Origin of the sequence: Streptomyces sp. NPDC051217 (genome assembly GCF_044455465.1) — a bacterium.
Lineage (GTDB): Bacteria > Actinomycetota > Actinomycetes > Streptomycetales > Streptomycetaceae > Streptomyces.
The window spans coordinates 1-57,671 of record NZ_JBITEV010000009.1 but is presented as its reverse complement, the minus strand read 5'-3'; the positions used below and the strand labels follow the sequence as shown (position 1 = coordinate 57,671).

At 71.0% G+C, this 57,671-nt stretch carries 41 protein-coding genes and 1 pseudogene (1 of these 42 running past the window's edge); 24 read left to right on the top strand and 18 right to left on the bottom strand.

Annotated elements, in window-relative coordinates:
• Positions 1-221 carry the beginning of a cytochrome P450 gene (locus tag ACIBBB_RS20900; RefSeq protein ID WP_398984049.1) on the bottom strand. Its footprint begins 1,108 nt before the window's first position, so 221 of the gene's 1,329 nt are visible here — the first part of the coding sequence; its start codon is at positions 219-221; the stop codon falls past the left edge of the window.
• A gap of 184 nt (positions 222-405) precedes the next feature.
• Between ACIBBB_RS20900 and ACIBBB_RS20895 the strand changes: the two genes are divergently transcribed.
• The 4 genes from ACIBBB_RS20895 to ACIBBB_RS20880 all read left to right on the top strand — a co-directional run bounded on the left by ACIBBB_RS20895 (position 406) and on the right by ACIBBB_RS20880 (position 5,459).
• The gene (locus ACIBBB_RS20895) at positions 406-705 is read left to right on the top strand and encodes a hypothetical protein (protein ID WP_398984047.1); all 300 of its coding nucleotides are present in this window, start codon (positions 406-408) and stop codon (positions 703-705) included.
• A 22-nt stretch (positions 706-727) separates the two neighbouring features.
• Entirely contained in the window at positions 728-952 is a 225-nt protein-coding gene (locus ACIBBB_RS20890; protein WP_398984045.1) for a hypothetical protein, read from the top strand.
• A 231-nt stretch (positions 953-1,183) separates the two neighbouring features.
• Positions 1,184-3,199 carry a M4 family metallopeptidase gene (locus tag ACIBBB_RS20885; RefSeq protein WP_398984043.1) on the top strand — a complete coding sequence of 672 codons (2,016 nt, stop codon included), beginning with the start codon at positions 1,184-1,186 and terminating at the stop codon, positions 3,197-3,199.
• An 802-nt stretch (positions 3,200-4,001) separates the two neighbouring features.
• Entirely contained in the window at positions 4,002-5,459 is a 1,458-nt protein-coding gene (locus ACIBBB_RS20880) for a helix-turn-helix domain-containing protein (protein WP_398984041.1), read from the top strand.
• Between the two features lie 52 nt (positions 5,460-5,511).
• Here ACIBBB_RS20880 and ACIBBB_RS20875 read toward each other — a convergent pair whose 3' ends face one another.
• From ACIBBB_RS20875 to ACIBBB_RS20845, 7 genes are all read right to left on the bottom strand, one after another.
• Complete coding sequence (locus ACIBBB_RS20875; RefSeq protein WP_398984039.1) at positions 5,512-6,753, bottom strand: alginate lyase family protein; 1,242 nt, start codon at positions 6,751-6,753, stop codon at positions 5,512-5,514.
• A 197-nt stretch (positions 6,754-6,950) separates the two neighbouring features.
• Positions 6,951-9,551 (bottom strand): alpha-glucan family phosphorylase, encoded by a 2,601-nt coding sequence (glgP, locus tag ACIBBB_RS20870; protein WP_398984037.1) that lies wholly within the window; start codon positions 9,549-9,551, stop codon positions 6,951-6,953.
• Between the two features lie 211 nt (positions 9,552-9,762).
• Positions 9,763-11,049 carry a flavin-dependent oxidoreductase gene (locus ACIBBB_RS20865; RefSeq protein WP_398984035.1) on the bottom strand — a complete coding sequence of 429 codons (1,287 nt, stop codon included), beginning with the start codon at positions 11,047-11,049 and terminating at the stop codon, positions 9,763-9,765.
• A complete protein-coding gene (locus tag ACIBBB_RS20860; protein ID WP_398984033.1) occupies positions 11,046-12,260 on the bottom strand; it encodes a monodechloroaminopyrrolnitrin synthase PrnB family protein in 1,215 nt (404 codons plus the stop codon). The genes ACIBBB_RS20865 and ACIBBB_RS20860 overlap by 4 nt, the downstream gene beginning before the upstream one ends.
• A 194-nt stretch (positions 12,261-12,454) precedes the next feature.
• Complete coding sequence (locus ACIBBB_RS20855) at positions 12,455-14,233, bottom strand: MFS transporter (protein ID WP_398984031.1); 1,779 nt, start codon at positions 14,231-14,233, stop codon at positions 12,455-12,457.
• Positions 14,230-15,705: a 4-hydroxyphenylacetate 3-hydroxylase family protein gene (locus ACIBBB_RS20850; protein ID WP_398984029.1), complete on the bottom strand. Its 1,476-nt coding sequence runs from the start codon at positions 15,703-15,705 to the stop codon at positions 14,230-14,232. The genes ACIBBB_RS20855 and ACIBBB_RS20850 overlap by 4 nt, the downstream gene beginning before the upstream one ends.
• Positions 15,706-15,902: 197 nt before the next feature.
• Positions 15,903-16,868 (bottom strand): AraC family transcriptional regulator, encoded by a 966-nt coding sequence (locus ACIBBB_RS20845; protein ID WP_398984027.1) that lies wholly within the window; start codon positions 16,866-16,868, stop codon positions 15,903-15,905.
• Between the two features lie 119 nt (positions 16,869-16,987).
• Between ACIBBB_RS20845 and ACIBBB_RS20840 the strand changes: the two genes are divergently transcribed.
• The 5 genes from ACIBBB_RS20840 (at position 16,988) to glgB (ending at position 26,315) form a co-directional block, all read left to right on the top strand.
• Complete coding sequence (locus ACIBBB_RS20840) at positions 16,988-17,905, top strand: SDR family oxidoreductase (RefSeq protein WP_398984025.1); 918 nt, start codon at positions 16,988-16,990, stop codon at positions 17,903-17,905.
• A 403-nt stretch (positions 17,906-18,308) separates the two neighbouring features.
• Positions 18,309-20,294, top strand: a complete 1,986-nt coding sequence (locus tag ACIBBB_RS20835) for an alpha-1,4-glucan--maltose-1-phosphate maltosyltransferase (protein WP_398984023.1) — start codon at positions 18,309-18,311, stop codon at positions 20,292-20,294.
• Positions 20,294-22,018, top strand: coding sequence for a maltose alpha-D-glucosyltransferase (gene treS, locus ACIBBB_RS20830; RefSeq protein ID WP_398984021.1), 1,725 nt, complete (start codon positions 20,294-20,296; stop codon positions 22,016-22,018). Before ACIBBB_RS20835 ends, treS begins: the two co-directional genes overlap by 1 nt.
• Positions 22,019-22,243: 225 nt before the next feature.
• Positions 22,244-23,749, top strand: a complete 1,506-nt coding sequence (locus tag ACIBBB_RS20825; protein WP_398984019.1) for a maltokinase — start codon at positions 22,244-22,246, stop codon at positions 23,747-23,749.
• Between the two features lie 109 nt (positions 23,750-23,858).
• Positions 23,859-26,315, top strand: a complete 2,457-nt coding sequence (gene glgB, locus ACIBBB_RS20820) for a 1,4-alpha-glucan branching enzyme (protein ID WP_398984017.1) — start codon at positions 23,859-23,861, stop codon at positions 26,313-26,315.
• Here the strand turns inward: glgB and ACIBBB_RS20815 are convergent.
• The 4 genes and pseudogenes from ACIBBB_RS20815 to ACIBBB_RS20800 all read right to left on the bottom strand — a co-directional run bounded on the left by ACIBBB_RS20815 (position 26,224) and on the right by ACIBBB_RS20800 (position 30,564).
• Positions 26,224-26,985, bottom strand: a complete 762-nt coding sequence (locus ACIBBB_RS20815; protein WP_398984015.1) for an SDR family NAD(P)-dependent oxidoreductase — start codon at positions 26,983-26,985, stop codon at positions 26,224-26,226. The two genes, glgB and ACIBBB_RS20815, sit on opposite strands and share 92 nt — an antisense overlap.
• 329 nt (positions 26,986-27,314) lie before the next feature.
• Positions 27,315-29,608, bottom strand: a pseudogene (locus ACIBBB_RS20810) (HelD family protein).
• A gap of 171 nt (positions 29,609-29,779) precedes the next feature.
• Positions 29,780-30,142 carry a thioredoxin gene (trxA, locus tag ACIBBB_RS20805; protein ID WP_398984013.1) on the bottom strand — a complete coding sequence of 121 codons (363 nt, stop codon included), beginning with the start codon at positions 30,140-30,142 and terminating at the stop codon, positions 29,780-29,782.
• Positions 30,139-30,564: a MerR family transcriptional regulator gene (locus ACIBBB_RS20800; RefSeq protein ID WP_398984444.1), complete on the bottom strand. Its 426-nt coding sequence runs from the start codon at positions 30,562-30,564 to the stop codon at positions 30,139-30,141. The genes trxA and ACIBBB_RS20800 overlap by 4 nt, the downstream gene beginning before the upstream one ends.
• 239 nt (positions 30,565-30,803) lie before the next feature.
• On the opposite strand from ACIBBB_RS20800, the gene ACIBBB_RS20795 reads away from it, so the two are divergent.
• The 5 genes from ACIBBB_RS20795 (at position 30,804) to ACIBBB_RS20775 (ending at position 36,269) form a co-directional block, all read left to right on the top strand.
• Positions 30,804-31,073 (top strand): hypothetical protein, encoded by a 270-nt coding sequence (locus ACIBBB_RS20795; protein ID WP_398984011.1) that lies wholly within the window; start codon positions 30,804-30,806, stop codon positions 31,071-31,073.
• Entirely contained in the window at positions 31,066-31,695 is a 630-nt protein-coding gene (locus ACIBBB_RS20790) for a DUF6879 family protein (protein ID WP_398984009.1), read from the top strand. Before ACIBBB_RS20795 ends, ACIBBB_RS20790 begins: the two co-directional genes overlap by 8 nt.
• Positions 31,696-31,719: 24 nt before the next feature.
• Positions 31,720-34,107 carry an ATP-binding protein gene (locus tag ACIBBB_RS20785; RefSeq protein WP_398984007.1) on the top strand — a complete coding sequence of 796 codons (2,388 nt, stop codon included), beginning with the start codon at positions 31,720-31,722 and terminating at the stop codon, positions 34,105-34,107.
• A 177-nt stretch (positions 34,108-34,284) separates the two neighbouring features.
• A complete protein-coding gene (locus ACIBBB_RS20780) occupies positions 34,285-34,632 on the top strand; it encodes a hypothetical protein (RefSeq protein ID WP_398984004.1) in 348 nt (115 codons plus the stop codon).
• 236 nt (positions 34,633-34,868) lie between these two features.
• Positions 34,869-36,269 carry a glycoside hydrolase family 16 protein gene (locus ACIBBB_RS20775; RefSeq protein WP_398984442.1) on the top strand — a complete coding sequence of 467 codons (1,401 nt, stop codon included), beginning with the start codon at positions 34,869-34,871 and terminating at the stop codon, positions 36,267-36,269.
• A gap of 64 nt (positions 36,270-36,333) precedes the next feature.
• Here the strand turns inward: ACIBBB_RS20775 and ACIBBB_RS20770 are convergent, their stop codons facing one another.
• From ACIBBB_RS20770 to ACIBBB_RS20750, 5 genes are all read right to left on the bottom strand, one after another.
• Positions 36,334-37,491, bottom strand: coding sequence for a hypothetical protein (locus ACIBBB_RS20770; RefSeq protein ID WP_398984002.1), 1,158 nt, complete (start codon positions 37,489-37,491; stop codon positions 36,334-36,336).
• Positions 37,488-39,740, bottom strand: coding sequence for a xanthine dehydrogenase family protein molybdopterin-binding subunit (locus ACIBBB_RS20765; protein ID WP_398984000.1), 2,253 nt, complete (start codon positions 39,738-39,740; stop codon positions 37,488-37,490). The genes ACIBBB_RS20770 and ACIBBB_RS20765 overlap by 4 nt, the downstream gene beginning before the upstream one ends.
• Entirely contained in the window at positions 39,737-40,729 is a 993-nt protein-coding gene (locus tag ACIBBB_RS20760) for an FAD binding domain-containing protein (RefSeq protein WP_398983998.1), read from the bottom strand. The genes ACIBBB_RS20765 and ACIBBB_RS20760 overlap by 4 nt, the downstream gene beginning before the upstream one ends.
• Position 40,730: 1 nt before the next feature.
• Positions 40,731-41,198, bottom strand: a complete 468-nt coding sequence (locus ACIBBB_RS20755) for a (2Fe-2S)-binding protein (protein ID WP_398984440.1) — start codon at positions 41,196-41,198, stop codon at positions 40,731-40,733.
• A 303-nt stretch (positions 41,199-41,501) separates the two neighbouring features.
• Complete coding sequence (locus ACIBBB_RS20750; protein WP_398983996.1) at positions 41,502-42,920, bottom strand: cation:dicarboxylate symporter family transporter; 1,419 nt, start codon at positions 42,918-42,920, stop codon at positions 41,502-41,504.
• A 136-nt stretch (positions 42,921-43,056) separates the two neighbouring features.
• Between ACIBBB_RS20750 and ACIBBB_RS20745 the strand changes: the two genes are divergently transcribed.
• From ACIBBB_RS20745 to ACIBBB_RS20715, 7 genes are all read left to right on the top strand, one after another.
• Positions 43,057-44,757: an ATP-binding protein gene (locus tag ACIBBB_RS20745; protein WP_398983994.1), complete on the top strand. Its 1,701-nt coding sequence runs from the start codon at positions 43,057-43,059 to the stop codon at positions 44,755-44,757.
• Positions 44,754-45,458 (top strand): response regulator, encoded by a 705-nt coding sequence (locus tag ACIBBB_RS20740; protein WP_398983992.1) that lies wholly within the window; start codon positions 44,754-44,756, stop codon positions 45,456-45,458. Before ACIBBB_RS20745 ends, ACIBBB_RS20740 begins: the two co-directional genes overlap by 4 nt.
• A gap of 78 nt (positions 45,459-45,536) precedes the next feature.
• Complete coding sequence (locus ACIBBB_RS20735; protein WP_398983990.1) at positions 45,537-46,433, top strand: LLM class flavin-dependent oxidoreductase; 897 nt, start codon at positions 45,537-45,539, stop codon at positions 46,431-46,433.
• Positions 46,434-46,518: 85 nt separating this feature from the next.
• On the top strand, positions 46,519-47,871 hold the full coding sequence (locus tag ACIBBB_RS20730) for an extracellular solute-binding protein (RefSeq protein WP_398983988.1): 1,353 nt from the start codon (positions 46,519-46,521) through the stop codon (positions 47,869-47,871).
• An 82-nt stretch (positions 47,872-47,953) separates the two neighbouring features.
• Complete coding sequence (locus ACIBBB_RS20725; protein WP_398984438.1) at positions 47,954-48,853, top strand: carbohydrate ABC transporter permease; 900 nt, start codon at positions 47,954-47,956, stop codon at positions 48,851-48,853.
• On the top strand, positions 48,853-49,677 hold the full coding sequence (locus tag ACIBBB_RS20720; protein WP_398983986.1) for a carbohydrate ABC transporter permease: 825 nt from the start codon (positions 48,853-48,855) through the stop codon (positions 49,675-49,677). The genes ACIBBB_RS20725 and ACIBBB_RS20720 overlap by 1 nt, the downstream gene beginning before the upstream one ends.
• 117 nt (positions 49,678-49,794) lie before the next feature.
• A complete protein-coding gene (locus tag ACIBBB_RS20715; protein ID WP_398983984.1) occupies positions 49,795-51,012 on the top strand; it encodes a Clp protease N-terminal domain-containing protein in 1,218 nt (405 codons plus the stop codon).
• A gap of 381 nt (positions 51,013-51,393) precedes the next feature.
• Here the strand turns inward: ACIBBB_RS20715 and ACIBBB_RS20710 are convergent, their stop codons facing one another.
• Positions 51,394-52,419, bottom strand: a complete 1,026-nt coding sequence (locus tag ACIBBB_RS20710) for an ATP-dependent 6-phosphofructokinase (RefSeq protein WP_398983982.1) — start codon at positions 52,417-52,419, stop codon at positions 51,394-51,396.
• 218 nt (positions 52,420-52,637) lie between these two features.
• Between ACIBBB_RS20710 and pta the strand changes: the two genes are divergently transcribed.
• The 3 genes from pta to pyk all read left to right on the top strand — a co-directional run bounded on the left by pta (position 52,638) and on the right by pyk (position 57,489).
• On the top strand, positions 52,638-54,716 hold the full coding sequence (gene pta, locus ACIBBB_RS20705) for a phosphate acetyltransferase (RefSeq protein WP_398983980.1): 2,079 nt from the start codon (positions 52,638-52,640) through the stop codon (positions 54,714-54,716).
• A 50-nt stretch (positions 54,717-54,766) separates the two neighbouring features.
• Positions 54,767-55,978, top strand: a complete 1,212-nt coding sequence (locus tag ACIBBB_RS20700) for an acetate kinase (protein ID WP_398984436.1) — start codon at positions 54,767-54,769, stop codon at positions 55,976-55,978.
• 74 nt (positions 55,979-56,052) lie between these two features.
• Positions 56,053-57,489 carry a pyruvate kinase gene (gene pyk / locus ACIBBB_RS20695; protein ID WP_398983977.1) on the top strand — a complete coding sequence of 479 codons (1,437 nt, stop codon included), beginning with the start codon at positions 56,053-56,055 and terminating at the stop codon, positions 57,487-57,489.
• The last annotated feature ends 182 nt before the right edge of the window (positions 57,490-57,671 follow it).

Here is a 57,671-nt window from a genome sequence, read left to right as displayed (position 1 = left end):
ACATGCTGTACGGCTCCCGGGTCGGTGACGAGAACGGTCGGGGCGGGTCCGAGGCGGAACGCGGCGACGCCGCCGAACCGCTCGCGCACCTGGGAGAGCAGCTCGACCAGCTCACCTCCCCCGGACCGCCACCGGCGCACGAGTTCGGGCTCGGCTTCGGGGACGGGTCGTGCCGTTCCGGGTGCGTGCGCGAGGGAGTCGGGAGTGGTGTCGGGCTCCATGGTTCCTCTCCTGGTCAACCGCTGTGCCTGGCCCTGACGGAGCAGTGCCGCGACGGACTGTACGGGAGCGGGCACATCCGGTGACAGGCCGCCTGGTCAGGGCCGGAACCCGGAGTACGCGAAGCCGCCGGACGGAAGAGCCGGGCACCGGGGACGGCTCCGTGGCCTCGACCCCGCTGCCGGAATGCCGCGACAGGCCCGCCGACGGCGGGAACTGGACAGCGAGTGGATTCTCGGTGATCTCGAATCGACGTCCTGGGGGCGCGAGTTCGACTTCGTGGTGATGACCGGGCAAGCGTTCCGGGTGCCGCTCGGTGACGACGAGCCGCGCACCGCCCCGGCGGCCGTACGCGCGGCGCCGACCGAGGACGGCCGGTTCGGCTTCGAGACGCGCGATCCGCCGGCCCGCGAGTGGGAGTCCTGGACGACGGAAACACCCGTCGAAACGTGGTGGCGCCGGGCGGCGACGACGCCGCCTCGATGAGGATGACCGTCAAGTCCATTCCGTGGACGGGGAGATCGTCTCCTTCACAAGCGCCTTCACCACTCCCGGGGAGCGCGCCCCGCGGCACAGCGACGGCACCCTGCGGTTTCCCGGCGCGGACCGCCTCGGCGCCTTCCTCGCCGAAGCGGGGCTGGTCGGCGAGGAGCGGTACGGCGACCGGGACCGCGCCCCGCTGACCGACGCGAGTCCGGAGATCATCACGATTGCCCGGCGTACGCCCGCGTAACACCGCCGCAACATCACCGCGGATTTCGCTTAACGAACACGGCACTTCGCGCAGCGGACGATTTCCGGCCAACTTGTTGACGCGCTCCTGACAGAGAGACCGGATTCCTGGGACTCTTCGTCCGTTCTGAGCACCACCCGCTCCGCAGCTCGTGCTCCACCTTGCTCTCCTGCACTGTCCGGGCCGCCCACCCGAGCGTGGTCCGGTACCCCCCTCGCAGAAGGAGTTCGCGTGAGACCCACGCCCAGCCGTCGTATCACCGCGACCGGCGCTCTGATCGCTGTCACAGCCCTTCTCGCCGTCGGAGTCCAGGCCGGCACCGCCGCCGCGGCCCCCGACACCGCCCCCTCGGCACCGGTCGCCGGCAAGGCCGACCCCGGCGCGCTCCCCAAGGCCCTCTCCCCCGCCCAGCGCGCCGAGCTGATACGCGAGGCCAACGCCACCAAGGCGGCGACGGCCGGCGAACTCGGCCTCGGCGCCGAGGAGAAGCTCGTCGTACGCGACGTCGTCCAGGACCAGGACGGCACCACGCACACCCGCTACGAGCGCACCTACGCCGGCCTCCCCGTCCTCGGCGGTGACCTCGTCGTCGCCACCACGAGGGCGGGCGCCACCCAGGACGTCACCAAGGCATCCAAGGCGGCCCTCAAGTCCGTCGACACCAACGCCGACGTACCGGCCGCCGCCGCCGAGAAGCAGGCGCTGTCCGCCGCGAAGGCCGAGGGCTCGACCAAGGCCGCGGCCGACCGCGCGCCGCGCAAGGTCGTCTGGCTCGCGGACAGCAAGCCGACCCTCGCGTACGAGACGGTCGTGGGCGGTGTCCAGAAGGGCGGCACCCCGAACGAGCTGCACGTCGTGACCGACGCCGCCACCGGCGAGAAGCTCTACGAGTGGCAGGCCGTCCACGAGGGCACGGGCAACACCCAGTACAGCGGCCAGGTCACCCTGGGCACCGCCCCCTCGTTCACCCTGACCGACACGGGCCGGGGCAACCACAAGACGTACAACCTGAACCGCGGCTCCTCGGGCACCGGCACCCTCTTCTCCGGCCCGGACGACATCTGGGGCAACGGCTCCCCCTCCAACGCGGAGACCGCCGGCGCCGACGCGCACTTCGGTGCGGCGCTCACCTGGGACTACTTCAAGAACGTGCACGGCCGCTCCGGCATCCGGGGCGACGGCGTCGGCGCGTACTCGCGCGTGCACTACGGCAACAACTACGTCAACGCCTTCTGGCAGGACAGCTGCTTCTGCATGACGTACGGCGACGGCTCGGGCAACGCGAAGCCGCTGACCTCCATCGACGTGGCCGCGCACGAGATGTCGCACGGCGTCACCTCGAACACCGCGGGCCTCATCTACAGCGGTGAGTCCGGTGGCCTCAACGAGGCGACCTCGGACATCTTCGCCGCGGCCGTCGAGTTCAAGGCCGCCAACCCCCAGGACGTGGGCGACTACCTGGTCGGCGAGAAGATCGACATCAACGGCAACGGCACCCCGCTGCGCTACATGGACAAGCCGAGCAAGGACGGGGCGTCCAAGGACTTCTGGTACTCGGGTATCGGCGGCGTCGACGTCCACTACTCGTCGGGCCCGGCGAATCACTTCTTCTACCTCCTCTCGGAGGGCAGCGGCGCCAAGACCATCAACGGCGTCAGCTACAACTCGGCGACGTCCGACGGACTGCCGGTGACCGGCATCGGCCGGGACAAGGCCGAGCAGATCTGGTTCAAGGCCCTCACCACGAAGTTCACCTCCACGACGAACTACGCGGCGGCCCGTACCGGCACGCTCGCGGTCGCCGGTGAGCTGTACGGCACGACGAGCGCCGAGTACAAGTCGGTCACCGACGCGTGGGCCGGAATCAGCGTCGGCAGCCGCCCCGGCGGCAGTGGCGGCACGGTCTTCGAGAGCAGCGGGACCGTCGCGATCCCGGACAACGGTGCGGCGGTCACCTCGACCGTCAACGTCACCGGACGCACGGGCAACGCGCCCGCCGCCCTCCCGGTCGGCGTGGACATCACCCACACCTGGCGCGGTGACCTGGTCGTCGACCTGATCGCCCCGGACGGGACGGTCTACCCGCTGAAGAGTGCCAGCAGCGGCGACTCGGCGGACGACATCGCGGAGACGTACACCGTCAACGCCTCGTCGGAGGTGGCCAACGGCGCCTGGAAGCTGCGGGTGCAGGACGTCGCGTCGCAGGACACGGGGCGTATCAACAGCGTGAAGCTCACGTTCCCCTGAGCAGCACGCTGACCGCGCCTCCCCGCGCCGGCACCTGACATGACGAAGGCCGCCCGGGTCCTGAAGGACCCGGGCGGCTCCGTCGTTCCGTACGGCGACGCACACGTGCGATGTCCCGGCCCACCCACTCCAAGGCGCGCCCGAAGGGGCGGGCCGGGAACCTGCCGGTGTGGATCTCCCGCACGTACTCCCGGTCAAGGAGTACGCCGCGCTCTCCGTCCACCGGCTGTGAGTCACGGACGACCCGGCTCCCGGACCGGAGGATCGTGGTCCATGTGGCAGTGAGGTGACCGCCGTCGCTGACCACGCCGCGACGACTCCCCCGCCCCTCCACCGCCACCAATCCTCCGGCCCGAGCGCCGCTTCCCCCGTCGCCCGCGCTCTCCACCCCGCGGTGAGCTCCTGGCGGAGCTTTTCACCGCCGTGGTGGTGGTCTTCCTGAACGCCGCGACCGGGGCCTGGCTCAGATTCCCCAACCGGCCAGGACACTGCCGGACACCGACAGCGCGAGAGCGCCGGCGAGTGTCGCGGTCGCCGCCGTGGTCAGTGCGCGGCGGGTCGTGCGCCTTGTCATCTTCCAACCTGTGGTCACTGGACGGATCCCCCTGGTCGTGCTCTGGTCGTGCTGTTCACACCGGCTTGATCGGCCGGTGATCCCAGATTGAGGGGGTGATCGATCCGTAGGCAACAACCCTCGTGAAGTGCGGAACGCATGGAACGCGTGCGCGTACTCTGGCCTGGGGAAATGACAAGTGCCTGGAATGACCGCGGAACAGCGTGGCGGGCGGTAGGGGGACGTGACATGGGCCGTTCGGAGAAGATCCCGGCGGAGACCGCGGAGTTCGCGAAGCGTCTGCGTGCCCTGAAGGAGAGAACCGACCGCAGTTACGGTTCGCTCGCCACCCAACTCCACCTCGGCGCCTCGACACTGCACCGCTACTGCCACGGGCACGCGCTGCCCGTCGACTACGCCCCGGTGGAGCGGCTGGCCAAGGTGGTCGGCGCGACGCCGGCCGAGCGCGTGGAGCTGCACCGCCTGTGGCTGCGGGCGCACTCGGCGCGTACGGAGGAAGAAGGGGACGGGATCGCCGTCGCCGAAACGGTCGCTGTCCCGGTCGCCGAGCCGGAGCCCGTACGTGAGCCGGAACCGGACCGTGAGCCGGAACCCGCCCCTCACGCCGACGGCGGCACGGCCGAGCCGGTCGCGACGCCCGACGACTTCGACCCCGTCCCCGGCTCCCCCGCCGACGATCCCGATCCGTCACCCCCCGCCGCGACGACCCCGCCCATGTCGCGCCCGCGCGCCTCACGGCTGCGCCGCCGTCAGATAGTCGGTGCCGCGCTCGCCGTCGTCACCGTCCTCGGCGGCACCGTCATCGTCGCGGCCGACCTCGGGAAGCCCGACTCGGGGAGCGACAGGAGCGGTCGGCGTCTCGCCGATCCCGGCCCGGACGGACCCGTCGATCCGCCGTCACCGTCCGCCCGGTCGAGCGCCCCGTCCGCGAAGGCGAGCGCCTCGAAGTCCGGCGACGGTCCGAAGGCATCACCGTCCGGTTCCGTCGGCGCCGGAAAGACCGAGGCGGGCGGCGCCGGAGGGGACGGCGGCCGGCCGGGCGGGAAGAAGCCCGGGACCGGGACGGGCCCGGCCAAGCCGCTGGTGTGGACCGCGGACAGCCACAAGTGGCAGTCGGGCTGTGCCCATACGTATCTGATCAACCGCGCTCCCACCGCCGTACCGCCGCCGCCCAACTCCCAGGACGCCCGGCAGTGGGCGACGGCGCTCGGCGCGGTGCACGGCGACTCGTCGATCACGCAGGCCACGCTGAACGCGGCGGCGGGCGCGGGGCCGGTCGTCGTCCAGGAGGTGTTCGTCCGGGTGGTGGGCCGGCGGGCGCCGCTCAAGTGGAACGCGTACGAGATGAGCAACGGCTGCGGCGGCGCGATCACCCCCGCCGTGTTCACCGTCGACCTGGACGCGTCGCGGCCGATCGTGCGCCCGGTCGACGGTGCGAGCGAGGAGGGGCCGCTGCCCGCGCCCAAGCTTCCCTATCAGGTGACGGCGAGCGAACCGCTCGTCCTGAAGGTCGAGGCGAGCACCGACGGCTGCGACTGCGACTGGTATCTGGAGGTGCGCTGGACGGCCGGGGACCGTACGGGCGTCGCGCGCATCGATGACGCCGGACGGCCGTTCCGTACGAGCGCGTCGGGCGGCGGGGTGTACGGGCACGACTACGAGTCCGGGAAATGGATGGGACCCTGACGGGTCGTCAGGGTCCCACCGGGGCTCTCACCGGGTTTTGGGCGTTACGCGCTCACGCCGGGTTGTTGGCGTGCGTCAGCGTCTCCCAGGCGACGAACAGGTTGTTGGTGCCCTGCGGGCGCATCCGCTCGGTGTACTGCTGGGTGTTGGACATGGCGTTGCCCAGCCGGTTGCCCAGCGCGTTGAAGGCGACCTCGCTGATCGGTCCGAGGTTGTCCTTCAGGCTGCCGCCGCAGAGGTTGCCGGGGACGGGCTCGCCGTTCTGGTACTTGGTGTGCAGCCCGAACGCGTGCCGCAGCCGGTCGCCGACCTCCGGGTACAGGTCCTGGCCCTGGATGCGGCTGGTCTCCGCGACGTGCGAGATGGCGGAGAGGCCGTAGCCGGTGTGGGTCAGGTCGCGGCAGGTCTCCTGGGCGAGACCCTGCATGAAGGTGGACTGGTTGTGCCAGTAGCCGATGATCTCGTCACGGGTGTCGAGCCCGCTGCCGGGCACCGTCCTCGGCAGCGCACCGTCGGAGGGCAGATAGATGAACGCGGGGACACGGTTGCGGAAGATGCCGACCGTCTTGTCGTAGGCTCCCCGGTCCTCCAGGTGGACCGCGATCCCGATCGCGGCCTCGTTCATGCTGAGCTCCCAGTTGCCGTTGGAGCCCGAGCCGTTGATGATCTCCGGCAGGTACACGTTGCGCAGCATCGTGGAGAAGCGGCCCGAGTTGGGCCAGCTGGTGTACGTGTACTTGATGATCTCCGCGGCCTTGGGCCACGACGAACCGGCCCACGCGGTCTGGAGCGGCGCGTTGCTGTTCGTGTGGTCGCGGATCGTGTTGGACCAGGCGTCCATCAGCTCGATGGACTTCTTGGCGTAGCGGTCGTCCCGGTTGATGTACCAGGCCAGCGCGGTGGTGTACGCGGCTATCGCGTCCTCGCGCTCGTCCGTGCAGCCGTTGTTGGGGTTGGAGTACGAGCCGCACTCCACGACCGCGCGGGGCTTGGGGACCCGGGACAGGGACGCGTACTTGCTCCCCATCATCTGGTCGTACGCGGCCTTCCACGGCTGGGCGCCCGCCTGCACCTTGCCGCGGACGAAGTCGAGCTGCGGGCGGCTGACGCCGACACCGGGGTGGGTGAAATTCGCCGGGGCGGCGACGGCCTTCGCCGAGAGGGTCTTGGCGGCGGCGGGCGGTTTGTCCGCCGCCTGCTCGCCGGCCGAGGCGGGGGCCATGAAGGCCGCGGCGATCAGGCCGCCGAGCGCGGCGGACAGGCCGAGGACTCTGGGGATGACTCCGGGGCGCATGGGGGTGCCTTCCGGTCGGGGGGTGTTCCTCAACTCCACTCTCCACACGAGCTGTTCACTGACATGAACAACGAGCGGAGTTGTGAATCCGTATTGAGTGAGGAATTTAAGGCCATCCCATGGACACGTCAAGGTATGGACCAATGATTCGAAGGGCCCGGCGGACAGGTGTCCGCCGGGCCCCGGGAGTGCGGTCCTCAGCGCATCAGTACGCCCGCGCCCTCCCCCGTCGCCTCGGTCGGCAGCGCGACCAGGCCGAGATCGGCGGCTCCGAGCATCGGATGCGTGGGCAGGATCCGGACGGTGTAACCGAACGGCCCCGTACGGTCCAGAGCCAGCGGCCCCTCGTACACCCAGCGGCCCGCCTGGTCGGGCCCGCCCGCCGGTTTGAGCGGGAAGATCTGCGCGTCGGCGATCGTGTCGTCGGCGCCCACCCGGCCCGCGACGGCCTGTACCTCCACGTCGTCGGGGACGAGTCGGCCGAGGGTGACGCGCACCTTCAGGGCGAGGGTCGAGCCCAGCTCCGCGCTGCCGCCCGCCGTGGTCGCCGAGACGGCCTCCACATGGTCGACGGCCACGCCCGGCCAGGCCGCCCTGACCTGGCTCTTCCAGTCGGCCAACTCCCCTGCCGTGGCGGCGTCCAGCTCCCGGTGGGCGTGGGCGGCCGGGGCGTACAACCGCTCCACGTACTCGCGCACCATGCGGTCCGCGAGCAGCTTCGGGCCGAGGCTGGTCATGGTGCGGCGGACCATCTCGATCCAGCGGCCGGGCAGCGCGGGTGCGGCCGCGGGGCCGCTCGCGGCGCCCGGGTCCGTACGGTCGTAGAAGCGGGGCGCGACGCGGTCCTCGATCAGCGCGTAGAGGGCGTTCGCCTCCAGCGTGTCGCGCCGGTCCTCGTCGGCCGCCGAACCGTCGGCCGTCGGGATGGCCCAGCCGAAGTCCGGCTCGAACCACTCGTCCCACCAGCCGTCCAGCACCGACAGGTTGAGGCACCCGTTGAGCGCGGCCTTCATCCCGCTGGTGCCGCACGCCTCCAGCGGGCGCAGCGGGTTGTTCAGCCAGACGTCGCAGCCCGGATAGAGCCGCTGCGCCATCGCCATCCCGTAGTCGGGCAGGAAGACGATGCGGTGGCGTACGCGCGGGTCGTCGGCGAACTTCACCAGTTCCTGCACGAGCCGCTTGCCGCCGTCGTCCGCCGGGTGCGCCTTGCCCGCGACGACGATCTGGATCGGCCGCTCGGGGTTGAGCAGCAGGTCCGTCAGCCGTTCGCGGTCGCGGAGCATCAGCGTGAGGCGTTTGTACGAGGGGACGCGCCGGGCGAAGCCGATGGTCAGGACGTCGGGGTCGAGGACCCCGTCGATCCAGCCCAGTTCGGCGTCGGCCGCGCCGCGCTGGTGCCAGGAGGCGCGCAGCCGGTCCCGTACCTCGTGCACCAACCGCTCGCGCAGGGTGCGGCGTACGGCCCACAGGTCGGCGTCCGGAACGTCGGTGATCTCACCGCCGAGCGCGGCGATCTCGGGTGCGACCCAGGTCGGCGCGTGGACGCCGTTGGTCACCGAGGTGATCGGTACGTCCTGCGGGTCGAAGCCCGGCCAGAGCCCGGCGAACATCTGCCGGCTGACGGCGCCGTGCAGGGTGGAGACGCCGTTGGCGCGCTGGGCGAGCCGCAGGCCCATGGCGGCCATGTTGAAGAGGTTCGGCTCGCCGCCGGGGAAGCTCTCCCTGCCGAGGCGCAGCACCTGATCGGTGGAGACGCCGGCCAGTTCGCCGTCGTCGCCGAAGTGGCGGGCGACGAGTTCGCGGTCGAACCGGTCGATCCCTGCGGGCACGGGGGTGTGGGTGGTGAACACGGTGCCGCCCCGGACGGCCTCCAGCGCGGTGTCGAAACCGAGCCCCGTGTGCTTGAGTTCACGGATGCGTTCGAGGCCCTGGAAGCCCGCGTGGCCCTCGTTGGTGTGGAAGACCTCGGGCTCGGGGTGGCCGGAGATACGGCAGTACGCGCGGACGGCGCGGACGCCGCCGATGCCGAGCAGCATCTCCTGGAGGAGCCGGTGCTCGCTGCCGCCGCCGTACAGACGGTCGGTCACCTCGCGTTCGTTCGGGCCGTTGTCCTCTATGTCCGAGTCGAGCAGCAGCAGCGGTACGCGGCCGACGCGCGCCTGCCAGACGCACGCGCGCAGCGACCGGCCGCCGGGCAGCGTGAGCGCGACCCGGCTGGGCCTGCCGTCCTCCTCCCGCAGGAGGCTGAGCGGCAGCTCGTTCGGATCGAGGACGGGATAGTGTTCCTGCTGCCAGCCGTCACGTGAGAGGGACTGGCGGAAATAGCCGTGCCGGTAGAGCAGCCCGACACCGATGAGCGGTACGCCGAGGTCGCTGGCGGCCTTGAGATGGTCTCCGGCGAGGATGCCGAGGCCGCCGGAGTACTGGGGCAGGGCGGCGGTGACGCCGAATTCGGGCGAGAAGTAGGCGACGGCCTCGGGCAGCTCGGCGCCCTGGCCTCGCTGTTCCTGATACCAGCGGCTGCCGCGCAGATACTCGTCGAGTCCGCCGGCGACGGTGGCCAGCCGGCCGAGGAACGGCCGGTCGCCGGCCAGCTCCGCCAGCCGCGTGGCGGACACGGCCCCGAGCAGCCGCACGGGATCACGCCCGGCGGCGGCCCAGCCGTCGGGATCGACGGCCTCGAAGAGTTCACGGGTCTCGGAATGCCAGGACCAGCGCAGATTTCGCGCGAGGTCGCTGAGTGGTCGCAGAGGTTCGGGCAGGACGGGGCGCACGGTGAATCGACGGATTGCCTTCACGTGTTCCACCTTCGCAGGGGACATCCGGACCGACGGACCACACCACGCTGTGCACCCCGCCATCACTCCGACGGTATCCCCCGACCCCCCACCCCATCGACGGCGCACGAGCGCACACACCCCCATCCGGCTGCGCGGGTCGGCCTCCGGCCGGGGGGTGCGGCGCCGCACGGTCCCGGGCGGCCCGGTGGGGCACGCCGCCGGCGGCCCCTCAGCTCCGGGCCGGTTGTGGGATCTCGTACGGGGAGCCCGCGTTCACCGTGGCCGGGTCGAACGCGCCCGTCGTGGCGTACCGCGCCGCTATCTCCGCCAGTTCCGACGGGCTGATCACGTCCGCGATGTCCGTGAAGCCGTCCGGGGCGCGGGTGTGGGCCAGGGTGATGACCACCTCCGGGCCCTGTCGGCGGTTGGCGAGTTGCAGCTCCGTCATCGCGGGGCGGCGGTCCGTCTCGTACGCCGTCAGAGCCTCCGCGCGGTCGGGGTGCGTCGCCATGGCGTGCGCCAGCGCACGCGCGTCGACGATCGACTGCGTCGCGCCGTTCGAACCGATCGGGTACATCGCGTGGGCCGCGTCGCCGATCAGGGTCGTACGGCCGTGGGTCCAGCGCGCGAGGGGCTCGCGGTCCACCATCGGGTACTCGAAGGCGCGGTCCGCCGCGGCCAGTATCTCGGGGACGCTGACGCCGTCGAACCCCCAGCCCGCGTAGTGGCGCGCGAACTTCGCGACCGGCACCGGCCGGTTCCAGTCGCCGCGCCCCGCCCCGGCGATGTCCGTCGCGGGCATCGCCAGCGCCCAGTTGACCAGTACGCGCCGGTCCGGGCCGCTCGCGTGGGTCATCGGGTAGACCACCGCCTTCTGCCGGTCGTCCCCCGCGATGAACATGAACGTGCCCGCACGGTGCGCGGGGACCCGCGAGACACCGCGCCAGACGAGCATGCCGTTCCACGGCGGCTCGCCCTCCCCGGGGTTCAGCGCGGCCCGCACCGCCGAACGGACGCCATCCGCGCCGATCAGCACATCCGGCTCCAGGGACGCACCTCCCGCGCCGCGCCCCTCGCGGTGCGTGAGCAGCACACGCGGGCGGCCGTCCGGCGAGGTCTCCAGGCCCGCGACCCGGACCCCGGCGACCACCGCGTCGCCGCCGAGCCGGTCCCGTACCGCGTCGGCGAGCACCCGTTGCAGGTCGCCCCGGTGGATGGACAGCTGCGGCCACAGATAGCCGGCCGCCAGACCGCGCGGTTCGCGGGAGATCAGCCCGCCGCCGCGGTGGTAGTAGCGCAGTTCACCGGTGCGTACGGCGCACTCGTCCAGTCGGCCGAGCAGCCCGAGCGCGTCGAGTTCGCGTACGGCGTTGGGCATGATGTTCAGCCCGGCACCGAGCGGCTGGATCTCCCGGGCGGCCTCGACGACGGTGATCCGTTCGAAACCGGCGGCGTGCAGGGAGAGCGCCGCGGTGAGGCCCGCGATTCCGCCGCCCGCGATCAGGATGTGGGTCATGCCGTGAATCTCTTCTCGCGAAGGGCCGGCCCGGCGGCGGACGCCGACACGGACGCGGAGACCGTGGGCACGGGCACGGCGGCCCCGGGCGTCGTTCGCGGCGCGTGCGCGCCCACGTTCGCCTGCCGCACCAGCGTCTCGTTGTCCCGTGTCAGATCCAGCACCGTCCGCAGCAGCGCGATCGGCGCGCCCCCGCTGCCCTCGTCGTACAGCCGCAGGTCGTCGCTGTACGCCTTGCGCGCCATGCCGATATGTCTGGCCCGGAACGTCTTGAGGATGCGCAGCACCCGCGCCAGCGACACCGCCGACGCGGCCAGCCCCGGCGGCAGCCGCGGCGTCGACTCCCAGCTGATCGCGGCGGACAGCTTGCTGACGGCGGAGGTCGAGCCCCGGTGCGCCGTGTGGAAGGCCCGCCACGACGGCAGGCTGTAGCGCACCGACTCGTCGAGGAACGCGTCGTACTCCGGACTGCTCCGGTCGCTCTGCCACAGCGTCAGATCGACCAGCCAGAGCGGCACCTGCGCCGCCGCCGGGCCCAGATAGTCGTGGCCGTCGATGTCGACCTCCTCGAAGTACGGGCGCAGCCCGCGTGCGAAGAAGTCGGGCGTGACCTGCGCGACGGTGAAGTCGATGGAGTCGACCATGGCCTGGACGTGCTGCGCCGTACGGTCGAGCGCGGCGGCGAAGCACGGATCGTACGGTTCGAGTCCCGCCAGCTCCGCGCAGGTGTCGAGCGCCGCGACGAGCGCGGGGAAGACCATCCGTACGGCGTTCTGGAGGTACCCCTCCATCTTGTCGCCGGTGTACATCCGCTGGCGGTCCCCGAGCGGGTTCCACGTCGTGTAGTGGTGCACGGTGTCGCGGGGCACCATGTCGGTGCGGAGGGCCAGCTCCTGGAGTACCGGCAGGGCGTCCGGGACGGCGGCGAGCGGTTCGACCCCGTGCCGCTTGAGCGAGCCGAGGAGCAGACCGAGGTCGCGTACGGCGGCGAGCGCGTCGACCACGCCCAGCGAGGCGGTGCGGTCGGGATCGGGGACGAGCGTGCGCAGGGCGACGGTCAGCGCGGGGACGTCGGCGTCCCGGTTCATCGCGGGTACGGCGGCGAGTATCGCGTCGGCGCCCAGCGGATCGGCCGCGCGTATGCCGGCTATCCGGTAGCGCGGCTCGGTGCGCGCCTCGATCGCGGGCGCGACAAGGTCGTACAACGTCATGGAAGTGCCCCCCTCGGGCGTGGGTCGGGTGGGTGGTGGGACACGGGACGGGCGGCGTCATGCCGTCGCGGCCACGGTCGCGCTCCCTCGCGCGGCCCGACCGGCCGACTGCTCCTTCGCCCCGCCGCGGCGATCCCCCCTTGGACCGTCGACCGGGCCCCGCCCCGCCTGCGCACTCGCTCCTCCTCCTGGGTCTACTCCGGGGCGCCGCCGACCCGGTCCTGGTGCGGGAGCGCGGACACGGGCGCGGACACGGGCGCGGACACGGGCGCGGGAAGCCGCAGCCGGAAGGAGAGCAGCGCGGCCGATGCGGCGAAGACCGCGCCCACGAGGAGCGCGGCCTTGAAGCCCGCGGTCTCGTCGGCGGCGCCGGTCGCGCCGAGCGCGTCGGTACGGGCGGTGGCGACCGCGACGAGCACGGCGAGGCCGAGTACGGAGCCGAACTGCTGGCTGGTGTTGATGAGTCCGGAGGCCAGCCCGGTCTCGCCCGGCGCCGCGTCGGCGGTCGCGGCGACGTTGGTGGTGACCATGACGAGCGGCAGCGCGACACCCAGCACGAGGCTGGGCGCGAGGACGGTGGAGACGACGGTGCCCTCGGCGGCGAGCGCGAGCGCCAGCCAGAGCGTGCCGAGGAAGAGCAGGGTGAATCCGAGGGACATCGTGGCACGCAGGCCGAGACGGTCGATGAGCTGCCCGGTCCGGGGGGCGGTGGCGACGACGACGAGGGAGAGCGGCAGCAGGCCGAGCCCGCCGTGGAGGGGGGTCTGGTCGAGGACGCTCTGGAGGTAGAGGCTGACCAGGAAGAACATCGGGAAGAGCGCCATCTGGGCCAGTGCGCTGAGGCAGTTGGCGAGCCGCAGGGTGGGGCGCCGGAGGACGGCGGGCGGCACGAGCGGGCGGGCGATTCGTTTCTCCAGGGCCGCGAACGCCGCGAGGAGTACGACCCCGCCGGCGAACGCGCCCAGTGTCCGCGCGCTGGTCCAGCCGGCCTCACCGGCGCCGACGAGGCCGTACGCGACGAGTCCGAGACCGGCGGTCGCGGTGAGCGCGCCGCCGATGTCGAAACCGCGTTCGGCGCTGCGGGTGCTGCCGTCGAGGAGGCGCGGCGCGAGGACGGCGAGGACGAGTGCGCCGATGACGTTGAGCCAGAGGGTGGAGCGCCAGCCGAGCAGGTCGGTGAGTACGCCTCCGAGGACGGTGCCCAGTACGCCGCCGAGGCCGCCCATCGCGGCGAAGGCACCGAGGGCCTTGTGCCGGTCGGGGCCGTCGGGGAAGAGGTTCAGCACCAGGGCGAGCGCGGCGGCGGCGGCGAACGCGGCCCCGGCGCCCTGGACGGCGCGGGCCCCGACGAGCACCTCCACGGTCCCTGCCGCCCCGCCGACGGCGGAGGCCACGCCGAGCACCCCGAGCCCACCGAGGAACACCCGCCGGTGCCCGAGCAGATCGGCGGCACGCCCGCCGAGGAGCAGCAGCCCGCCGAAGGTGATCAGAAAAGCGTTGGCGACCCAGGACAGCCCGGCCGACCCGGATCCGAGGTCGTCACCGACGGACGGCAGGGCGACGTTGATGATCGCGGTGTCCATGATGAGCAGCAACTGCGTGGACGCGAGCAGAGCGAGGGCGGCCTTGGGGCTCCGCCCCCCACGCTGCGGCGATCCCGGCGCCACGGGGCCGGGGGCGCGAAACCCCGGGACGCCGGGAGATGGTGGACCGGCGGGGCCGGGGCTGTCGACCCCGACCGGACCGGATGTGCCGCGGCCTTCGGCCTCGACGGCACCGGGCGACTCCGCCCGACCACCGGCCGACGACAAACCGACCGGGCCGGAGCCTTCGGCCGCCTGGGCGGGACCGCCACGGCCGGCCGAGTCCGCGAAGCCTGGCCCCGGACCGCCGGGCCCCGCCTCGGGGTCGCCGCCCGACGGCGTCGGCGGCTTCGCCGCGCCCGGCCGCTCGTTCCCCCGTGTGCCGCTCACCGGGAATCCGTTCCCTCGGGCTCACCGCCGAGCGCGTAGCCGTCGAGGCAGGCCTGGGCGAGCCTCTCGCAGGACGCCGTGTCGCCCTCCCAGGCCTGCTGCATCAGATAGACGTGCGGCGCGCCGTGGTAGAAACGTTCGTACTGTTCGTGGCGGGAGGCGAACTCCGAACCCAGCGCGTCCCAGGCCAGTTTGAGCAGTTTGACCCGCTCCTCGGACGACTGGCCCGGCGCCCGCAGATAGCGGCCCACCAGCGGGCCCAGCTCCGGATGGAGCAAGTCCTCGCCGGACGCGGGCAGTTGGATCACCCCGCCGCCCGCGAGGAGTTTGATCTCCTGGACGGCAGCCGGGTACAGCTCGCCCGCCATGATGCGCTGCGCGTACGAGATGTCCTTGCCGGGCATCACCCCGCCGCGCCCGCCGTCGACCTCCTCGTACGACGCCTCGGCGGCCAGCACGAACGCCTTCGCCTGGGCGACCTTGCCCAGCAGCCGGCCGATCGCCTGGGTGACGGGCGGCAGTTCGTACGTGCCGTTGGATCTCGTCAGCAGGATCGCCAGCCCGGCGAGGAATTCGAGCTTGGTCCAGAAGCGCGTCGCCGCCTGGTGGACGAAGTTCACGTACGCCGGTGTCCGCCACCACATCCCGAAGCTCGCGTCGACGTTCCGGTAGGTGAGCACGGACTCCCACGGCACGAACACCTCGTCGCAGACGAGCAGCGCGTCGTTCTCGTCGAACCGCGACGACAGCGGGTTGTCGAAGACGCTGCGTGCCCGCCCCTCGTAGGAGACGCGGGAGATGAAGGTGAGGCCCGGCGTGTCCACGGGTATCGAGAAGCAGACCGCGCGGTCCACGTCCCGCGGCGCGAGGGGTTCGATCGTCCCGACCACGACCTCGTTGCCGAAGACGGCCGCCGTGCCGATCATCTTCGCGCCGCTCACGACGATCCCGCCGTCCTTCTCGGCGACGACCCGCACCACGGGGTCGTCCGCCGCCGTGCCGCCCGCGGCGTCGAACGGGGTCGGCGCCGCCTGCGGGTTGGTGATGGTGAAGGTCGGATACAGATCGCCCTCGGCGAGCCGCCGGTGGTACGCGAGCGCGTTCGCCGCGCCGTCGAAGCCCTCGGTGGTGAACACCCCCGGCGCCGCGGCGAATCCGGCGGCGCCGCCCGCCATGTAGTCCGGCGTACGCCCCAGGAAGCCGAAGCTCGCCTCGGCCCAGACCTTGTACGCCTGCCGCCGCGCCACCAGGTCCGCGTAGCCGCGCGGCACCGCGAACGCCCGGTGCGCCCCGTCCCGGGTGAGCACCGGCGTATGCGCGGAGTCGTGTGCCAGGTCGTAGAGCCGGGCGATGGATCCCGCGGTGTTACGGAACGCGGGATGCCGTGTGACGTCCTGGACCCGCTCGCCGTCCAGCCACACCGAACGGCCGTCGCGCAACGACTCCAGATACTCCTGACCCGATCTGGTCACACCTTCTCCTCATACGGATCAAACCAAATCATGCGGCACGCGCGACACATCCGACACATCTTGCGCGCCCGGCACACCGGGCACACCGGGAACGCTGCTTCCACTCCCCGAGAGCCTTCCCTGCCGCAAGTGCCGACAGCAATGAACGACCGTCCAGCGGTCCTTAATAACCGGCCAGACCGCGACATCGGCGAGCCCTAAGCGGCGGGCACCGCACCGCTGCGGTACTCGCCCGGCGTCTTCTCGAACCACTTGCGAAACGCAAGATGGAAACCGACCGCGCTGCGGTACCCCACCCGCTGCGGCACCGCCGACTGCGGCAGCGACGTCTCCCCCAGCAGCCGCGCCGCCTCCTGCATCCGACGGCCCGTCAGATGCCGTGCCGGGGCCTCCCCCACCAGTTCACGGAAGGCCGCGGTGAACGCCGACCTGGACATGCCGACCTCCCGCGCCAGGGACTCGATCGTCCACGGCTCGGCGAACCGCGTCGCGATGATCACCATCGCCCTGCTGATCCCCGGGTGACTCAGGACCGGCAGCGAGGACGGATTGTCGGCGATCTCCCGCAGCAGCGGCCGCAGCGCCAGGACCAGCGCCATCTCGAACGCGCGCAGCGTGATGAGACGGTCGCCCGGTTCGACGGGCCGGTGCGGCGACGCGAGCAGCCGCAGCGTGTCGCGGAGCAGCGGTTCGTTGTCCACCTGGGTGCGGTCGAGGACCAGCGCCCACGGCAGCGCCGTGTACAGGCCGGTGGCGGCGCTCGCGTCGTAGTGCAGTCCGGCGCAGAGCAGCCGGCTCTCCGGCCCGCCGCCCTCGATCCTCAGCTCGCCCGAGGTGCCGGGCAGCCGTTCGGGCAGAACGGCCCCGAGCCGCAGTCCGCCGGTCCGGTCGGGCCGGTCGGCGATGCGGTGCGCGGTGCCGGTGGGGAAGACCGCGAGGTCGCCTTCGCGAAGCTCCAGCGGCGTCTGGCCCTCACCGGTGATCCAGCAACCGCCCTGGACGATGTAGTGGAGGATCGCACAGCTCTGCTCGGCGTCGCCCTCGATGGCCCACGGCGCGCTGACGTGCCAACGACTGTCGAAGACCCCCGTGAGCCGGAGCGGCTTCAGCAGCTCGCTCAGGAGATCGTCACCTTCGATCTTGATGGGCTCCATCGGTTCCATGGACGATCCTTCAACCCCCGCCCCGGTTTGTTAATTGATCGGCCGAACCCGCCGCCGCCAGCCTTGTGACAGAGCCGTCATCGACAGCAGACACACCCTATCGAAGGGCCTTCAGACACATGTCCGATCAGATTCCGATGCGCGTCGCGGTAGTGGGGGCGACGGGGTTCCAGGGCGGTGCCGTGGCCCGTCTGCTGGCCGAGCGCGGACAGCGGGTCCGTACGCTGACGCGCGCAGCCGAGGCGGACCGGCCGCCGCTCCCCGGAGCCTCGTTCGTAGGCGGTGACCTGGCAGATCCTCCCGCCGTACGGCAGTTGATGCAGGGCGCTACGCACGCCTGCGTGGTGATGCCGCTGGTGTACGGGACGGAGCAGGTCCGGCGGTACGCCCGTAATGTCGCCGAGGCCGCACGCGAGGCCGGAATCCAGCGCCTCGTCTACAACTCCAACACCCGTATTCCCGAACAGTCCACGAATGTCGCCGCTTTCGAGACACGCCGGATCGCCGAGGAGGAACTGCGGGCGAGCGGTGTGCCATTGGTGGTGCTGAGGCCGCCGGTCTACCTCGACAACCTGTTCAGCCCGTGGAACGGGCCGGCGCTGGTCAGCGAGGGAGTGCTCGCCTACCCGCTGCCCGGTGGCACCTCCACCGCCTGGATCTCGCACCGGGATCTCGCGGAGGCGGTCTTCGCGGCGCTCACCGTGGACGGTGTGGAGGGCGGGACGTTCGACATCGGCGGCAGCGAGTCGCTGACCGGTGACGAGCTGGCCTCGGCGTTCGCCACGGGCCTGGGACGCGACGTGCGGTACCTGTCGCTGCCCCCGACGGTGTTCGAGCAGGCGCTGTCCCAGGTCGCGGGCCCGGAGGCGGCCGCCGGGGTCGCCGGTGTCTACCACTACATGGCGACGGGCACCGACCCGCTCTTGATGGCGGACGACGGCGGGCGGTCGGCGGACGCGCTCGCCGTGAAGCCGGCGCCGGTGGACGAGTGGGTGACGCGCCAGCCGTGGCAGGTCTGGTCGACGGAAGCGAGCTGACGCCCTCCACTTCCGGGCTCCGGCGCACGCCCCCGGCCCCGGTCGCCCGCCCCCGTTTCCGCCCCGTTCCCGCGGAAGCCGCCCGTGCGGCCGCGAGAACGGGGCGCCCTTCTTCCTGTGCGATCCGACATGTTTCGGCCACGCCTCCAGAGTTGCCCAGCTCTTAACGGAGTGGCGGATTGTGTACCCGAAATTCGTGGGAAGGCTCATGCGGTACGCACCGCAAGCACGCCGGTTTCACCCGATTCCACCGCTGTTGGAGTGAACGCGGACAGGAGCGGCCATGCCCGCAGCCCGCCAGTCACCGCCGGAGCAGCTACAAATAACAGCAAACTCAGGCAAAAACCTCTCATCCGTTCGACGTGCCATGCCTGCCACGCCCGCCCAGCCCTCAGGTGATTTCATGATCGGTCGCATTCCTGTCCTGGACGTCCGCCCTCTCGTCAACTGCGGCAAACGCCCCGCCAAGGCGGTGAGCGGAGAGACGTTCCAGGTCACCGCGACCGTCTTCCGGGAGGGCCACGACGCCGTCGGCGCCAATGTCGTTCTGCGGGGCCCGGACGGCCGGCCCGGCCCCTGGACCCCCATGCGCGAGCTGGCCCCCGGCACCGACCGCTGGGGCGCCGACGTCACACCGACATCCGAAGGCCGGTGGACCTTCAAGGTGGAGGCGTGGAGCGATCCGCTCGCCACCTGGCGCCACGCCGCCGAGATCAAGATCCCGGCCGGGATCGACACGGACCTCGTCCTGACCGAGGGCGCCGCGCTCTTCGAGCGAGCCGCCGCCGGTGTCCCCAAGCGCGACGGCCGCGAGGCGGTCCTGGCCGCCGCGGACGGCCTGCGCGACGAGCGCCGCCCCGCCGCCGCCCGGCTCGCCGCCGCCTTCACGCCGGAGGCCGAGGAGGCCTTGGCCCGCCACCCGCTGCGCGAGCTGGTCAGCGCGTCGAAGCCGGTCAAGCTGCTGGTGGAGCGGGAGAGAGCGCTGTACGGCTCCTGGTACGAGCTGTTCCCGCGCTCCGAGGGCGCGGTCCTCTCCCCGGGCAAGCTCCCGGTCAGCGGCACGTTCAGGACCGCCGCCGAACGGCTGCCCGCCGTCGCCGCGATGGGCTTCGACGTCGTCTATCTGCCGCCGATCCACCCCATCGGCACCACCCACCGCAAGGGCCCCGACAACACGCTCACCCCCGGCCCGGACGACGTCGGCGTCCCGTGGGCGATCGGCTCCGCCGACGGCGGCCACGACGCGATCCACCCCGACCTCGGCACGATCGAGGACTTCGACGCCTTCGTGGAGAAGGCCGCGTCGCTGCGCATGGAGATCGCGCTGGACTTCGCCCTCCAGTGCTCGCCCGACCATCCCTGGGTGAAGGAACACCCCGAGTGGTTCCACCACCGCGCGGACGGCACCATCGCGTACGCCGAGAATCCGCCCAAGAAGTACCAGGACATCTACCCGATCGCCTTCGACCGCGACATGGACGGACTGGTCGCGGAGACGCTGCGGGTGCTGCGGCACTGGATGGACCACGGCGTCCGGATCTTCCGCGTCGACAATCCGCACACCAAGCCGGTGGTCTTCTGGGAGCGGGTGATCGCGGACATCAACGGCACCGACCCCGATGTGATCTTCCTGGCCGAGGCGTTCACCCGGCCGGCCATGATGCACACCCTCGGCATGATCGGATTCCAGCAGTCGTACACGTACTTCACCTGGCGCAACACCAAGCAGGAGCTGACGGACTACCTGACCGACCTCTCGGGCGACTCGGCGTCGTACATGCGCCCGAACTTCTTCGTCAACACGCCCGACATCCTGCACGCCTATCTTCAGGAGGGCGGCCGTCCGGCATTCGAGCTACGCGCGGTACTCGCCGCGACGATGGTGCCGTCCTGGGGCGTCTACGCAGGGTATGAACTCATGGAGAACGCCCCGGCCAAGCCCGGGAGCGAGGAGTATCTGCATTCGGAGAAGTACGAGCTGCGCCCCCGGAACTGGGAATCGGCGGAGCGAGAGGGACGCACCATCGCCCCGCTCATCACCGCGCTCAACCGGATCAGGCGCCGGCACCCGGCGTTGCAGCAGCTGCGTGACATTCACTTCCACCATGCCGACAACGACGCGGTCATCGCCTACAGCAAGCGCTCGGGCCCGGACGTCGTGCTGATCGTCGTGAACCTCGACCCGCACCACACCCAGGAGGCAACGGTCTCGTTGGACATGCCGCGGCTCGGCCTCGACTGGCACGAGACCGCCCCGGTGCGCGACGAGCTCACCGGAGAGATCTACCACTGGGGCAGGGCCAACTACGTGCGCCTGGAGCCGGGTGTCACACCCGCGCACATCGTCGTTCTGCGACCGTCCCCGCCGATCGGAGGGTCACCCACATAATGATCATCAATGAGCCTGTCCACGACAAGTTCGAGGACACTCCCGCGAAGGACCGTGACCCCGACTGGTTCAAGAGAGCCGTCTTCTACGAAGTCCTGGTGCGCTCGTTCCAGGACAGCAACGGCGACGGCGTCGGAGACCTCAAGGGCATCACCGCCAAACTGGACTATCTCCAGTGGCTCGGTGTCGACTGTCTCTGGCTGCCGCCGTTCTTCAAGTCCCCGCTGCGCGACGGCGGTTACGACGTCTCCGACTACACGGCGGTGCTCCCCGAGTTCGGCGACCTCGCCGACTTCGTGGAGTTCGTCGACGCCGCCCACCAGCGCGGTATGCGCGTGATCATCGACTTCGTCATGAATCACACCAGCGACCAGCACGAATGGTTCCAGGAGTCCCGCAAGGACCCCGACGGGCCGTACGGCGACTACTACGTCTGGGCCGACGACGACAAGCAGTTCCCGGAAGCGCGGATCATCTTCGTCGACACCGAGACGTCCAACTGGACCTTCGACCCGGTCCGTAAGCAGTACTACTGGCACCGCTTCTTCTCGCACCAGCCGGACCTCAACTACGAGAACCCGGCGGTCCGCGAGGAGATCGTCTCGGCGCTGCGCTTCTGGCTGGACCTGGGCATCGACGGCTTCCGACTCGACGCCGTGCCGTACCTCTACCAGGAGGAGGGCACCGACTGCGAGAACCTGCCGGCCACCCACGCCCTGCTGCGCGAGGTCCGCGAGATCATCGACACGCACTACCCGGACACCGTGCTGCTCGCCGAGGCCAACCAGTGGCCGGAGGACGTCGTCGACTACTTCGGCGACTACGCCAAGGGCGGCGACGAGTGCCACATGGCGTTCCATTTCCCGGTGATGCCGCGGATCTTCATGGCCGTACGGCGCGAGTCCCGCTACCCGGTCTCGGAGATCCTCTCCAAGACCCCGGCGATCCCGACCGGCTGCCAGTGGGGCATCTTCCTGCGCAACCACGACGAGTTGACACTCGAAATGGTCACGGACGAAGAACGCGACTACATGTACGCGGAGTACGCCAAGGATCCACGGATGCGCGCCAACATCGGCATCCGGCGCCGGCTGGCCTCGCTGCTGGACAACGACCGCAACCAGATCGAGCTGTTCACCGCTCTGCTGCTGTCGCTGCCCGGCTCCCCGATCCTCTACTACGGGGACGAGATCGGGATGGGCGACAACATCTGGCTCGGCGACCGCGACGCCGTACGGACCCCGATGCAGTGGACACCCGACCGGAACGCGGGCTTCTCGTCCTGCGACCCCGGCCGGCTCTACCTGCCGACGATCATGGACCCGGTCTACGGCTACCAGGTCACCAACGTCGAGGCCGCGATGGCGTCGCCGTCGTCGCTGCTGCACTGGACGCGCCGCATGATCGAGATCCGCAAGCAGAACCCGGCCTTCGGGCTCGGCTCGTACACGGAACTTCCGTCGACGAATCCGGCGGTGCTCGCGTTCCTGCGCGAGGCACCGTCGCAGGACGGCAACGGCGACGACCTGGTGCTCTGCGTGCACAACTTCTCACGCTTCGCACAGCCCACGGAGCTGGATCTGCGGGCGTTCAGCGGGCGCAACCCGGTGGAGCTGATCGGCGGGGTGCGCTTCCCGGCGATCGGTGACTGGCCTTATCTGCTGACGCTGGCGGGCCACGGCTTCTACTGGTTCCGGCTCAGGAAGGATCCCACGCCCGCCTGACGGGCACCTCAGAGAGACAAGTGCGGGGCGGTCGGTTACCGCCGCCCCGCACGGGGCACCATCCACGACATCGAGTGGTCCGTACGAGGGTCTTCCCACGCCGGGCGGACTTTCGGTCCGTACGGGCCATCCTCACCCGACACGTCCCGCACAGCCGGACTCCGTTGCCGCAATCCGGGACACTCTGCGCATCCTGTGGTGTGCCCGGGGAAAGGACGCGATGCCATGTCGAAGGCTGCATCCGCCCGGAGCTCACCAGGCCCCGGCGCGGCGCTCTCGCCCACCGGAGCCGCGAGGCTGGTCGACTCGCTCACCCCGCTGCTCCACGAGTGGCTGCCCCGACAGCGCTGGTTCGCGGGCAAGGGCCGGCCCATCACAGGGTTCTCGGCGGTCGCCGCCACCGAGCTGATGCCCCCGGCCGGCTCGGGCCCCACGCCCGGCCTGCTCCATCTGCTGGTGCGCGTCGAACAGCGCGCCACCCCCGACCTGGACGCGCCGCCCGTCCCGGTCCCTCCCACCGACGACTGCTACCAACTGCTGCTGGGCGTACGGTCCGCCCTGCCGCCTGAACTCGCCGCCGCTCGCATCGGCATCGCCGACACGGGGCCGCTGGCCGGCCGGGTCGTCTACGAGGCGCTGCACGACCCGCGCCTCGCCGATCTGCTGCTGGAGCGGCTGCGCTCCCCCGGCGCCCTGGGGCCGCTGCGCTTCGACCGGGCGGTCGAGATCCCGGCCGGGCTCGTGCCGCGACTGCTCGGCGCCGAGCAGTCGAACTCCTCGCTGGTGTACGGCGAGGAGTACATCCTCAAGATCCTCCGCCGGGTCTTCCCGGGCGCCAACCCCGATCTGGAACTGCCGCTCGCCCTCGCCCGCCAGGGCTCGCGGCGGGTGCCCTCGCCGGTGGCCTGGTTCCAGGCGGTGGACGGCGGGGCCGGGCAGGAGCCGCTGACGCTGGGCGTGCTCCAGCCGTTCCTCAAGAACTCCGAGGACGGCTGGCAACTGGCGCTGCGCGCGCTGGCGGACGGCAACGCCTTCACCGACGAGGCGCGGGCGCTGGGGCGCGCCACCGCCGAGGTGCATCTCGCGCTCGCCGCCGCGCTGCCCACGGTCTCGCTCGGACCGCAGCAGACGGCGAATCTGGCCGATGCCATGTCCCGGCGGCTCGACGTCACCGCGCAGGCGGTGCCCGTGCTGCTGCCGTACGTCACCGGGCTCCGTACGGCCTTCGACGCGCTCGCCCGGTCCGGGAACGGGCACGGGCACGGGCACAACGGACACGGGAGCGGTGAGGGAGGTGGTGAGGCGGCCGGGGGCGGCCCGGTCACGCGGGCACAGCGCGTGCACGGCGATCTGCATCTCGGCCAGACGCTGCGGACACCTGACGGCGAGTGGTCCCTGATCGACTTCGAGGGGGAGCCCGCCCGGCCCGTCACCGAACGCCGCCGCCCGCAGCCCGCGGTGCGCGACGTGGCGGGCATGCTCCGCTCGTTCGACTACGCCGCCCGCTCCCACGAGCCCTGGCACCCCGACTGGGCGGAGCGCTGCCGGTCGGCGTACTGCGACGGTTACGGCGAGGCGACGGGCAGCGACCCGCGCGAGGACGCCGCGCTGCTGCGGGCGTACGAGACGGACAAGGCGGTGTACGAGGTGCTGTACGAGGCCAGGAACCGTCCCGACTGGCTGCCCGTCCCGATGGCGGCGATCCACCGCCTGGCCGGCCACCGGCCCTGACACCCGCCGCCGACACGTCCGACACGTCCGACACCGAAGCCCGGTGGGCCGATCCGTCGGCCCACCGGCTCCCAAGACCCCCGTCATCCCCACCGAGGAGGCAGCCCCCGTGACCGCCCGCCCGCCGTCCGAGAACCCGTCAGAGCCGCAGCCCCCGCTCCCCTCCAACGGCGTCCCGGCCCCCGCCGGCGAGGCCGCGCCCGCCGCGAAGGAGGGGAAGGAGGCAAAGGCCGCGAAGGAAGGGAAGGCAGGAAAGTCCGGCAAGGCCGAGAAGGCGGGCAAGTCCGCGAAGGCGCCGAAGCCGGCCGAGGACGCCGGTACGCCCCCGAAGTCGGTCGAGGAGCCCGGCGGTCATGTCGTACGGCCCGCGCCACCGCTCGCGGATTCCGACCGGCACCGGCTGCTCGGCGGCTCGCACCACGACCCGCACGCCCTGCTCGGCGCCCGCCCCGGCAAGGGCGGCGTCGTCGTCCGCGCGCTGCGGCCGTACGCGAAGGCCGTGACCGTCGTCGCCAAGGACCTGCGGGCCCAACTGCACGACGACGGCGACGGTTTCTTCTCCGGTGTGCTGCCGTGGCGCAAGGTTCCCGAGTACTCGCTGCTGGTGCGTTACGGGGCGACGGCCGACGAGGTCGACGAGGTGGAGGTGCGGGACCCGTACCGCTTCCCGCCCACGCTCGGCGATCTCGACCTGCATCTCATCGGCGAGGGCAGGCACGAGGAGCTGTGGCGGGCCCTCGGCGCCCAGCCGATGGTCCACGAGGGCGTCACCGGCACCCGCTTCACCGTCTGGGCGCCGAACGCGCGGGGCGTGCGGGTCTCCGGTGACTTCAACTACTGGGACGGCACGGTCTACCCGATGCGCTCGCTCGGCTCGACCGGCGTGTGGGAGCTGTTCGTGCCCGGCATCGGCGAGGGCGCGCTCTACAAGTTCGACATCACCCGGCCCGACGGGTCGCACACGCTGCGCGCGGACCCGATGGCCCGCCGCACCGAAGTGCCGCCGTCGACCGCGTCGATCGTCACCGAGGCGCACCATGTGTGGCACGACGAGGAGTGGATGGCGCACCGCGGCGAACTGCCGGTGCACGAGGCACCGTTCTCCGTGTACGAGGTCCATCTCGCCTCCTGGCGGCCTGGACTGACGTACCGTCAGCTCGCCCTTCAGCTTCCGGCGTACGTCAAGGATCTCGGCTTCACCCATGTCGAGCTGATGCCGGTCGCCGAGCATCCCTTCGGCGGTTCCTGGGGCTATCAGGTCACCGGCTTCTATGCCCCGACCTCCCGGATGGGCACGCCGGACGACTTCCGCTTCCTGGTGGACGCGCTGCACCGGGCGGGCATCGGTGTGATCGTGGACTGGGTGCCGGCGCACTTCCCGAAGGACGAATGGGCGCTGGCCCAGTTCGACGGCAGGCCGCTGTACGAGCACGCGGACCCCTCGCGCGCCGAACATCCCGACTGGGGCACGCTGGAGTTCGACTTCGGCCGCACCGAGGTGCGCAACTTCCTGGTCGCCAACGCCGTGTACTGGTGCGAGGAGTTCCACATCGACGGCCTGCGGGTCGACGCGGTGGCCTCGATGCTCTATCTGGACTACTCGCGCGAGGCCGGCGAGTGGTCGCCGAACGAGTACGGCGGCCGGGAGGATCTGGACGCGGTCGCCTTCCTCCAGGAGATGAACGCGACCGTCTACCGCCGCTGCCCCGGTGTCGTCACGATCGCCGAGGAGTCCACGGCCTGGGACGGCGTCACCCGCGCCACGCACCATGTGGGGCCCGGCGGCTTCGGGGGTCTCGGCTTCGGCCTGAAGTGGAACATGGGCTGGATGCACGACTCCCTGGACTACGTCTCCAAGGAGCCGGTGCACCGCAAGTACCACCACAGCGAGATGACCTTCTCGATGGTGTACGCGTACAGCGAGAACTACGTCCTGCCGATCTCGCACGACGAAGTCGTCCACGGCAAGCGGTCGTTGGTCTCCAAGATGCCCGGCGACTGGTGGCAGCAGCGAGCCAACCACCGGGCGTATCTCGGCTACATGTGGGCGCACCCGGGCAAGCAACTCCTCTTCATGGGGCAGGAGTTCGCACAGGGCGCGGAGTGGTCGGAGGGCCACGGCCCGGACTGGTGGCTGCTGGACCCGTCGTACACGGCGGAGGCCGACCACCGGGGCGTACGGGACCTGGTGCGCGACCTGAACGCGGTCTACGGCCGCACCCCGGCGCTCTGGCAGCGCGACACCGTCCCGGACGGCTTCTCCTGGGTGGAGGGGGACGCCGGGGAGGACAACGTGTTCGCGTTCCTGCGCTTCGACGCGGAGGGCGCGCCGCTGCTCGCCGTCTCCAACTTCTCGCCGGTGGTACGGCATCAGTACCGCATCGGCGTCCCGGAGGGGATCTCGGGCTGGACGGAGGTCATCAACACCGACGCGGGGCGCTACGGCGGCGGGGACGTGTTCAACCTGGACACCCTCAAGCCGGAGGCGGTCCCGGCGCACGGCCGCCCGGCGAGTGTCCAACTGACGCTGCCGCCGCTGGCGACGCTGTGGCTGAAGCCGGTCTGAGGTCTTGAGCCCTGTCCGGTGCGCCGCTGTGGTGTGTCTCGTGGTCCCAGCCGCCGCGTGGCTGGGTGTGCAGGCGCCAGTAGTGCGCCGCGATGTCGTCCGGGTCGAAGTCCGTACCGGGGGCGACGGGGCCGTGGACGGTGACGCTCGCGACATGTACGCCGGCGGCGCCGTACGTCTGGCCGAGCAGGGTGACCAGGGTCCGTACCCCCGCCTTGCCGAGCGACAGGCTCACGTACTCCGGCTTCGGCTCGGGCATGCCGCCGGTGATCAGGAACGTGCCGCCGCCGCGCCGCGCCATCCCGGGCGCGACGTGGGCGGCGGCCGTCAGCGCGCCCCCGACGTTGACCGCCCAGGCGTCGAAGTGGTCGCGCAGGGAGAGCTCCCCCGGTGCGTCCGCGCGGATGAGCGCCGCGTTGTAGACGACGACGTCCGGCGGGCCGAGTGCGTCGGCCGCCTTGTCGAGGGCCGCCCGGAGTGCGGTCTCGTCCGTGCTGTCGGCGGCCTGTGTGAGGACCCGTACGCCGCTGTCCGCGACCGCGTCGGCCGCCGCGCGCAGCGTCTCCTCACGCCGTGCGAGAAGCGCGAGGGACAGCCCTTCACGGGCGAACCGCCGGGCCACCGCCCGACCGATGCCCGGCCCCACCCCGATGATCACCGCTCCGGACACCGCTGCCCCTTTTCGCTCCCGCCGACGGCCCGCGCCGTCGGACGAACGAGAAGCTAAGGCTTCACACCGGTATGAAGGTCAAGCCCGGGGCCCCCTCAGCAGCGTGAACTCAGCCGGACGGCCGGGGTCTTGTCGCACCCCGCCACGTTCTGCGCGGACAGCACGAGCGCCACGACCGTCGCCGCCACGGCGAGCGCCCCCGCCACCGCGGCGGGGCCGACGCGTCCGCGTCCCCCCCTTCCGCCACCTCCGCGCCTCCCGCGACTTCCCGTACGACGCATGTCTCCCCCGTTGTGGACATGACGACCGTGCCTGTCCGGGGGCGGGGTTCACGACCTGGTCGGCCCTCCGGTGGCGCTCTCGTAAACGAGCCGGGGCGGGACGGTGACATTCCTTACGATGCCGAGCCGCTGCGTCGCACGGGTCAGCGCCACGTACAGGTCGTTGGTGCCGCGCGGCGAACCGTCCAGAACGGCCTCCGGATCGACGACGATCACCGTGTCGAACTCCAGCCCCTTCGCCTGCCGGGGGTCGAGCAGGACGACCGGCCGGGTGAGATCGGGCTCGACTCCCCAGGAGGCGTCGGGGAGTTCGGCCGCGAGCCCGGGCAGCAGCGCGCCGGGGGCGATCACCGCGAGCCGCCCCTCGCCGCCGTGTTCCGCCGCGTGCGAGGCGGCGTGCTCGACGGCACTCGCGGCGGCCGTACGGACGAGGTCGTCGGGCTTCACCTCGCGCACCCACGGCCCGACCCCCGTCGAACGGACCGAGCTCGGCGGCTCGAAGGACGGGTCCTCCAGCCGCCTGACCTCGGCGGCGACGGCCATGATCTCGGCGGGCGTACGGTAGTTGACGCCGAGCCGTACATGCTCCCAGCGCTCGCCGACGTACGGCCGCAGGATCTGCTGCCAGGAGTCGCAGCCGGCCACGTCGCCGGTCTGCGCCGGGTCGCCGACCAGTGTCATGGAGCGGGCCGGGCACCGCCGCATGAGCAACCGCCAGGCCATCGCGGACAGTTCCTGCGCCTCGTCGACCACGATGTGACCGAAGGCCCAGGTACGGTCGGCGGCGGCGCGCTCGGCGGCGCTTCGGGTGTCGGACTCCTCCTGGCGCTCGGCGAGACGTTCGGCGTCGATGAGGTCGTGGGCGAGCAACACCTCCGAAGCCTCCTCGTCCTTGTCCTCGAACTCGTAGGTGCGGGAGCCGTAACTCAGCTCCAGCACCCCCTGCGCGTACGCGATCCGCTCGCGCCGCTCGACCTCGGCGGCGGCGCGCGCGCGGCGGTGTCGTCCTCGCCCAGCAGCTCCGCGGCCTCGTCCAGGAGAGGCACGTCCGCGGGGGTCCAGTCGTCGGGGCCGCTGATCCGACGCGTAATCAACCCGTCGTCGCCGTCGGGGAGATGGGTGGGTTCGGCGAGGTAGTCGGCGACGAGGTCCTGCGGGGTGAGGGTGGGCCACAGTTCGTCGATGGCCGCCTGCACCGCCGGGCTGGTGGCGATCGCCTTGCCCAACTGCGCGATGTCGGTGGCGTCGAGGAGGTTCGGGCCGCCGTACGGGTCGGCGCCGAGGCGCTCGGTGAGCTGCTCGGTGAGCGAGTCGATGACGGAGAAGGCGAAGTGGGGCCGGGCGAGATTGTGCGGGAGGCCGGCGTTACGGGCGCCGGCGCGCGCGTCCTCCGCCATCGCCCGGTCCAGGTACAGCGTTCCGTCGTCGTGCTCGATCTCGATGTGCGGATCGGGCACCTGCTGCCGGTCGCGCAGCGCGGCGGCCAGCGCGCCCGCCATCTCGGCGCGTCCCTTGACGGCGGCGGCGGCCGGGGTGTCGGTCGCGGTCGCCCGTACGCCGGGGAAGAGTTCACCGGTCGTGGCCAGCAGCACCCCGGTCTCGCCGAGGGAGGGCAGCACCTCGCCGATGTACCCGAGGAAGGCGGGGTTGGGCCCGACGATCAGCACGGCACGCCGGGCCAGTTGCTCGCGGTGCGCGTACAGCAGATACGCGGCGCGGTGCAGCGCGACGGCGGTCTTCCCGGTCCCGGGCCCGCCTTCGACGACGAGGACGCCGCGGTGCGGGGCGCGGATGATGCGGTCCTGCTCGGCCTGGATGGTCCGCACGATGTCGGTCATCCGCCCGGTACGGGCCGAGTCGAGCGCGGCGAGCAGCACGGCGTCGCCGTCCGGGTCCTCGTACCCGGTGCGGGTGGTGTCGCTGAGATCCATGATCTCGTCGTGGAGCGCGGTGACCCGCCGCCCCTCGGTGGTGATGTGCCGGCGGCGGCGCAGACCCATCGTCGAATAACCGGTGGCGAGATAGAAAGGGCGGGCCACGGGAGCGCGCCAGTCGATGAGCAGCGGGGTGCGTTCGACGTCGTCCAGCCGCATTCCGATTCGCCCGATGTGATGGGTGACGCCGTCCATGAGATCGATACGGCCGAAACAGAGCCCGGTCTCCACGGCATTCAGGGTGGTGATGGTGGTGGAGTGCTCGGCGACCCGGATGTCCCGCTCCACCATGGCCTGCCGACCTGTGCTGACCTGCCTGATCGACGTACGCACGGCGGCTTCGGCCTGCTCCCTGAGCGCATCGAGACGCTCATGGAGGAGCGAGACGAATTGCTGTTCGCTCCGCAATTCCTCGGTTGACAATTCAGCCCCTGTCCGATACGCTTTGCCCAGTAAGTTGATTTCGGCTTTCCGCAGAAGATGCGAAGAGGGAAAGTCGAAACACCCAATATACGCAGAGCGATACCCCGGCCGTCAATTCGGTGCCGGGGTATTTTTGTGCGCGGGCTCGGGGCGGGGTCAGGGGCGGGCAGGGGCAGCCGGGAGGCTCTGGAGGACATCCTCCAGCTCCTGGAGCAGCCGGCGCTTGGGGCGGGCGCCGACCATCGACTTCACCGGTTCGCCGGCGCGGAACACCAGCAGGGTCGGCATCGCGAGGACGCCGTAGCGATTCATCGTCTCCGGGTTCGTGTCCACGTCCAGCTGGACGACCTTGAGCCGCGCGGCCTCCTCGCGGGCCACCGCGCTGAGCACCGGCGCGAGCTGGCGGCACGGCGGGCACCAGTCCGCGGTGAACTCCACCAGCACGGGAAGACCGGCGTTCAGCACCTCGCGTTCGAAGCTCTCGTCCGTGACTGCGGCGACGCCCTCGGCCTGGATCATGCGTCTTCTCCCTCGTGAAGCTGGTGGACGGTGAGCTCGCACAGCGACTCCGGCGGCTCGACCGCCTGCGCGGCCGCCTCGGCCTGCGCGAGCTGTTCGCCTACCTCGGCGCGTATCGAACCGAGCCGCCCGATCAGCTCGTCCAGCTCGGCGAGCTTGCCGCGGTACACATCGAGCGAGGCGGGACAGGAGTCCCCGGCCGGATGCCCGGCCCGCAGACACTCGACGAACGGCCGCGTCTCCTCCAGATCGAACCCGAAGTCCTGAAGGGTCCGGATCTGCTGGATCAGCCGCAGATCGTCCTCGTCGTACGTGCGGTAGCCGTTCCCCGCCCGCCGTGCGGGCAGCAGCCCGCGGGACTCGTAGTAACGCAGAGCACGGGTACTGGTCCCCGCCCGCTCCGCCAGCTCGCCGATGCGCATGTCCACGACGGTAATCCTTGACGCCGACGTCAAGGCAACGGCCGCGGGCGATGGCCCGGCCGAAAGGGGAGGGCGTGCGGAGGGCCGACGCACCTGCACGCCGGTGCCCGGCGGCCACAAAACCCCTTGCACGGAGACTCGGCGTGGCGCGAAACCGATGTTCATGGTTGCTCTCCGTAATCGAGTGAACGTAAAATGTGGTGCGTCAGCACTCTCGACCACATCGTGTGGAGGTAGGCATGGCCCGTGCCTGGGAAGCGGATCCTTCCGCCTTATTCGAACGGCGACTCGGCAAGTCGCCCGTCGAACTGGGGAATTCGGACGGAAATGACGAGTGTCCCGACATCTGGCGGCTCGACAACGGCGACATCGCCGTGATCGGCCGGGATCTGACAAGCCATTACGCTCCGCGTCTTCCGCGAGGGGTCACACTTGCCCCGGACGAGCGTCTGGTCATCATTCCAGGAAACGTCTTGAGCGCCGCGAAGGCGGACATCCCCGATGCCTGAGACGTGCGCGCCCGTCCTCCTGCCGGAGCGGGGTGAGCGACTCGTCCGCGAGGCGTACCGGAAGGACTTCCGGGAGCGCAGCGCCGTACTCCGCGACGCGGACTCCTGGAAGCTGGAGAGGCGCCAGCATTTCGAGGAGCAGGGCAGTCCGAGCCGTGACGCTCTTCGGCGGGGTGATTGGGAAGAGTCCCTGCGGCTCATGGAAGACCGCCGCGACGCCCTCGCTGCCGCCGCCCGGGAAGACGAACGTCAGGGTCACGCGTTTCACCGCGTTCGCCTGGTCGAAGAGCCGCTGACCCCTTATCTCCAGTGGGAATTGCACTCGCTGCGGCAACAAGCCCAATTCGGTGCGCGCGTGCGTGTCGTGAGCGCCGAATCCGTGGCCGCCGTCGAGCGATCTGAACCGCTGCCGGAACTCGTGGTGCTGGGCGGCCGGACCCTCTTCAACATCCTTTACTCCAACGCGGGACATCCACAGGGGGCGATCCGCTTCACAGAGCCGGACATCGTGGCCCAATGGGAGCACTACATCAAGTCGCTCTACGAGTCGGGCGAGGAGATCGCGTCGTACTTCGAACGGGTCGTGGCCCATCTCCCCGCCCCGACGATTCCGCCGGAGTAGACGATCAGCCAGAACCGTGACGACGTGGAACACCCCGGTGGGTCGGCGAACGACCTCTCGGGGTCCTCGCGCGATGTCGTGCAGGCCGGAAGTGTCAGCGGCGGCATCCACTTCCATGGGCCGGGCAGCGAGGAGGACCGGCCGTCGGCGGGCCCGCGACCTCGTCAACTCCCGGCCGATGTCCCCGGTTTCGTCAACCGGGTCCAGGAACTCGACCAGCTGAACGCCGTCGTGGCCGGGGAGAACAGCGACCCGCTGGTCATCTCCGTCTGTGTCATCGCGGGCACGGCCGGGGCGGGCAAGACCTCGCTCGCGCTGCGCTGGGCGCACCAGGCACGTGACCGATTCCCCGACGGACAGCTCTACGTCAATCTGCGTGGATACGATCCCGGAGAGCCTGTCACCGCCGAGGAGGCCCTGCACCGGTTTCTGCCCGCACTCGGCGTACCGGCACAGTCGGTGCCGCAGAACATCGACGCGGCGGCGGCGCTCTACCGCTCGCTGCTCTCGGACCGTCGGATGCTCGTCCTGTTGGACAACGCCTCCACCGCCGGTCAGGTCCGTCCGCTGCTGCCCGGCGGACCGGGCTGTCTCGTACTCGTCACCAGCAGGAGCAGGCTCTCCGGGCTGGCCGTCCGCGACGGTGCCCGCCGGCTCACGCTCGGCACGCTGCCACAGGCGGAGGCGGTGGCGTTGCTGCGGGCCGTCACCGCCGGTTACCGCCCCGAGGACGACTTGGAGAAGCTGACCGAACTGGCGGATCTGTGCGCTCGGCTGCCGCTGGCCCTGCGTATCGCTGCCGAGCGCGCGGCAAGCCGGCCGCATCTGCGGCTCGACGACCTGATCGCCGACCTGCGTGACGAGTCAGCCCTGTGGGACGCGCTGAGCACGGGGGACGACGAGGAGGCGGAGGCCGTCCGCACAGTCTTCGCCTGGTCCTACCGCGCCCTGTCCGAGCAGGCGGCCCGGCTCTTCCGGCTGCTCGGAATGCATCCGGGTCCCGAGTTCGGCCTCCAGGCCGCCGCCGCCATCGCCGCCGCCCCCGTCAGCGGAACCCGGCACCTGCTCGACTCCCTGGTCAACGCCCACCTGCTGGAACAGATGGGACCCGACCGCTACCAATTCCACGATCTGCTCCGCGCGTACGCCACCGACCAGGCCCACCACGAGGAGCCGGCCGGGGAGCGGGACGCCGCGCTCCACCGCGTGCTGGACTGGTATCTGCACGGCGCGGACGCCGCTCAGGATTGGATCAGCCCCGACGAGCAGCACATGCCGCTCGCGCCGCCCGGGAACGAGGTACGTCCCTCCGCGTTCGCCGACTACAACTCCGCCGTGGACTGGGCCGAACGCGAGCACGCCAACCTTCTGCGGGCGATCCGTGCCGCGGCGGGCACGGACGACCGGAGGGCCTGGCAGCTGGCGGTCGTCTTCTTCAACGCCCGGCCCTCCTCGGCGCCGGTCAACGAGTGGCTGGCGGTGGGCGACATCGCGCTCGAAGCGGCCCGGCGAGCCGGCGACCGGCAGGCCGAAGCCCGCCTTCTCACTCACCTCGGCCGGGACAACGTCCGGGTGGACCGGCTCTCCAAGGCGCTGGAATGCCACCGGAGCGCGCTGGAGATCCGCCACGAAACCGGCGATCACGTCGGCGAGGCGACCTCACTCAATCTGATCGGCCTCGTTCATCTGCGCAGACGAGAGCTCACGGCCGCGGCCCAGCACTTCCAGCGGGCCATCCCGCTCTTCCAGGAGGTGGACTCGCCGCCGTGGGCGGCCATCGCCCTGTCCAATCTGGCGTCCGCCCACTACAGCGCCGGTCGTCTGTCGCAGTCCTCCGCCGTCGCCCGCGACGCTCTGGCCGCGCACCGCGCCATGAACAATTTCCGGGGCGAGGGGAACATCCTGCGGGTCATGAGCTGCCTCCAGCTCGAAGAGGGCAGGCCGGAGGAGGCCCTGGCCTCCTCCCGGCAGGCGCTCGACATCGCGGAGACCCTCCGCGACAACCGACTGGAGGGCTACTGGCTCATCGCCCTCGGCGACGCCCAACGCGCCCTCGGCACGTACGACGACGCCCTCGTCTCCTATCAGCGCTCCGCCGCCCTCCACCGCCGGCTCGGCAACCGCAGCCGGGAAGCCCTGGCCTGGTACGGCGCGGGGCAGACGTATCACGCGCTCGAACGGTGCCCGGAAGCCGCGCAGTTCCACCGCCGGGCCGTCGCGGCGCACCGGGAGTTGGGGGACGGGTGGCACGAGGCCCTCGCGCTCGACGGGCTGGCCGGGGCCCTCGTGGAGGATGATCCGGAGGGCGCCGCCGGGCACTGGGGCGCCGCGTGGGAACTGGTCCGGGGGTACGACGACCCGCGTGCCGTCGCCATGCGCGAGCGTGTCGCGGCAGCGCTCGGGCGGGCCTGACATCACTCCCTGAGCCAGAACCCCGACCGCTCCACCCACAGGTCCAGCAGCCGTCGTCAGCACGCTCACGGCGGCAGCGTGGTCCGGCGTTCACTCCTGTGACCGACGCACGCGGCGCGGCGAGTTGAGTGAGGATGGCCTCGGAGCCGTACCACTCCTCACAGACGGGAGGCCCCGATGAACGAGACCGGAGACGTGGCGCTGCCCGTCGATCTCGTGACCATCTCCCGTACCGTCGAGCGCGCGCTCGCCCCCGGGCCGGACCTCCCCGAACGGTCCTGGGTGGACGCGACTACGGGTCAACTCCTCGGGCAGTTGAGCCTGTTGCTGCTGGAGGATCTCGGCGACACGGACCCGGCGCCGGTGCGGGATCTGCACCGGATCGCGTACCGGCTGCTCGACCGGCACGGGCGGCCGGACGCCGGCACACCGCCGCTGCACGCGTACGAGTACATGCGCACGCTCGCGACCGTCACCCACTCCGTCGCCGCGCTCTACGCCCGTCGGCGACGCGGCGAGCGCTGATCCGAGGCTTCAGGAATTCAACGCGCCGGGGTCATTGACGGGCCCTCCGGGTTCATCTAAACAACTGTGGTGAGAGCGCTCTCAACCCCCCGCAGAATCAGCCGGACACATCTCGGCACCATCCGCACCGGAGGTGTTCCTTGAGAACGAGCCGCACCGGAGACACACCCCGCTCGCCCCGCGAGCCCCGCGCACCCCGCGCACCCCGAACCCTGATCCTCGCCGCCTTCCTCGCGATGTCCGTCGCCGTCGCCGGATTCGTCGGCCTGACGAGCGCCGGCACCGCACGGGGCGACGTACCGCCCGCGCCCGGCTGGAATCTCCAGTGGAGCGACGACTTCAACGGCGGGAACGGCGCGCCGCCGTCCGCCGCCAACTGGCAGGTCGACACCGGACACGGTTACCCCGGCGGTCCGGGCAACTGGGGCACCGGCGAGATCCAGAACTACACCGCCAACGCCCAGAATCTGAGCCTCGACGGCAACGGGAACCTGAAGATCACCCCGCTCAGGGACGGCGCGGGCAACTGGACGTCCGCGCGCGTCGAGACGAAGCGCGCCGACTTCAAGGCGCCGGCCGGCGGCACCCTGCGTATCGAGGGCCGGATTCAGATGCCGAACGTGACCGGCGCCGCCGCGGCCGGTTACTGGCCCGCCTTCTGGGCGCTCGGCGCGCCCTACCGGGGCAACTACTGGAACTGGCCGGCCATCGGCGAGTTCGACATCATGGAGAACGTCAACGGGATCAACTCCGTGTGGGCGGTGCTGCACTGCGGCGTCAACCCGGGCGGCCCCTGCAACGAGACCACCGGACTCGGCGCCAACCGCCCCTGCCCCGGCGCGAGTTGCCAGTCTGCCTTCCACACGTACCGCTTCGAGTGGGACCGCTCCAGCTCGCCCAACGCGCTGCGCTGGTACGTGGACGACCAGCTCTACCACACGGTCACCCAGAACCAGCTGGACGCGACGACGTGGGCCAACATGACGGAGCACGCGGGGTACTTCATCCTGCTCAACGTCGCGATCGGCGGCGCGTTCCCCGACGCGCTCGGCGGGCCCACGCCGACACCGGCCACCGTGCCGGGGCGGCCGATGCTGGTCGACTACGTGGGCGTCTGGACCCGTGGCGGCTCCGGCCCGACGGATCCGCCGACCGACCCACCCTCCGGCTCCTCACAGCTCTACGCCCGCACCGGCGGCGGACTCGGCGACGCCACCGCGTCCGGCGCGAACGCCACGCTCACCTCGGCGGGCGGCGCCAACCGTGACGGCACACCGACCAACCCGCAGGTCTTCACCTCCGGCGGGATCACCCGCGCCTACAACGGCGGCGCGACCCAGTTCGATCTTTTCGTCGACGCCGGTACGACGGTGGCCAACGGCCAGCAGGTGAGGGTGAGTTACGACCGTACGGGCGACGGCGGCTGGGACCGTACGGAGACGTATCTCTACTTCGCGTCGGACCCGGCACCCGGCTTCGAGCACTACACACAGACCAAGGGCCTGAAGGCGTCGACCGGTTCGCACGGTGACCTGGTCAACGGCAAGGTCCGGATCGAGGTCTGGAACGCCATCGGCAACGGGGCCAGCACCCTGGGCATCGGCAACCAGTCGGTGGTCCGCATCCCTTACGGCTGACCGGCGAAGCACCGCCCCCGGCCCCGCCGACTCGGGCCCCACGGACGCCATGTGGGGCCCGCAGTCAGTTCTCCCCGAACGGCCAGCGGCGGCCCACGGCGACGTGCAGGATGATCGACAGGCCGATCGCGTTGAGTGCGGTGTGCCCCACCCACTCCTGGCTGGTGGGCTTCGTCCAGTCGAGTGTGTCGGCGTAGGCCGTCAGCGCCGCGTACAGGGCCGCCGCCAGGATCAGGGAGGCAGCCAGCGTCGCGAGGCGCTCCCGCCCCGGGCGCAGACGGTCGCGGAACACCCCTTCGAAGAGCATGCCGACGGTCAGCCCCGCGGCGACGAAGCACCCGCCCGCCGCGTTGACGGTGGCCGGGCCGACGTCGCCCGGACCGTGGACCAGTACGTAGGTCAGCAGGCTCCCGCCGATCACCACGATGTTCGCCGGGACGACGCGCTGCCAGCTCTCCCGGGCCTCCGCGAAGGGCCACCCTTTCCAGAGGACGAAGAGCCAGACCTGCCAGGCGCCGATCAGCACCAGTACCGCGCCGAGTTCCAGGCCGGGCACCGGGCCGCTCTCGCTGCTGAGACCCGATCCCGGGGGTGCCCGGAAGTCGACGGCCACCGCGTACAGGACGATCCCCGCGCCCCAGGACACCACCAGGGCGGCGAGGCCCGCCCAGATACGCGGCAGGCGGCGCAGCGGCCGGCCCTCACAGACGAGGGTGAGCTGGAGCATCGCCACGAACGCGCCGCCGGCGAGCGGCAGGGCCGCCGGGTACAGCGGGGCGTGGCCCGGTCCGGGGGTCGGGTCGAAGATGCCGTCGAAGTCGAGATGGCCGATGAAGACCTGCCCGGCCATGGCCAGAAGGACGGCGGCGGCGGCGATGAAGACCGTGTCGGTCAGCCCCGACCAGCCGGGACGCAGGCGCGAGCCCGGCCAGTCCTCCCACCAGAACGCCACCATGGCCACCGCGGGAAGGGCGAAGGTGATCAGCGGCCCGAACAGGGTCACCGAGTCCGCGGCCCCGCCCCCGCCGAACGCGAACAGCGCCGCGACGGGGACGACGAACAGCAGACCGGCCAGCCCCAGACCCGGCTGCCGCGCCAGGCGTTGCCGCTCGGCCTGCCGGAATCCGCTGCCGTGCAGCCGGGTCGGGGTGGTGATGACCGGTCTGTCCGGCAGCACGTCGCCGCCGGATTCCTGGCCCCCCGGGGCCGGCGGTGCCGTCATGCGGGTGTACCAGGGGGGTCCATCACCAGCTCCGCGGCCATCGGCAGTGCCTCCAACCGGCGGCCGGTCGCGTGGAAGACGGCGTTCATCACCGCTGCGGCCGTGCCGACCTGGCCGATCTCGCCGACGCCCTTGACGCCGAGCGGGCCCGCGACCTCGTCGGTGACATCGACGAATTCGACCGTGACGTCGGGGGCGTCGGCGTTGACGGGCACGAGGTACTCACCGAGGTTGTTGGCACCCCACCGCCCGGAGCGCGGATCCATCTGGTTGCCTTCGAGAAGCGCCTGGCTCATTCCCCAGAGCATGCCGCCCATGAGCTGGCTGCGCGCGAGCTTGGGGTTGAGCACCCGCCCGGGGGCGAACACGCCGACCATCCGGCGTACGCGTACGAGACCGAAGTCCGGGTCGACGGCCACCTCGGCGAACTGGGCCCCGAAGGTGAGCAGCCCGTGCGGGGTGTCCATCGGCGGGGGCGTCCAGTCGCCGAGCGCGTCGGTCATGCTCAGCCGGTTGCGCCGCATCATCTCGGCGTAGGTCTCGCCGGCGCCCGATCCGCCGCCGAGACTCATGCGGCCGTCCTCGACCAGGACGGCCGAGGCGTCCGCGCCGTGCAGCGGAGAACCGGTGTCCGCCACCGCCATGGCGACCAGTTGACGGCGCAGCTCGATCGCCGCGTTGTGCACCGCGGCGCTGACCATGGAGGCGCCCATGGAGCCCACCGACGCGCTGGCGTTGGGCAGGTCGCTGTCGCCCGCCTCGAACGTGACGTCACTCATGTCCATGCCCAGCCCGTCGGCGGCGACCTGCGTCATCGCCGTGGTGGCGCCGGTGCCGAACTCCTGGGTGCCGCACTGCATGACGGCGCTGCCGTCGGCGTAGATCCGCACGCGCGCCTGCTGGGGCGGCATGAAGAACGCCACGGGGTAGGCGGCCACGGCCATGCCGGAACCGATGAGCCAGTCGCCCTCGCGCCGCGAGCGCGGCTCGGGGTCGCGGTGCTCCCAGCCGAAGAGGCGCGCACCGGTACGCAGACATTCCTCCAGGCCGTCGCTGGACCAGGGGTTGCCCCGTTCGTCCACGGACGCGCGGTTGCGCAGGCGCAGTTCGACGGGGTCGGTCCCGGTCGCGTAGGCGAGCTTGTCCATCGCCACTTCCAGGGTGGACACCCCCAGCGACTCTCCCGGCGCGCGCATGAAGGTGGGCGTCATGATGTTGCCGCGGATCAGCCGGTGCACACCGAGGTAGTTCTCGCAGCGGTAGAGCTGCGAGGAGACACCGGTCGCGGGCTCGGCCCAGTCGTCGAACGGCGAGGTGACCGACAGTTTCTCGTGGCGTACGGCGGTGAGCAGCCCGTCCTCCGTCGCCCCGATCGACAGGCGCTGCTCCTGCTCCTCCCGGTGTCCGTGGGAGGTGTAGGTCTGCGGCCGGGTCAGGGCCAGCCGCACCGGGCGCCGGACATGGCGGGCCGCCATCGCGGCGAGCGTGACATGCGGCCAGGTCATCGCCTTGCCGCCGAAGCCGCCGCCGACGAACTCGGTGATGACCCGGATATGGGCGATCGGGATGCCGAGGAGCTGCGCGACGGTGAGCTGGGTGGCCCGGACCCCCATGGTCGAGTCGTAGAGCGTCAGCCGCTCGCCGTCCCAGACGGCCGTGGTGGCGGAGGGTTCGAGTGTGTTGTGGTGGTTCGCCGCGTAGTGGTGGGCCACGTCCACCCGTACCGGTGCCTGGGCCAGTGCGGTCTCGACGTCGCCCCGTTCGTTGCGGCCGGGCATCAGCCCGCCGAAGAGGGTCCCCGCCTCGTACGCCGCGGCCCGTCCCTCCTCGATCGTGGTGATGGAGTCGGCGCGCTCGTAGGTGATGTCCAGCAGCGACGCGGCGTACTGGGCGCGTTCATGGCTGTCGGCGACCACCATGGCCACCGGCTGCCCGGCGTAGTGGACGGTGTCGTCCTGCATGGGGAAGAACGTCTCACCGGGTGCCGCGCCGCCCGCGAGCGAGGGAAGGAGGGGCGGCTGCGAGGCGATCCTGGTCAGGTTGTCGTGGGTGAGAACGGCCAGTACGCCTTCCGCGTCGCGCACCCGCTTCTCGTCGATCGCCAGGACCCGCCCGCTGGGGACGCCCGCGCCCACGACGGCCGCGTGCACCAGGTTCGGCAGTTCGATCTCGGCGGTGTAGCGGGCCGCTCCGGTGACCTTCCGCCGGCCGTCGACCCGGCTGATGGGCTTGCCGACCGCGTTGCTCATCGTGCGTCTCCGTTCACGACCTGGTCCAGCGCGCGCACCATCGCCCGCCGCGCCATGGGGATTTTGAACGCGTTGTCCTTGTGCGGACTCGCGGGTTCCATCTCGACGGCGGCGGCGTCCGCGAACGCTTCGCGGGTCGCCGGGCCACCGGTCAGGGCGGCTTCGGCACGACGGGCCCGCCACGGCTTCGTACCCACGCCGCCGAGGGCGAGGCGTACGTCGGCGACCCGTCCGTCCCGTACGTCGACGGCCACCGCGACGGAGACCAGGGCGAACTCGTAGGACTGCCGGTCACGGAGCTTCAGGTACAGCGAACGCTCGGCCGACGGTGTCGGCGGTACCTCGATCGCTTTGATGAGTTCCCCGCGTTCCAGCGGGTGTTCCACCTCGGGCGAACTCCCGGGGAGCAGATAGAAGTCGTCGATGGGGATGCTTCGCGCGCCGGACGGTCCGAGTGTGTGGACGACCGCGTCGAGTGCGACGAGCGCGACGCCGACGTCGGAGGGATGGGCGGCGATGCAGTCGTCACTGGTGCCCAGCACCGCGTGCCCGCGGTTGAGGCCGTCGACGGCCGAACAGCCGGTCCCCGGTTCGCGTTTGTTGCAGGGGGAGACACCGTCGCGGAAGTAGGAACAGCGGGTGCGCTGGCAGAGGTTTCCCCCCATGGAGGCCATGTTGCGCAGTTGCTCCGACGCGCCCAGGAGAAGGGCCTGCGAGATCACCGGGAACCGCCGGACGACGTCGGCGGAACGCGCGACGTCCGTCATCCTCGCCAGGGCCCCGATCCGCAGACCGGCGTCGGGCGTGAATTCGATCTCCTTCAGCGGAAGGGAGTTGATGTCCACCAGCACATCGGGGCGGGTCACCCCGAGCCGGATGAGGTCGATCTCCGTGGTTCCGCCGGCGAGGAACGCGCTGCGCGAATCGGCGCCGACGGTGGCGATGGCCTCGTCGACGGTGCTCGCACGCGTATAGCTGAGAGGTCGCATCTCAGGCCCGCCCACTCGTGGTGGTGTCCGCGTCGCGGATATCGCGGACCGCCGCCCGAATATTCGGATAAGCGGCGCAGCGGCAGAGGTTGCCACTCATGTGTTCGGCGATTTCCTCGTCCGTCGTCGCGTTTCCCTCTTTGAGCAGAGCCACCGCGGACATGATCTGTCCCGATGTGCAGTAGCCGCACTGGAAAGCGTCCCGCTCGATGAACGCGCTCTGCACGGGGTGCAGGTCGCCGCCCGTGGCGAGCCCTTCGATCGTGCTGATCTCGTGCCCCTCGCACGCCACCGCCAGTGTCAGACAGGCGAGCACCCGCCGGTCGTCGACCCAGACCGTGCAGGCGCCGCAGGTTCCCTGGTCGCACCCCTTCTTGGAGCCGGTGAGGCTCAGATGGTCGCGCAGGGCGTCCAGCAGACTGACACGGGGTTCCAATTCGATTTCGTGAATCTCACCGTTGACTTTCATGGACACCGGGGCACGCGCCGGTCCGATCACAGCTGTCAGCCTTCCCTGTATGTGGCAGATGACCTGGATGAAAGACCCGCAGCCGACCGCCCACCCCCGAATGCGGCTGACAAAGAGACTCTTCGGAGCGGGATTCTCCACCACGGAAATCCCCGCCACCCTCTTTGACACCGCAACACGCGCGGAACCGCACGAAAGCCGGTCCGGAACAAGAAAAATGACCGGCCCGTACGGACGTCTCCGTACGGGCCGGTCTTTCGCAGGGCCGGAAGGAGGGGGATCTCCTCCGGCCGGGTTTTCGGGTCAGACCTTCGCCGGCGTCCCGTCGGCGTCGCGCGCCTGCGGTACGTCGGAGGAGCCGCCGGTGGAACCGCCGGCCGGGCCGTCGGACTCCTTCGTGAGGCTCGGCCCCTCGCCGTCGCCGCCGTGCGGCGCGTGGTCGTCGACCAGCATCTTCTCGTCGAAGGGGAGACGGCCGGACAGCACCTCGTCCACCCGGGCCCGGTCGATCTCCTTCGTCCACGTACCGACGAGGACCGTGGCGACGGCGTTGCCCGCGAAGTTCGTCAGGGCGCGCGCCTCACTCATGAAGCGGTCGATGCCGACGATCAGGCCGACACCGTCGACCAGTTCGGGACGGTGCGACTGAAGACCGCCCGCCAGGGTCGCGAGGCCGGCGCCGGTGACACCCGCCGCGCCCTTCGACGCGATGATCATGAAGACCAGGAGACCGATCTGCTCACCGATGGAGAGCGGGTCGCCCATCGCCTCGGCGATGAAGAGCGACGCCATCGTGAGGTAGATCGCCGTGCCGTCGAGGTTGAAGGAGTAGCCGGTCGGCACGGTGATACCGACGACGGGCTTGCTGACACCCAGGTGCTCCATCTTCGCGATGAGCCGCGGCAGCGCCGACTCCGACGACGAGGTGGAGAGGATCAGCAGGAACTCGCGCGCCAGGTACTTCAGCAGCGAGAGGAGGTTGATGCCGGTGATGACCTTCAGCAACGCGCCGAGGATGACGAAGACGAAGAGCGCGCAGGTGATGTAGAAGCCGATCATGATGACCGCGAGCGACTTCAGCGCGTCCATACCGGTCTCGCCGACCACCGCCGCGATCGCGCCGAAGGCACCGACCGGGGCCGCCCACATGATCATCGCGAGGATACGGAAGACCAGGCGCTGGATGTGCCCGATGCCGCGCAGGATCGGCTCACCGGTGGAGCCCATGGCCTGGAGCGCGAAGCCCGCCAGCAGCGCCACGAGCAGCGTCTGGAGCACCTCGCCCTCGGTGAAGGCGGAGACCAGCGTCGTGGGGATGATGCCGACCAGGAACTCCGCGGTGGTCTCGGCGTCGCCGTCCACCTGTGCCGCGCCCGCGTCGGCCGTCGCGTCCGTGATGTGCAGACCGGCGCCCGGCTCCAGGATGTTGCCGACGACGAGGCCGATGGCCAGCGCGACGGTCGACATGACCATGAAGTAGCCGAGGGCGAGACCGCCGACGGCGCCGACCTTGGCGGCCTTGCGGACGGATCCGACGCCCAGCACGATGGTGCAGAAGATGATCGGGGAAATCATCATCTTGATGAGGTTGACGAAGCCGGTCCCGATGGGCTTCAGCTCGACGGCCACCCCCGGGGCGGCGAAACCGACCGTGATTCCGAGAACCACTGCGACGATCACTGCCAGATACAGATAATGGGTACGGTCCCGAGTAGCGGCCACGGGTCCTCCTTGACTCGTTTGTCCCTGCGCGACCCTCCCGTCCCGAGGGGGTCCCGGCGACTATCCACCAGGCTGTGACCCCGGTCACCCTTACGTGCATTTCGTTCATACGATTTCGGCCAGGCAGACTTGCGTCATGCAGCTACCCCGTCCCCGCAGCCTCGCGGGCCAGCTCTTCGCGATGCAGGTCGTGCTGGTCGCGGCTGTCGTGGCCGGATGCGCGCTGTTCGCGTACTTCACCGACCGGGCGCAGGCCGAGGAGACCGCGAAGCGCCAGGTGACCGCCACGGCGCGGGCGATGGCCGACTCCCCGTCCGTACGGGAGGCCATCAGGTCCGACGACCCCTCGGCCGCCCTCCAGCCCTACGCGGAGCGCGTGCGGGTCGACACGGGCGTGGACTTCGTCACGATCATGAAGCCGGACGGGACGCGCTGGACGCATCCGGATCCCCAGCTGATCGGGCTGCCCTTCATCGGCACCACCGGGCCCGCGCTGCTCGGCAAGACCTTCACCGAGACCTATACCGGGACCCTCGGCCCCTCGACCCGGGCCGTGACCCCGATCAAGGACGACGGGCGGATCACCGGGCTGATCAGCGTCGGCATCACCGTCGACCGGATCTCCAGCCAGCTGGAGGAGCAGGTGCAGATCCTGGCGCTGGCGGCCGGGGGCGCCCTCGCGCTGGGCGGTGTCGGCACCTACGTCATCAACGCGCGGCTGCGCCGGCACACCCATGGGATGAACGCGGCCGAGCTGAGCCGGATGCACGACTACCACGAGGCCGCGCTGCACGCCGTGCGCGAGGGGCTGCTCATGCTGGACGGGCGGCGCAGGATCGCGCTGATCAACGACGGCGGGCAGGAGCTCCTCGGCCTCGACGACAGCGCCGTGGGCCGCGACATCGACGAACTCGGGCTGCCCGCCCCGCTCGTCGGGGCGCTCCTCGCGTCGGAGCCACGCGTGGACGAGGTCCATATGACGGCCGACCGGATCGTGGTCGTCAGCACGCGTCCGGTGATCGGCGGCGAGCGGCGCGGTACGGTCGCCACGCTCCGGGACCACACCGAGATCCAGGCACTGTCGGGCGAGTTGGACTCGGAGCGCGGTTTCACCCACGCCCTTCGCTCACAGGCGCACGAGGCGGCGAACCGGCTGCACACGGTCGTGTCGCTGATCGAGATGGGGCGGGTGGACGAGGCGGTGGAGTTCGCCACGGCGGAGCTGGAGCTGGCGCAGGTGCTCACGGACCGGGTGGTCGGCGCGGTGGCCGAGCCGGTGCTGGCGGCGCTGCTGCTGGGGAAGGCGGCGCAGGCGAACGAACGGGGCGTGGAGCTGGTGCTCGCCGAGGACAGCCGCATAGACGACGGGGTGCTGCCGCCGTCGCTGGCCGCCCGCGATCTGGTGACCATGCTCGGCAATCTGATCGACAACGGGGTGGACGCGGCGCAGGGCACGGACGGCGCGCGGGTCACGGTCACCGCGCTGGTGGAGAACGGTGAGCTGTTGCTGCGGGTACGGGACACGGGGCCGGGGGTCGCGCCCGGTGACATCGAGGAGGTGTTCCGGCGCGGCTGGTCGACCCGGGGCGCGGGACGCGGGCTCGGCCTGGCACTCGTACGGCAGGCGGTGCACCGGGCGCACGGCACGGTGGAGCTGACGCCGGGGCGGGACGGCGGGGCGGAGTTCACCGTACGGCTGCCGGTCGGGGCGCGCGACGGGGCGGTTCCGCACCCGTGTACGTACCTCGGTGCGGATGCGGCCACCACGGCGGACGCGAGTACGGCGGAGTCGATGGCCGGCGCCGCGTCGGACGGCGGGAAGGAGGGCGGATCATGACCGGCACGAGGGGCGGCGCCCCCCGCCTCATCCGCGTGCTCGTCGTGGAGGACGACCCCGTCGCCGCCGACGCCCATCAGCTGTACGTGGGCCGGGTGCCCGGCTTCGAGGTGGCCGGGGTGGCCCACTCCCGGGCCGAGGCTGGGCGCGCCCTGGAGCGTACGGACGTGGACCTGATCCTCCTCGACCTGTATCTGCCGGACGGGCACGGGCTGCAACTGCTGCGCAGTCTGCGGGCGGTCGGGCACCACGCGGACGTCATCGCCGTCACGTCGGCGCGCGATCTCGCGGTCGTACGGGAAGGGGTGTCGCTGGGCGTCGTGCAGTACGTGCTGAAGCCCTTCGCCTTCGCCACCCTCCGCGACCGGCTCAGCCGCTACGCCGAGTTCCGGGCCGCCGCCGGTGAGGCCAGCGGCCAGGACGAGGTGGACCGGGCCCTCGGCGCGCTGCGGGCGCCGCAGCCCGCGTCGCTGCCCAAAGGGCTCAGCGGGCCGACGCTGGAGTCGGTGACGCGTGCGCTGCGCGACGCGCGGGAGGGCCTGACCGCCACGGAGGCCGCGGCCACGCTCGGCATCTCCCGGATCACCGCGCGCCGCTATCTGGAGCATCTGGTCGTCGCGGGGCAGGCGGACCGCAGCCCCCAGTACGGCCAGATCGGACGGCCGGAGCTCCAGTACCGCTGGATCGTCTCCGCCCGGTAGGCGACGGAGCCAGGGCCTCACTCGCGCCGGCCCGTCAACCCGCTGGTCGTCGCCGTACGCGCCGTGAACAATGCCGTCATGACTGTTCTCGGCGCCGTGTTCCGCCCCCAACTGCCCCCCGAACGACTCCGCGACATCGCCCGCACCGCGGACGACGCCGGTCTGGAGGAGCTGTGGCTCTGGGAGGACTGCTTCCTGGAGAGCGGCATCGCCACTCTCGCGGCGGCCCTCGCCTGGACGGAGCGGCTGCGTGTCGGCGTCGGCCTGCTCCCCGTACCCCTGCGCAACGTCGCGCTGACGGCCATGGAGGCCGCCACCCTGCACCGCCTCTTCCCGGGGCGCGCCCTGATCGGGGTCGGCCACGGCGTCCAGGACTGGATGGGGCAGACCGGTACACGTGTCGAGTCACCCGTGACCCTGCTGCGCGAGCATCTGGTGGCGCTGCGCGCGCTGCTGGCCGGCGAGCGGGTGACCACGGACGGGCGTTACGTGAAGCTGGACGCCGTCGCACTCGACTGGCCGCCGTCCACCGCCCCCGCACCGCCCGCCGTGTACGCCGGCGCCACCGGACCGCGTACGACGCGGCTGACGGGCGAGGCCGCCGACGGCACGATCCTGACCGGCGGCACCTCGCCCGACGCGGTACGCCTCGCCCGCCGACTCATCGCGCAGGGGCGGGAGTCGGCCGGGCGGACCGGCCGCCACCCGGTGGTGGTCTACCTCCACACGGCGACCGGCCCGGACGCCGACGCACGGCTGCGGGCCGAGCTGGACGCACTGGGCGACGCCTGGGGGCCGGCCGGACCGTACGGAATCGCGGGCCCCGCCGGCGCCGTCGCCGACGCCGTGCGGGAGCTGGCGGAGGCCGGAGCGGACACCGTGGTGCTCCAGCCGACGGCCGACGAACCGGACCCGGAGGGCTTCATTCGTTTCACGGCCGCCGAAGTCCGCCCGCTGGTGCCGCGTACGGAGTGAGCGGTGCACGGGGATTGACCTTCAGATTGACACGGTCCTACGGTCGCCGGGCAGCCCTTCGCGGCTGAAAGAGGAGGTCGTGCCCGTGCGCCCCACCGCCCCACTGATCCTCGTCACGGTCCTGGCCGCCGGTGCGCTCACGGCGTGCGGCGGCGGGTCCGGCAGCGATCCGGACACCGTGAAGGTGGCCTACAACAGATCGACGGACAACAAGATCCGCTTCAAGGACAACTATCTGGAGTCCGTGAAGAAGCAGTTCGAGAAGGCCAATCCCGGCAAGAAAGTCGAACTGATACCGATCCAGGCCCCGGACAACGACTACGCCACCAAGGCGCAGCAGATGATGCGTTCCCCGAAGACCGCGCCCGACCTGGTCTACGAGGACACCTTCCGCATCAACTCGGACATCAAGGCCGGCTATCTGCGCCCGCTGGACGAGTATCTGGACAAGTGGGACGCCTGGGACCAGTTCGTCGACACGGCGAAGTCGGCCGCCAAGGCGGAGGACGGCAAGACGTACGGCGTGCCGGACGGCACCGACACCCGCGGCCTCTGGTTCAACAAGAAGATCTTCGCCGAGGCGGGGCTGCCCGCCGACTGGCAGCCGAAGAACTGGGCGGAGGTCCTGGACGCGGCGCGCACCGTCAAGCGCGAGGTCCCGGACGCGATCCCGCTGAACGTCTACACCGGCAAGGGCCCCGGCGAGGCCGCGGTGATGCAGGGCTTCGAGATGCTGCTGTACGGCACGGGCGCGGACCCGCTCTACGACCCGGCGTCGAAGAAGTGGGTCGCCGGCACCAAGGGCTTCGTGGACGCGCTCGACTTCGTACGGACCGTGTACTCGGAGAAGCTCGGGCCCGACGTCTCCGACGCACTGGACCCCAACATCGGTACGCGCGTGGCGACCGAGTTCTTTCCCGAGGGCAAGCTGGCGATCTCCCTCGACGGGTCCTGGATGGGGCAGAACTGGATCAACAAGGGCCCCAAGGAGTGGCCCGAGTGGTCCACAGAACTGGCCCAGACACCGATGCCGACGCAGAACGGGCAGGCGCCCGGCAGCGTGTCGATGTCCGGCGGGTGGGCGTGGTCGATCCCGCAGAAGGCCCAGAACCCGGACCTCGCCTTCGAGTTCATCAAGACGCAGCAGACGAAGGAGAACGCCGTCGAGTGGGACGTCGTCGGCGCGCAGATCGCCGTCCGTAAGGATGTGGCGGCCGATCCGAGGTATCTGAAGTCGATGCCCGGTATCGACTTCTTCACCAAGCTCGTCGAGGTGACCAACTACCGCCCCGCGCTGCCGGTCTACCCGCAGGTGTCGTCCGCCATCGGCGAGGCGATGGAGTCGGTGACGACGGGGGACGCGTCCGCGGCCGAGGCGGCGAAGGCGTACGACGAGCAGTTGAAGACCATCGCCGACGGCGCGGTGGTCGAGAAGTGAAGAGGGCGGGCACGGTGACGGCGGCGGCCCCGTGAGCACGGTGAGCACCGCGGACGGCCCGGTGAGCAAGGGCCGGCCCGCGGTGCCCGCCGGTGGCCGCGAGGGCGACGACGGGCGCGGCGGCCGCGGGGCGCGGCCGTTGCGCTGGCTGCCGCTCGCCCCGGCGACGGTGCTGCTGCTCCTGTTCCTCGCCGGGCCGATCGGCTACTGCGTCTGGATCGCCTTCACCAACACGCAGTTGACCGGATCGTCCACGTCGGACTTCGTCGGCCTGGACAACTTCCGGCGGGCCTTCGCGGACGACGACTTCCGTAACGCGGTCTGGCTGACGCTCGTCTTCACGTTCGTGTCGTCGATCGTCGGCCAGAACACGATCGGGCTGGCCCTGGCCGGTCTGATGCGGGCCGCGTCCCGGCCGGTGCGCACGGTCACGGGCGCCGTCGTGATCGCGGCGTGGGTGCTGCCGGAGATCGTCGCGGCGTTCCTGCTGTACGCGTTCTTCCGCCGCGAGGGGACGCTGAACGCCATCCTGGACTGGCTCCATCTGCCGTCCCAGAACTGGCTGTTCACCCTGCCGATCCTGGCGGTGTCGTTCGCCAACGTATGGCGCGGCACGGCGTTCTCCATGCTGATCTACTCCGCCGCGCTGTCCGAGATCCCGAAGGAGATCACGGAGGCGGCGGAGGTCGACGGCGCGAACGGGGTACGGCGGCTGTGGTTCATCACGCTGCCGATGATCCGGCGTTCGATCGGCACCAATCTGATGCTCAACACGCTTTCCACGCTGTCCGTCTTCGGACTGATCTGGGCGATGACACGGGGCGGGCCGGGCAGTCGGAGCCAGACCCTGCCGGTGTTCATGTACGACCAGGCGTTCCTCAAGAGCCTGATCGGTTACGGCACGGCGGTCGCGCTGCTGCTGCTTCTCGTGGGCGCGCTGTTCTCGATCGTCTATGTGCGCCTGCTCAAGGTGGAGGTGTGATGAAGCGCGCCACTCGCGTCCGGCTCGCCTCGGAAGCCGCCCTGGCCGTGGTGGCCGCGGCCTTCCTGCTTCCGCTGCTGTGGCTGGTGCTGTCCTCGCTCGACGCCGAGGCGGACCTGCGGGTACGGCTGCCGTCGTCGCCGACCACGGAGAACTTCAGCGCCGTCCTCACCGACGAGATCACGTTCACGCCGATGCTCAACAGCCTGCTGCTGTGCGGCAGCGCGACGGTGCTGACGGTGGCGTGCGCGGCGCTCGCGGCGTATCCGCTGTCCCGCTACCGCTCGCGGTTCAGCCGCCCCTATCTGCTGACCATCCTGTTCACGACGTGTCTGCCGATCACCGCGATCATGGTCCCGGTGTACGGGCTGTTCGTCCAGGTCAATCTGATCGACACGATGTACGGCACGTCGCTCTTCCTCGCCACCTCCCAACTGCCCTTCTCCATCTGGCTGATGAAGAACTTCATGGACGGGGTGCCGACCGTCCTGGAGGAGGCGGCGTGGACGGACGGGGCGTCGATGCTCCAGACGCTGACCCGGATCGTGCTGCCGCTGATGGGGCCGGGCATGACGGTCGTGATGATCTACACGTTCATCCAGCTCTGGGGGAACTTCTTCGTCCCCTTCATGCTGCTGCTCTCCCCCGACCAACTGCCCGCGTCCGTCTCGATCTTCACGTTCTTCGGCAACTACGGCTCGGTGATCTACGGACAGCTCGCGGCGTTCTCGATCCTCTACTCAACGCCGGTGCTGCTGCTCTACATCCTGATCTCGCGCCGGCTGGGAGGGGGCTTCGCGCTCGGCGGCGCGGTGAAGGGCTAGGGCCTGTGCTCGAAGTAGAGACAACCCGAAACGATTTCGTGCGGGACTGAACCAGCGGGTGCCGGAAACACGTCCCCACCAGCGTAGTTCGCCGCAGTCGAAACCGGGAGACGCACCATGGAGCAGCGCCAGACCGCCGACCTGACCACCGTCACGACGACCGAGTTCGCCTCGGACGCCGTGGAGTTGCTGTCGAAGACGGTGCGTCACGCGGTCGGCCGCGGCCCGGCAGTGGGCACCGAGCACCTGCTCTACGCGCTGCTCGACGACACGGACGAGCCCGGGACGGCCCTCGTCCCGCGCGGCCGGGACTCCGGCTCCGTACGCGGGCAGATCCGGGGCCGCGAGGAACAGAACTGGGCGCGCGACGACAGCGGCGTAAGCGGGGAGAGCGACGCTCCCGACGACGTCCACGCGTCCGACGACGCCATCGAGGTGGCGGCCGCCTGGCGGGAGGCGCTGTGCGAAGCGGCCCGCGCGTCGAAGCCCCTGCGCGAGGAGGGCGCGAAGCCGCCCCGGCTCTCCCCGGCCCTGCGGCGGACGCTCCTCGGTGCCCTGCGGCTGGCCCGCGAGGAGGGCGCGCCCGACGCGCACGAGCGGCATCTGGCGCGGGCGCTGCTTCGGACGCCCGAGAGCCGGGCGCTGGAGGCCCTGGCGCTGTGCCGGGTGGATCCGGCGGCGGGGGCCGGCGCGCTGGACGCGCAGGCCGAGGCCGTACGCGCGGGCGGGGCGCCCTGGCCCTCCGAGGCGGCCGGGGTCCGTGGCACCGTCAAGGCCATGCGTAACGCCGGGCTGCTGGGTGAGCGCGGCGTGTGGTGGATGCGGGGCATGATGTCGTGGATGGGCCGCAGCTCGGGCGACGGCTCCCCGGTCGTGGTGCTGCTCTCCAGCGAGGCCCAGCGCCAGGCCGTACGGTACGGACGGAGCGAGACGGAGCCGGTGGATCTGCTGCTCGCCGTCATGGCGCTGGACCGGGGGCTCACGGTCGCCGGGCTGTCGCTGCCCGGGGAACTGCTGGTCGCCAACTCGGCGGCTCAGACGCTGCGTTCGGCCGGAGTGCGGGAGGCGGACCTGGTCCGCGCGGCGACGGCCGCGGCCAACCCGGCGCCGGAGATCATCGCCCCCGCCAGTGTGGAGCGGTCCGTGGAGACGGACCAGGTGGTGGCCGCGGCCCGGCTGCTGGCGGCGGAGCGGAAGGACGAGACGGTCGGCACGACGCACATCCTGTGGGCTCTGCTCGCCGACCCCGGGTCCCCGGCGGCCCAACTGCTCCGCGAGACGGGCACGGACCCGACGGAACTCCGTAACCGCCTCGACGTTCCCCCGGCGGCCTGACACCACGCGCTCCGACCCGCCGGGCGGACAGCGGCCTCCGCCCGGCGCCGCGCGCCGCAGGCACGTATCGCGGCGAACGCCGTTCGCCCACGGGGCCGGACGCACCGCGCGACGGCGACCGGAGACGCGCCCTCCCACCAGCCGCGCCTGCGGCCGGGGGGCCGCTGCCCGCCCGGCGCCGGACGCCCGCAGGGGCGGACAGTCGGCGTGAAGTCGCACGGGCCGCGACCGGAGAGGCACCCTCCCACCAGCGCGCCCGCGGCCGGGGACGGGCACCGCGCGACACAGGGGCGGACGGGCGGACGGCCGGCGTGAAGGCGCGCGAACCGCGACCGGGGACCCGAACTCCCACCGCCCCCGCCGCGAGGCCAGGGCCCCGCCCTAGAAGACCGACTCCGCCTCGAACATCCGGTTCTCCGGCACCGTCTTGAGGCGCGTGACCGCCTCCGCCAGGGGCACCATCGCCACCGACGTCCCGTGCAGCGCCGTCATCTTGCCGAAGTCGCCGTTGTGCACCGCCTCCACCGCGTGCCAGCCGAAGCGCGTCGCCAGCACCCGGTCGTACGCCGTCGGCGTACCCCCGCGCTGCACATGCCCGAGGATGACCGGCCTGGCCTCCTTGCCCATGCGCCGCTCCAGTTCGCCCGCGAGGCGGTTGCCGATACCCTGGAAGCGTTCGTGCCCGAACTGGTCGATCTCACCCTTCACGTAGTGCATCGAGCCCTCCGCCGGGTGCGCGCCCTCGGCCACGCAGATCACCGCGAACTTCTTGCCGCGCGCGAAGCGCTCCTCGACCATCTTCACGATGCTGTCGACCTCGAAGGGCCGCTCCGGCAGACAGATGCCGTGCGCGCCGCCCGCCATGCCCGACTCCAGGGCGATCCATCCGGCGTGCCGGCCCATGACCTCGACGACCATCACCCGCTGGTGGGACTCGGCCGTGGTCTTCAGCCGGTCGATGGCCTCGGTGGCGACCATCACGGCCGTGTCGAATCCGAACGTGCGGTCGGTGGAGGAGATGTCGTTGTCGATCGTCTTCGGTACGCCCACCACCGGCATCCCCGCGTCGGCGAGCATCCGGGCGGCCGTGAGAGTGCCCTCGCCGCCGATCGGGATGAGCGCGTCGATGCCGTACTTACGGCCCAACTCGTCCGCGCTCTCCGCGGCTTCCCGCAGCCGCCCGCGCTCCAGCCGGGCCGAGCCGAGGATCGTGCCGCCGCGCGCCAGGATGCCGCTGACGGAGTCGAGGTCGAGGGAACGGTAGTGGCCGTCGAGCAGGCCCTTGAAGCCGTCCTCGAAGCCGATGACCTCGTCCCCGTGCCCGGTCACGGCGCGGTGAACGACCGAACGGATCACGGCGTTCAGGCCGGGACAGTCGCCGCCTGCGGTGAGAACTCCGATACGCATCGCGCTTCGTCTCCTGCTCGCTGAGGATGTGGTCTGGTGCGGGCCGTGCCAGGGCGTACCCACGTCCTGTCTCGGAGGCGCCGTACCCACCCCCACGGGTATTGTCAAGAGGGCTGTGCCACCCTAACGGGCCTAACGGCAGAAACAGGAATTTCCTCCGTCCCCACCGCTGCCGGTCCGCACCACCTCCACAGTCTTCCTCGAACAGGAGAGCGCGCGTGACACGCAGCGTGTACGTGACCGGGATCGATCGCGGGGACGGCCGGCAGGTCGTGGAGCTGGGGGTCATGGAGGTCCTGACCCGCCAGGTGGACCGGGTGGGCGTCTTCCGCCCACTGGTCCACGCGAACGGCCCCGACCGCCTCTTCGATCTGCTGCGCACCCGTTACCGCCTCTCGCAGGACCCGGCGTCCGGCTACGGCCTCGGTTACGCCCAGGCCGCCGTGATCCAGGCCGACGGCGGTACGGACGAGCTGGTCCAGCAGCTCGTGCGGCGCTTCCACGAGGTCGCCAGGGACTACGAGGTGGTGCTCGTCCTCGGCACCGACTTCGCCGACACCCAGCTGCCCGACGAGCTGGCGCTCAACGCGCGGCTGGCCAACGAGTTCGGCGCCTCGGTCATACCGGTGGTCGGCGGCAAGGGCCAGCACGCCGAGTCCGTACAGGCCGAGGCGCGCAACGCGCACAGGGCGTACGCGGTACTCGGCTGCGACGTCCTCGCGATGGTCGTGAACCGGGTCGCCCCCGAGGACCGCGACGCGATCGACGCGCAGCTCGGGGCGCAGTTGCCGGTGCCCTGCTACACGCTCCCCGACGAGGCGGCGCTGGCCGCCCCGACCGTCGCGCAGATCACCCGTGCCCTGGGCGGCACGGTGCTGCTCGGGGACGAGGCGGGTCTGGCGCGCGACGCGCTCGACTTCGTCTTCGGCGGCGCGATGCTGCCGAACATGCTGAACGCGCTCACGCCGGGCTGTCTGCTGGTGACGCCGGGGGACCGGGCGGATCTGGTGGTGGGCGCGCTCGCCGCGCACTCGGCGGGGACGCCGCCCATCGCGGGCGTTCTGCTGACGCTGGACGAGCGGCCGGCCGACTCGGTCCTCACGCTCGCCTCCCGGCTGGCGCCCGGCACACCGGTCGTCTCGGTGGTCGCGGGGTCCTTCCCGACGGCGGGTGAACTCTTCTCGCTGGAGGGGAAGTTGAACGCCGACACGCCTCGTAAGGCGGAGACGGCGCTGGGGCTCTTCGAGCGGTACGTGGACACCGGCGATCTGCTGGCGCGGATGTCGGTGGTCCGCAGCGGCCGGGTGACGCCGATGATGTTCGAGCACGACCTGCTGGAGCAGGCCCGTGCCGTACGCCGCCGGGTCGTCCTGCCCGAGGGCACGGAGGAGCGGGTGCTGCGCGCGGCCGATGTGCTGCTGCGCCGCGATGTGTGCGACCTGACGCTCCTCGGGGACGTCGACACCATCACCAAGAAGGCCGCCGATCTCGGTATCGACCTGGCGGGCACCCAGCTCATCGACCCGGCGAAGGACGAGCTGCGGCAGCGGTTCGCCGTGCGGTACGCCGAGTTGCGCGCCCACCGGGGCGTGACGGTGGAGCTGGCGTACGACGTGGTGGCCGACGTGAACTACTTCGGCACGCTGATGGTCGACGCGGGCCTGGCCGACGGCATGGTCTCGGGCTCGGTCCACTCGACGGCGGCCACGATCCGCCCGGCCTTCGAGATCATCAAAACGAAGTCGGCGTCGTCCAGCGTCTCCTCGGTCTTCTTCATGTGCCTGGCCGACAAGGTGCTGGTGTACGGCGACTGCGCGGTCATCCCGGACCCGGACGCCCGGCAGCTCGCGGACATCGCCGTGCAGGCCGCCGCGACCGCGTCCCGGTTCGGGGTCGAGCCGCGGATCGCGATGCTGTCGTACTCGACGGGGACCTCCGGCTCCGGCGCGGACGTCGACAAGGTGCGCGAGGCGACCAAGCTGGTGCGCGCGGCGCGGCCCGAGCTGAAGATCGAGGGGCCGATCCAGTACGACGCCGCCGTGGAGCCGAGCGTCGCCGCGACGAAGCTGCCGGAGTCGGAGGTGGCGGGCCGCGCGACGGTGCTGGTCTTCCCCGACCTGAACACCGGCAACAACACGTACAAGGCCGTGCAGCGTTCGGCGGGCGCGGTGGCGGTGGGCCCGGTGATGCAGGGGCTGCGCAAGCCGGTGAACGACCTCTCCCGCGGTGCCTTGGTCCAAGACATCGTGAACACCGTCGCCATCACCGCCGTCCAGGCGCAGGACGACGGCGCGTGACACCGTCCGGTCCCGGCATCACTGTCCCCTCCACGAAAGGCATCCCGCCCGTGACCTCGCAGGCCACCCGAGTCCTCGTACTCAACTCCGGCTCCTCGTCGGTGAAGTACCAGCTGCTGGACATGCGCGACGGCACCCGTCTCGCCGTCGGCCTCGTCGAACGGATCGGCGAGAGCGCGTCGCGGCTGGTGCACACCCCGTCGGGCGAGGGCGCGGAGAAGCGCGAGCGTACGGAGCGGATCGCCGACCACGAGCAGGCGCTGAAGGCCGTCGCCGGTGAACTGGACCAGGACGGCACCGGCCTCGACTCCCCCGAGCTGGCCGCGATCGGCCACCGGGTGGTGCACGGCGGGCCGGAGTTCAGCGCCCCGACGCTGATCGACGACGCCGTACTCGCGGAGATCGAGCGGCTGGTGCCGCTGGCGCCGCTGCACAACCCGGCGAACATCACCGGCATCAGGACGGCCCGGACGCTCCGTCCCGACCTGCCGCAGGTCGCGGTCTTCGACACCGCGTTCCACTCGACGATGCCGGAGCACGCCGCGCGGTACGCGATCGACGTCGAGACGGCCGACGCGCACCGGATCCGGCGCTACGGCTTCCACGGCACCTCGCACGCCTACGTCTCCCGCCGGACGGCCGGGCTGCTGGGCCGGGCGCCGGAGGAGCTGAATCTGATCGTGCTGCACCTGGGCAACGGGGCGTCGGCGTCGGCCGTCGCGGGCGGGCGCTGTGTGGACACCTCGATGGGGCTGACCCCCTTGGAGGGGCTGGTGATGGGTACGCGCTCCGGAGACATCGATCCGGCGGTGGTCTTCCATCTGGAGCGGGTCGCGGGAATGGGCACCGACGAGATCGACGAACTGCTCAACAAGAAGAGCGGGCTGATGGGGCTGTGCGGCGACAACGACATGCGGGAGATCCGCCGCCGGGTCGACGAGGGTGACGAGCGGGCCCGGCTGGCGTTCGGCATTTACATCCACCGGCTGAAGAAGTACATCGGCGCCTATTACGCGGTGCTCGGCCGGGTGGACGCGGTGGTGTTCACCGCGGGAGTCGGCGAGAACGCGGCGCCGGTGCGGGCGGCCGCGATCGCCGGGCTGGGCGAGTTGGGGCTGGTCGTGGACGCGGAGCTGAACGCCGTACGGTCCGGCGAGCCGCGACTCGTATCACCGGAACACGCGCGCGTCGCCGTCGCCGTGGTACCGACGGATGAGGAAATGGAGATCGCCCGCCAGACCTTCGCATTGGTCGACGCCTGAGCGCCACCCCGCCCATTTGTACTTTCCGCCAGACGGAATATTCCGTGCCGAAACAAACCGATAGGATCCGCCTTATGCGCCGTTCCAAAATTGTCTGCACACTTGGCCCCGCCGTCGACTCGTACGAGCAGTTGAAAGCGCTCATCGAGGCCGGTATGAACGTGGCCCGACTGAATATGAGCCACGGGTCCCATCCCGAGCACGAGGAGCGGTACCACCGCGTCCGGAAGGCGGCCGAGGCCACCGGCCGGGCCGTGGGCGTGCTCGTCGACCTCCAGGGCCCGAAGATCCGTCTGGAGACCTTCGCCGAGGGCCCCGTCGAGCTGATGCGCGGTGACGAGTTCATCATCACGACCGAGGACGTCGCGGGCGACAAGGGCATCTGCGGCACCACCTACAAGGGCCTGCCGGGTGACGTCACCAAGGGCGACCAGATCCTGATCAACGACGGCAACGTCGAACTCCGCGTCACCGAGGTCGAGGGCCCCCGGGTCAAGTCGCTCGTCATCGAGGGCGGGGTCATCTCCGACCACAAGGGCATCAACCTGCCGGGTACGGCGGTCAATGTCCCGGCGCTCTCCGAGAAGGACGTCGAGGATCTGCGCTTCGCCCTGCGGATGGGCTGCGACATGATCGCGCTGTCCTTCGTGCGCGACGCGGACGACATCAACGACGTGCACAAGATCATGGATGAGGAGGGCCGCCGGGTCCCCGTCATCGCGAAGGTCGAGAAGCCGCAGGCCGTCGCCAACATGGAGGCTGTCGTCGCCGCCTTCGACAGCGTCATGGTGGCCCGTGGCGACCTGGCGGTCGAGTACCCGCTCGAAAAGGTCCCGATGGTGCAGAAGCGCCTCATCGAGCTGTGCCGCCGCAACGCCAAGCCGGTGATCGTGGCGACCCAGATGATGGAGTCGATGATCACCAACTCCCGCCCGACGCGCGCCGAGGCGTCGGACGTCGCGAACGCGATCCTGGACGGGGCCGACGCGGTCATGCTGTCGGCGGAGTCGTCCGTCGGCGCGTATCCGATCGAGACGGTCAAGACGATGTCGAAGATCGTCGTCGCGGCCGAGACGGAGCTGCTGTCCAAGGGCCTCCAGCCGCTCGTACCGGGCAAGAAGCCCCGTACGCAGGGTGGTTCGGTCGCCCGCGCGGCGTGCGAGATCGCGGACTTCCTGGACGGCAAGGCGCTGGTCGCCTTCACCCAGTCCGGCGACACCGCCCGCCGGCTCTCGCGCTACCGCACCATTCAGCCGATCCTCGCCTTCACCTCGGACGAGGCGACGCGCAACCAGCTCTCGCTGAGCTGGGGCGTGGAGTCCTTCGTCGTACCGCACGTGAACACCACGGACGCGATGGTCGACCTCGTGGACGCGGAGCTGCTGAAGCTCCAGCGCTACAGCGAGTCGGACACGATGATCATCACGGCCGGCTCCCCGCCCGGCGTCCCCGGCACGACGAACATGGTCCGTGTCCACCGCCTGGGAGACACCCGCGTCGTCCAGGGCTGAACACCGACCGCAGAACGGGCCGCACAGCTGACTGTGCGGCCCGTTCTGCGTGGGGGGAACGGCGCCACTTCGCGGAGACGCCCTAGTTGTATTGATCACGAGCGTTGTTGACACTCGGTAGGTCTTGAATATGGCGAAGACCTCCGGTGTGGTGGGAGCTGTCTGGGAACTCACCGCACGGA

Bases quoted from the DNA above. Each gene is read 5' to 3' on its own strand.
- ACIBBB_RS20710 (WP_398983982.1), bottom strand. From the start codon at position 52,419: ATGCGTATCGGAGTTCTCACCGCAGGCGGCGACTGTCCCGGCCTGAAC.
- ACIBBB_RS20775 (WP_398984442.1), top strand. From the start codon at position 34,869: ATGTCCGTCGCCGTCGCCGGATTCGTCGGCCTGACGAGCGCCGGCACC.
- ACIBBB_RS20865 (WP_398984035.1), bottom strand. From the start codon at position 11,049: ATGACCCACATCCTGATCGCGGGCGGCGGAATCGCGGGCCTCACCGCG.
- ACIBBB_RS20745 (WP_398983994.1), top strand. From the start codon at position 43,057: ATGCAGCTACCCCGTCCCCGCAGCCTCGCGGGCCAGCTCTTCGCGATG.
- treS (WP_398984021.1), top strand. From the start codon at position 20,294: ATGATCATCAATGAGCCTGTCCACGACAAGTTCGAGGACACTCCCGCG.
- ACIBBB_RS20795 (WP_398984011.1), top strand. From the start codon at position 30,804: ATGGCCCGTGCCTGGGAAGCGGATCCTTCCGCCTTATTCGAACGGCGA.
- ACIBBB_RS20800 (WP_398984444.1), bottom strand. From the start codon at position 30,564: ATGCGCATCGGCGAGCTGGCGGAGCGGGCGGGGACCAGTACCCGTGCT.
- ACIBBB_RS20760 (WP_398983998.1), bottom strand. From the start codon at position 40,729: ATGCGACCTCTCAGCTATACGCGTGCGAGCACCGTCGACGAGGCCATC.
- ACIBBB_RS20835 (WP_398984023.1), top strand. From the start codon at position 18,309: ATGATCGGTCGCATTCCTGTCCTGGACGTCCGCCCTCTCGTCAACTGC.
- ACIBBB_RS20740 (WP_398983992.1), top strand. From the start codon at position 44,754: ATGACCGGCACGAGGGGCGGCGCCCCCCGCCTCATCCGCGTGCTCGTC.
- ACIBBB_RS20790 (WP_398984009.1), top strand. From the start codon at position 31,066: ATGCCTGAGACGTGCGCGCCCGTCCTCCTGCCGGAGCGGGGTGAGCGA.
- ACIBBB_RS20780 (WP_398984004.1), top strand. From the start codon at position 34,285: ATGAACGAGACCGGAGACGTGGCGCTGCCCGTCGATCTCGTGACCATC.
- ACIBBB_RS20845 (WP_398984027.1), bottom strand. From the start codon at position 16,868: ATGGAACCGATGGAGCCCATCAAGATCGAAGGTGACGATCTCCTGAGC.
- ACIBBB_RS20825 (WP_398984019.1), top strand. From the start codon at position 22,244: ATGTCGAAGGCTGCATCCGCCCGGAGCTCACCAGGCCCCGGCGCGGCG.
- ACIBBB_RS20860 (WP_398984033.1), bottom strand. From the start codon at position 12,260: ATGACGTTGTACGACCTTGTCGCGCCCGCGATCGAGGCGCGCACCGAG.
- pyk (WP_398983977.1), top strand. From the start codon at position 56,053: ATGCGCCGTTCCAAAATTGTCTGCACACTTGGCCCCGCCGTCGACTCG.
- ACIBBB_RS20715 (WP_398983984.1), top strand. From the start codon at position 49,795: ATGGAGCAGCGCCAGACCGCCGACCTGACCACCGTCACGACGACCGAG.
- ACIBBB_RS20770 (WP_398984002.1), bottom strand. From the start codon at position 37,491: ATGACGGCACCGCCGGCCCCGGGGGGCCAGGAATCCGGCGGCGACGTG.
- trxA (WP_398984013.1), bottom strand. From the start codon at position 30,142: ATGATCCAGGCCGAGGGCGTCGCCGCAGTCACGGACGAGAGCTTCGAA.
- ACIBBB_RS20895 (WP_398984047.1), top strand. From the start codon at position 406: ATGCCGCGACAGGCCCGCCGACGGCGGGAACTGGACAGCGAGTGGATT.
- ACIBBB_RS20735 (WP_398983990.1), top strand. From the start codon at position 45,537: ATGACTGTTCTCGGCGCCGTGTTCCGCCCCCAACTGCCCCCCGAACGA.
- ACIBBB_RS20880 (WP_398984041.1), top strand. From the start codon at position 4,002: ATGGGCCGTTCGGAGAAGATCCCGGCGGAGACCGCGGAGTTCGCGAAG.
- ACIBBB_RS20755 (WP_398984440.1), bottom strand. From the start codon at position 41,198: ATGAAAGTCAACGGTGAGATTCACGAAATCGAATTGGAACCCCGTGTC.
- ACIBBB_RS20765 (WP_398984000.1), bottom strand. From the start codon at position 39,740: ATGAGCAACGCGGTCGGCAAGCCCATCAGCCGGGTCGACGGCCGGCGG.
- ACIBBB_RS20720 (WP_398983986.1), top strand. From the start codon at position 48,853: ATGAAGCGCGCCACTCGCGTCCGGCTCGCCTCGGAAGCCGCCCTGGCC.
- ACIBBB_RS20840 (WP_398984025.1), top strand. From the start codon at position 16,988: ATGTCCGATCAGATTCCGATGCGCGTCGCGGTAGTGGGGGCGACGGGG.
- ACIBBB_RS20875 (WP_398984039.1), bottom strand. From the start codon at position 6,753: ATGCGCCCCGGAGTCATCCCCAGAGTCCTCGGCCTGTCCGCCGCGCTC.